General features: G+C 68.6%; 50 protein-coding genes, 2 tRNA genes and 1 pseudogene (2 of these 53 cut by a window edge). 25 read left to right on the top strand and 28 right to left on the bottom strand.

What is annotated here, in order from left to right:
• From ACKY0X_RS20805 to ponA2, 5 genes are all read right to left on the bottom strand, one after another.
• Positions 1–255: the 5' portion of a DUF3297 family protein gene (locus ACKY0X_RS20805; RefSeq protein WP_046285064.1), read on the bottom strand. 3 nt of this gene lie to the left of the window's left edge; the window shows 255 of its 258 coding nt (coding positions 1–255); the start codon lies at positions 253–255; its stop codon lies off the left edge, out of view.
• Positions 256–418: 163 nt separating this feature from the next.
• Positions 419–492, bottom strand: a tRNA-Pro gene (locus tag ACKY0X_RS20800).
• Between the two features lie 305 nt (positions 493–797).
• Positions 798–1,904 carry a PLP-dependent cysteine synthase family protein gene (locus tag ACKY0X_RS20795; protein WP_409427527.1) on the bottom strand — a complete coding sequence of 369 codons (1,107 nt, stop codon included), beginning with the start codon at positions 1,902–1,904 and terminating at the stop codon, positions 798–800.
• Positions 1,901–2,866 carry a metallophosphoesterase gene (locus ACKY0X_RS20790; protein WP_409427526.1) on the bottom strand — a complete coding sequence of 322 codons (966 nt, stop codon included), beginning with the start codon at positions 2,864–2,866 and terminating at the stop codon, positions 1,901–1,903. Before ACKY0X_RS20790 ends, ACKY0X_RS20795 begins: the two co-directional genes overlap by 4 nt.
• 38 nt (positions 2,867–2,904) lie before the next feature.
• Complete coding sequence (ponA2, locus tag ACKY0X_RS20785) at positions 2,905–5,325, bottom strand: transglycosylase/D,D-transpeptidase PonA2 (protein ID WP_065038991.1); 2,421 nt, start codon at positions 5,323–5,325, stop codon at positions 2,905–2,907.
• A gap of 527 nt (positions 5,326–5,852) precedes the next feature.
• Between ponA2 and ACKY0X_RS20780 the strand changes: the two genes are divergently transcribed.
• On the top strand, positions 5,853–6,188 hold the full coding sequence (locus ACKY0X_RS20780) for a WhiB family transcriptional regulator (protein ID WP_065038992.1): 336 nt from the start codon (positions 5,853–5,855) through the stop codon (positions 6,186–6,188).
• Between the two features lie 31 nt (positions 6,189–6,219).
• Here ACKY0X_RS20780 and ACKY0X_RS20775 read toward each other — a convergent pair whose 3' ends face one another.
• Together ACKY0X_RS20775 and ACKY0X_RS20770 are read right to left on the bottom strand one after the other, a co-directional pair.
• Positions 6,220–7,377, bottom strand: coding sequence for an ArsA family ATPase (locus ACKY0X_RS20775; RefSeq protein ID WP_409427525.1), 1,158 nt, complete (start codon positions 7,375–7,377; stop codon positions 6,220–6,222).
• Positions 7,374–8,396 (bottom strand): ArsA family ATPase, encoded by a 1,023-nt coding sequence (locus ACKY0X_RS20770; protein ID WP_409427524.1) that lies wholly within the window; start codon positions 8,394–8,396, stop codon positions 7,374–7,376. The genes ACKY0X_RS20775 and ACKY0X_RS20770 overlap by 4 nt, the downstream gene beginning before the upstream one ends.
• A gap of 47 nt (positions 8,397–8,443) precedes the next feature.
• On the opposite strand from ACKY0X_RS20770, the gene ACKY0X_RS20765 reads away from it, so the two are divergent.
• Genes ACKY0X_RS20765 through ACKY0X_RS20755 form a run of 3 tightly spaced genes read left to right on the top strand, consistent with a single transcriptional unit; the run spans position 8,444 to position 9,856 of the window.
• Positions 8,444–8,605, top strand: a complete 162-nt coding sequence (locus ACKY0X_RS20765) for a DUF4177 domain-containing protein (protein WP_109413488.1) — start codon at positions 8,444–8,446, stop codon at positions 8,603–8,605.
• On the top strand, positions 8,602–9,069 hold the full coding sequence (locus ACKY0X_RS20760; RefSeq protein ID WP_409427523.1) for a RidA family protein: 468 nt from the start codon (positions 8,602–8,604) through the stop codon (positions 9,067–9,069). The genes ACKY0X_RS20765 and ACKY0X_RS20760 overlap by 4 nt, the downstream gene beginning before the upstream one ends.
• Positions 9,070–9,076: 7 nt before the next feature.
• A complete protein-coding gene (locus tag ACKY0X_RS20755) occupies positions 9,077–9,856 on the top strand; it encodes an MBL fold metallo-hydrolase (RefSeq protein ID WP_409427522.1) in 780 nt (259 codons plus the stop codon).
• A gap of 72 nt (positions 9,857–9,928) precedes the next feature.
• On the opposite strand, the gene crp is transcribed toward ACKY0X_RS20755, so the two are convergent.
• Together crp and ACKY0X_RS20745 are read right to left on the bottom strand one after the other, a co-directional pair.
• Positions 9,929–10,603, bottom strand: a complete 675-nt coding sequence (gene crp / locus ACKY0X_RS20750; RefSeq protein ID WP_013830875.1) for a cAMP-activated global transcriptional regulator CRP — start codon at positions 10,601–10,603, stop codon at positions 9,929–9,931.
• 104 nt (positions 10,604–10,707) lie between these two features.
• A complete protein-coding gene (locus ACKY0X_RS20745; RefSeq protein ID WP_409427521.1) occupies positions 10,708–10,848 on the bottom strand; it encodes a hypothetical protein in 141 nt (46 codons plus the stop codon).
• Between the two features lie 132 nt (positions 10,849–10,980).
• Between ACKY0X_RS20745 and nth the strand changes: the two genes are divergently transcribed.
• The 4 genes from nth to marP are packed head-to-tail and all read left to right on the top strand — an operon-like array spanning position 10,981 to position 14,374.
• On the top strand, positions 10,981–11,715 hold the full coding sequence (nth, locus tag ACKY0X_RS20740; RefSeq protein WP_409429722.1) for an endonuclease III: 735 nt from the start codon (positions 10,981–10,983) through the stop codon (positions 11,713–11,715).
• A 25-nt stretch (positions 11,716–11,740) separates the two neighbouring features.
• Positions 11,741–12,382: a TlpA family protein disulfide reductase gene (locus tag ACKY0X_RS20735; RefSeq protein WP_409427520.1), complete on the top strand. Its 642-nt coding sequence runs from the start codon at positions 11,741–11,743 to the stop codon at positions 12,380–12,382.
• A 37-nt stretch (positions 12,383–12,419) separates the two neighbouring features.
• Positions 12,420–13,184: an NUDIX hydrolase gene (locus ACKY0X_RS20730; protein WP_409427519.1), complete on the top strand. Its 765-nt coding sequence runs from the start codon at positions 12,420–12,422 to the stop codon at positions 13,182–13,184.
• Complete coding sequence (gene marP, locus ACKY0X_RS20725) at positions 13,181–14,374, top strand: acid resistance serine protease MarP (RefSeq protein ID WP_065038998.1); 1,194 nt, start codon at positions 13,181–13,183, stop codon at positions 14,372–14,374. Before ACKY0X_RS20730 ends, marP begins: the two co-directional genes overlap by 4 nt.
• 1 nt (position 14,375) lies before the next feature.
• Here the strand turns inward: marP and ACKY0X_RS20720 are convergent, their stop codons facing one another.
• Both ACKY0X_RS20720 and ACKY0X_RS20715 read right to left on the bottom strand, forming a co-directional pair.
• Positions 14,376–15,341 carry an alpha/beta fold hydrolase gene (locus tag ACKY0X_RS20720; protein WP_409427518.1) on the bottom strand — a complete coding sequence of 322 codons (966 nt, stop codon included), beginning with the start codon at positions 15,339–15,341 and terminating at the stop codon, positions 14,376–14,378.
• Positions 15,341–15,895, bottom strand: coding sequence for a phage holin family protein (locus tag ACKY0X_RS20715; RefSeq protein ID WP_409427517.1), 555 nt, complete (start codon positions 15,893–15,895; stop codon positions 15,341–15,343). Before ACKY0X_RS20715 ends, ACKY0X_RS20720 begins: the two co-directional genes overlap by 1 nt.
• A 196-nt stretch (positions 15,896–16,091) precedes the next feature.
• Here ACKY0X_RS20715 and ACKY0X_RS20710 point away from each other — a divergent pair, with 196 nt between their 5' ends.
• Positions 16,092–16,808, top strand: coding sequence for a serine protease (locus tag ACKY0X_RS20710; protein WP_409427516.1), 717 nt, complete (start codon positions 16,092–16,094; stop codon positions 16,806–16,808).
• Between the two features lie 6 nt (positions 16,809–16,814).
• Here ACKY0X_RS20710 and acs read toward each other — a convergent pair whose 3' ends face one another.
• Positions 16,815–18,785, bottom strand: coding sequence for an acetate--CoA ligase (gene acs / locus ACKY0X_RS20705; RefSeq protein WP_409427515.1), 1,971 nt, complete (start codon positions 18,783–18,785; stop codon positions 16,815–16,817).
• A gap of 22 nt (positions 18,786–18,807) precedes the next feature.
• On the opposite strand from acs, the gene ACKY0X_RS20700 reads away from it, so the two are divergent.
• Positions 18,808–19,554 carry an oxidoreductase gene (locus ACKY0X_RS20700; protein ID WP_046284850.1) on the top strand — a complete coding sequence of 249 codons (747 nt, stop codon included), beginning with the start codon at positions 18,808–18,810 and terminating at the stop codon, positions 19,552–19,554.
• Positions 19,555–19,990: 436 nt separating this feature from the next.
• Here ACKY0X_RS20700 and ACKY0X_RS20695 read toward each other — a convergent pair whose 3' ends face one another.
• A complete protein-coding gene (locus ACKY0X_RS20695) occupies positions 19,991–20,857 on the bottom strand; it encodes an HAD-IB family hydrolase (RefSeq protein WP_046284857.1) in 867 nt (288 codons plus the stop codon).
• A gap of 427 nt (positions 20,858–21,284) precedes the next feature.
• Here ACKY0X_RS20695 and ssd point away from each other — a divergent pair, with 427 nt between their 5' ends.
• The 7 genes from ssd to ACKY0X_RS20660 all read left to right on the top strand — a co-directional run bounded on the left by ssd (position 21,285) and on the right by ACKY0X_RS20660 (position 25,914).
• Complete coding sequence (gene ssd, locus ACKY0X_RS20690; RefSeq protein ID WP_409427514.1) at positions 21,285–22,367, top strand: septum site-determining protein Ssd; 1,083 nt, start codon at positions 21,285–21,287, stop codon at positions 22,365–22,367.
• On the top strand, positions 22,364–23,548 hold the full coding sequence (locus ACKY0X_RS20685; RefSeq protein ID WP_409427513.1) for a TadA family conjugal transfer-associated ATPase: 1,185 nt from the start codon (positions 22,364–22,366) through the stop codon (positions 23,546–23,548). Before ssd ends, ACKY0X_RS20685 begins: the two co-directional genes overlap by 4 nt.
• Entirely contained in the window at positions 23,545–24,357 is an 813-nt protein-coding gene (locus ACKY0X_RS20680; protein WP_409427512.1) for a type II secretion system F family protein, read from the top strand. Before ACKY0X_RS20685 ends, ACKY0X_RS20680 begins: the two co-directional genes overlap by 4 nt.
• A complete protein-coding gene (locus ACKY0X_RS20675; protein ID WP_409427511.1) occupies positions 24,354–24,944 on the top strand; it encodes a type II secretion system F family protein in 591 nt (196 codons plus the stop codon). The genes ACKY0X_RS20680 and ACKY0X_RS20675 overlap by 4 nt, the downstream gene beginning before the upstream one ends.
• A 96-nt stretch (positions 24,945–25,040) precedes the next feature.
• Entirely contained in the window at positions 25,041–25,232 is a 192-nt protein-coding gene (locus ACKY0X_RS20670; protein ID WP_024441735.1) for a DUF4244 domain-containing protein, read from the top strand.
• A 3-nt stretch (positions 25,233–25,235) separates the two neighbouring features.
• Positions 25,236–25,586 (top strand): TadE family type IV pilus minor pilin, encoded by a 351-nt coding sequence (locus ACKY0X_RS20665; protein WP_240175427.1) that lies wholly within the window; start codon positions 25,236–25,238, stop codon positions 25,584–25,586.
• 16 nt (positions 25,587–25,602) lie between these two features.
• On the top strand, positions 25,603–25,914 hold the full coding sequence (locus ACKY0X_RS20660) for an Rv3654c family TadE-like protein (RefSeq protein ID WP_064888655.1): 312 nt from the start codon (positions 25,603–25,605) through the stop codon (positions 25,912–25,914).
• Here ACKY0X_RS20660 and ACKY0X_RS20655 read toward each other — a convergent pair.
• Complete coding sequence (locus ACKY0X_RS20655; RefSeq protein ID WP_409427510.1) at positions 25,911–26,948, bottom strand: PAS domain-containing protein; 1,038 nt, start codon at positions 26,946–26,948, stop codon at positions 25,911–25,913. The genes ACKY0X_RS20660 and ACKY0X_RS20655 overlap by 4 nt on opposite strands.
• A 297-nt stretch (positions 26,949–27,245) precedes the next feature.
• On the bottom strand, positions 27,246–29,609 hold the full coding sequence (locus ACKY0X_RS20650) for a DEAD/DEAH box helicase (protein ID WP_409427509.1): 2,364 nt from the start codon (positions 29,607–29,609) through the stop codon (positions 27,246–27,248).
• Positions 29,610–29,978: 369 nt separating this feature from the next.
• On the opposite strand from ACKY0X_RS20650, the gene ACKY0X_RS20645 reads away from it, so the two are divergent.
• From ACKY0X_RS20645 to topA, 3 genes are all read left to right on the top strand, one after another.
• Complete coding sequence (locus tag ACKY0X_RS20645) at positions 29,979–30,182, top strand: cold-shock protein (protein WP_005138711.1); 204 nt, start codon at positions 29,979–29,981, stop codon at positions 30,180–30,182.
• A gap of 126 nt (positions 30,183–30,308) precedes the next feature.
• Entirely contained in the window at positions 30,309–30,920 is a 612-nt protein-coding gene (locus tag ACKY0X_RS20640) for a hypothetical protein (RefSeq protein WP_064888658.1), read from the top strand.
• Positions 30,921–31,036: 116 nt separating this feature from the next.
• Positions 31,037–33,853: a type I DNA topoisomerase gene (gene topA, locus ACKY0X_RS20635; protein WP_064888683.1), complete on the top strand. Its 2,817-nt coding sequence runs from the start codon at positions 31,037–31,039 to the stop codon at positions 33,851–33,853.
• A 1-nt stretch (position 33,854) separates the two neighbouring features.
• Here topA and ACKY0X_RS20630 read toward each other — a convergent pair whose 3' ends face one another.
• Complete coding sequence (locus tag ACKY0X_RS20630) at positions 33,855–35,489, bottom strand: adenylate/guanylate cyclase domain-containing protein (RefSeq protein WP_109403048.1); 1,635 nt, start codon at positions 35,487–35,489, stop codon at positions 33,855–33,857.
• A gap of 66 nt (positions 35,490–35,555) precedes the next feature.
• On the opposite strand from ACKY0X_RS20630, the gene ACKY0X_RS20625 reads away from it, so the two are divergent.
• From ACKY0X_RS20625 to ACKY0X_RS20615, 3 genes and pseudogenes are all read left to right on the top strand, one after another.
• On the top strand, positions 35,556–36,782 hold the full coding sequence (locus tag ACKY0X_RS20625) for a DNA polymerase III subunit delta' (RefSeq protein WP_409429721.1): 1,227 nt from the start codon (positions 35,556–35,558) through the stop codon (positions 36,780–36,782).
• Between the two features lie 29 nt (positions 36,783–36,811).
• A tRNA-Thr gene (locus ACKY0X_RS20620) sits at positions 36,812–36,887 on the top strand.
• 250 nt (positions 36,888–37,137) lie between these two features.
• A pseudogene (locus tag ACKY0X_RS20615) lies at positions 37,138–37,899 on the top strand (class I SAM-dependent methyltransferase); the annotation flags it as partial.
• 8 nt (positions 37,900–37,907) lie between these two features.
• On the opposite strand, the gene epsC reads toward ACKY0X_RS20615, so the two are convergent.
• Genes epsC through ACKY0X_RS20595 form a run of 4 tightly spaced genes read right to left on the bottom strand, consistent with a single transcriptional unit; the run spans position 37,908 to position 42,033 of the window.
• Positions 37,908–38,504 (bottom strand): serine O-acetyltransferase EpsC, encoded by a 597-nt coding sequence (gene epsC, locus ACKY0X_RS20610; RefSeq protein WP_409427508.1) that lies wholly within the window; start codon positions 38,502–38,504, stop codon positions 37,908–37,910.
• Positions 38,501–39,436 (bottom strand): cysteine synthase A, encoded by a 936-nt coding sequence (gene cysK / locus ACKY0X_RS20605; RefSeq protein ID WP_409427507.1) that lies wholly within the window; start codon positions 39,434–39,436, stop codon positions 38,501–38,503. The genes epsC and cysK overlap by 4 nt, the downstream gene beginning before the upstream one ends.
• 34 nt (positions 39,437–39,470) lie before the next feature.
• Complete coding sequence (locus tag ACKY0X_RS20600) at positions 39,471–41,123, bottom strand: family 2A encapsulin nanocompartment cargo protein cysteine desulfurase (protein ID WP_409427506.1); 1,653 nt, start codon at positions 41,121–41,123, stop codon at positions 39,471–39,473.
• Positions 41,110–42,033: a family 2A encapsulin nanocompartment shell protein gene (locus ACKY0X_RS20595; RefSeq protein WP_065041008.1), complete on the bottom strand. Its 924-nt coding sequence runs from the start codon at positions 42,031–42,033 to the stop codon at positions 41,110–41,112. The genes ACKY0X_RS20600 and ACKY0X_RS20595 overlap by 14 nt, the downstream gene beginning before the upstream one ends.
• A 287-nt stretch (positions 42,034–42,320) precedes the next feature.
• Between ACKY0X_RS20595 and ACKY0X_RS20590 the strand changes: the two genes are divergently transcribed.
• Entirely contained in the window at positions 42,321–43,628 is a 1,308-nt protein-coding gene (locus tag ACKY0X_RS20590) for a TQXA domain-containing protein (protein ID WP_409427505.1), read from the top strand.
• On the opposite strand, the gene ACKY0X_RS20585 is transcribed toward ACKY0X_RS20590, so the two are convergent.
• The 8 genes from ACKY0X_RS20585 to ACKY0X_RS20550 all read right to left on the bottom strand — a co-directional run bounded on the left by ACKY0X_RS20585 (position 43,625) and on the right by ACKY0X_RS20550 (position 56,920).
• On the bottom strand, positions 43,625–45,130 hold the full coding sequence (locus ACKY0X_RS20585) for a sensor histidine kinase (RefSeq protein WP_409427504.1): 1,506 nt from the start codon (positions 45,128–45,130) through the stop codon (positions 43,625–43,627). The genes ACKY0X_RS20590 and ACKY0X_RS20585 overlap by 4 nt on opposite strands.
• Complete coding sequence (locus ACKY0X_RS20580; RefSeq protein ID WP_409427503.1) at positions 45,127–45,891, bottom strand: response regulator transcription factor; 765 nt, start codon at positions 45,889–45,891, stop codon at positions 45,127–45,129. The genes ACKY0X_RS20585 and ACKY0X_RS20580 overlap by 4 nt, the downstream gene beginning before the upstream one ends.
• Positions 45,892–45,918: 27 nt before the next feature.
• On the bottom strand, positions 45,919–47,130 hold the full coding sequence (locus ACKY0X_RS20575) for a PPE domain-containing protein (protein WP_409427502.1): 1,212 nt from the start codon (positions 47,128–47,130) through the stop codon (positions 45,919–45,921).
• Complete coding sequence (locus tag ACKY0X_RS20570) at positions 47,127–48,395, bottom strand: PPE family protein, SVP subgroup (protein ID WP_409427501.1); 1,269 nt, start codon at positions 48,393–48,395, stop codon at positions 47,127–47,129. The genes ACKY0X_RS20575 and ACKY0X_RS20570 overlap by 4 nt, the downstream gene beginning before the upstream one ends.
• Before the next feature lie 106 nt (positions 48,396–48,501).
• The gene (locus ACKY0X_RS20565) at positions 48,502–49,857 is read right to left on the bottom strand and encodes a M1 family metallopeptidase (RefSeq protein WP_409427500.1); all 1,356 of its coding nucleotides are present in this window, start codon (positions 49,855–49,857) and stop codon (positions 48,502–48,504) included.
• On the bottom strand, positions 49,854–53,777 hold the full coding sequence (locus ACKY0X_RS20560; protein WP_409429720.1) for a Pls/PosA family non-ribosomal peptide synthetase: 3,924 nt from the start codon (positions 53,775–53,777) through the stop codon (positions 49,854–49,856). The genes ACKY0X_RS20565 and ACKY0X_RS20560 overlap by 4 nt, the downstream gene beginning before the upstream one ends.
• 86 nt (positions 53,778–53,863) lie before the next feature.
• Positions 53,864–55,108, bottom strand: coding sequence for an APC family permease (locus ACKY0X_RS20555; protein ID WP_409427499.1), 1,245 nt, complete (start codon positions 55,106–55,108; stop codon positions 53,864–53,866).
• An 18-nt stretch (positions 55,109–55,126) separates the two neighbouring features.
• Positions 55,127–56,920, bottom strand: coding sequence for a hypothetical protein (locus tag ACKY0X_RS20550; RefSeq protein WP_409427498.1), 1,794 nt, complete (start codon positions 56,918–56,920; stop codon positions 55,127–55,129).
• Positions 56,921–56,952: 32 nt separating this feature from the next.
• Between ACKY0X_RS20550 and ACKY0X_RS20545 the strand changes: the two genes are divergently transcribed.
• On the top strand, positions 56,953–57,671 hold the 5' portion of the coding sequence (locus ACKY0X_RS20545; RefSeq protein WP_409427497.1) for an NAD-dependent epimerase/dehydratase family protein. Its footprint extends 226 nt past the window's final position; 719 of the gene's 945 nt are visible here — the first part of the coding sequence; its start codon is at positions 56,953–56,955; its stop codon lies off the right edge, out of view.

Below are 57,671 nucleotides of genomic sequence, written 5' to 3'. Positions count from 1 at the left end.
TTCCGCTACGCGGAAATACGGTTCAACCGTGCCGCTGAGCTTGACGACCATCGGATTTCCACGGCGATCCTTGGCGGTAGGCACTTCCACACGCACCCAGCCCTCGGCCACGTCGTATTCGTGCACGTTGGTTCTCTCGACGCCATTGAAGCGAATACCCACGTCGCGGCGGAGCACCTCTTCGTCGTAGAAGGCGCTGCGCGGATCGATGGACAGATGATTCGGTGGAACGTCGGTGTTCTGATCCTCGGACATGATGGCCTTCGTTGAATGCTGCGTTACGTTCTGGGATTTGGTTCTCTGAGAACCTACGCGACCAAGCCTGGCTGGATGAAATCACGGACCTACGGGGGACGCCAACGGAAAAAGGCCCCGACCGGATTAACCGGCCAGAGCCCTCTACCTGCAACAACCTGAGTCGGGGTGGCGGGATTCGAACCCACGACCTCTTCGTCCCGAACGAAGCACGCTACCAAGCTGCGCCACACCCCGTGTGAAGCCACGACAGCGTATCGCACCGCGCCGCCGGTCACCCAAACGCCCAGGCTGTGCCGATGATGGGGACCCGCGAAACCGTCATCGAGGCGCAGCTCACTAGCTCCCCGGAGCATGAAACGCCCCACATCCGGCGCGTGGAACTCGCAAACATAGGAGGACTTAGGCAGACTGACTAACAAGGTTTAGTGCAAAGGGAGTCAAATCATGACGCTGTTAGGCGGAGCGGTGTATGCCGGTTTCTTCGCTCTGGCTGCGGTGTGGCTCGCCGCCACCAACCCCGACGCAGCCGAAGAACGGGCTCAGGCGAACGCGAACCGGCAGGACCTCTCAAACTCGGCCAAGACCGCGGCCGGACCCGTCGGGTCCAGCCCTTGCTGCGCCAGCCAGTCGTCGTTGTAGTAGGTGTCGGCGTAGCGGTCGCCGCTGTCGGCCAGCACGGTTACCACTGATCCGTTGCGGCCGTCGGCGACCATCTCGGCCACTAGCGCAAACGCACCCCAGACATTGGTGCCGGTCGAGGCGCCCACCCGACGCCCCAACACCGCGCTGACGTGTCGCGCCGTGGCCACCGAGGCGGCATCGGGGACGGCCACCATCCGGTCCACTACATCGGGCAGGAACGACGGTTCCACCCGCGGCCGGCCGATGCCTTCGATCCGCGACGATTCCTCGACCACCACGTCGTAGCGGCACTGCGAATAGGCCGGGTAGAAGGCCGAATTCTCCGGGTCCACCACGCACAACCGGGTCGCGTGCCGGCGGTACCGGATGTAGCGGCCGATCGTTGCGCTGGTGCCGCCGGTGCCGGCCCCCACCACGATCCAATCCGGGATCGGATGGGCCTCGTCGCGCATCTGCGAGAACATCGACTCCGCGATGTTGTTGTTGCCGCGCCAGTCGGTGGCCCGCTCGGCGTTGGTGAACTGATCCAGGTAATGCCCGCCGACCTCGCGAGCGATCCGCTCCGCTTCGGCGTAGACATCGGCCGAATGCGCGACGAAATGACAGCGTCCGCCCTGTGCCTCGATCAGCGCCACTTTTGATGCACTGGTCGAGGACGGCATCACCGCCACGAACGGCAGGCCCAGCAGGGCCGCGAAATAGGCCTCCGAGACCGCGGTGGACCCCGACGACGCCTCGACCACCGTGGTGCCCTCGGCGATCCGGCCGTTGCACAGTCCATAGAGAAACAGCGAGCGGGCCAGCCGGTGCTTGAGGCTGCCAGTGACGTGGGTGGTCTCGTCCTTGAGGTACAACGCTACGTCGGCCTCGGCGGCCCACGCCGAGGGCAGCGGGTAACGCAGCAGATGGGTGTCGGCGCTGCGCCGTGCGTCGGCTTCGATCAGCCGGATCGCGTTGTCGGCCCAGCGCCGTGGATGCCCGTGGTCGGCGATCCGCCCAGTCAACGGGCCGACACGGAGGGCTGGGTCGAGCCGCGGGTGAGCTGCGAGTCGTCACCGCCGGTGGGCGCCGCCACCAGGGTCAGCAGGCTGGCCTCGGGACGGCAGGCGAACCGCACCGGCGCGAACGGTGAGGTGCCGATGCCCGCGGAGACGTGCAGGCGCATGTGCGCACCCCACTGCGAGGGCCCCTTGACCCGGGAGCGATCCAGCCCGCAGTTGGTGACCAGTGCGCCGTAGAACGGCACGCACAGCTGGCCGCCGTGGGTGTGGCCGGCCATCACCAACTGGTAGCCGTCGCTGGCGAACCGGTCCAGCACGCGTGGCTCCGGCGAATGGGTCAGCCCCAGGCGTAGGTCGGCGGTCAGGTCGGCCGGGCCGGCGATCGTCTCGTAGCGGTCCCGCTCGATGTGTGGGTCGTCGACACCGGCCGCGGCGATCCGGTGGCCGGCCACATCGAATTCGCGACGGTTGTGGGTCAGGTCCAGCCAGCCCCGCTCGGTGAAGGCCGCGCGCAGGTCCTGCCAGGGCAGCGGGACGCCGTGGATGCGATGCGTCGGCTTGGTGAGGTACTTGGCCGGGTTCTTCAGCCGCGGACCGAAGTAGTCGTTGCTGCCGAACACGAACACGCCCGGCACCGACAGCAGGTCACCCAGGGCCTGCACCACCGCCGGCACCGCCTTCGGATGTGCAAGGTTGTCGCCGGTGTTGACCACCAGGTCGGGCTCCAGGCGCACCAGTTCCCGCAGCCAGGCCTGCTTGCGGTGCTGCCCGGGACGCATGTGGATGTCGCTAATGTGCAGGACCCGCAGCGGTGAGGAGCCGGGCGCCAGCACCGGCATCGTCGCCTCGCGCACCACGAACGCGTTGCGTTCGATCAGCGCGCCGTAGCCGATAGCGAGAGCCGCCGGCCCGAGCGCCGCCGAAGCGGCGACGACGGACCGGGTCAGGGCAGGTGAAGGAGCCATGGCGTTCAGACTACTGCGCCCAGAGCGCGCTACCGCGGTTACGGCGGCGGCGCAGGGGGCGGCAGCAGCGGAATGGTGATCGGCGGCAATCCCGGAATCTCCACCACCGTCGAACCCACCGGCCCCATCGGCGGCAGGCCGTCCGGCGGCGGTGGCGGTGGCGGCGGGATGCCGTTGCTGACCTCGATGGTGATGATCGAACCGGGAATGGTCTGACCGTTCGGTGAGGTGCCGACCACGGCCCCGGAACGGGCGCTGCTGTTGACCCAGTTCGGTTGGTCGGCGACCTGGAATCCGACTTCCTTGAGTCGCGCCCGGGCAGCGTCCACGTCCAGGCCGGTCACACTGGGCACCCGTGAGTTGGGGCCGCCGTCGACGTACCGCGGATCGGTCGGCGGCATGATGACGTCGCCGAACTCGGTGGCGATCGGTTTCATCGCCGCGAACCAGGTCCGGGCCGGTTCGTTGCCGCCGTAGAGGTCCCCATCTCCGCAGTGCCGCAGCGGGAACGAGCACAGATCTCCGGGCGAGAGGGAGTCGTCGAAGATGTAGTTGGCCGCCGCGTAGCGGTTGGTGAAGCCCAGAAAGCCCGACGAGCGGTGCGCCTCGGTGGTGCCGGTCTTGCCCGCCATCGGCAGATCCCAGCCCACCGAACCGGCGGCCGGTGCCGCGGTGCCGCCGCCTTGGATGTCTTTGCTCAGGGCGTTGGCCATCGTGTTCGCGAGCCCTTCGGGAACCACTCGCTCACAGGTCTCGGTGGTCACCGCCACCTCGTTGCCGTTGCGGTCGAAGACCTTGTCGATCGGGTTCGGCGGGCACCAGACGCCACCGGAGGCCAAGGTCGCCGCAACGTTGGACAGCTCCAGCGCGTTGACCTCGATCGGCCCCAGGGTGAACGAGCCCAGGTTCTGGCGTTTGACGAAGTCGGCCAGGCTCTCGTTGCTGTCCGGGTCGTAGTCGCGGGCGGTGCCCGGATCGGCATAGGAGCGCAGGCCCAGCTTGATCGCCATGTCCACGGTACGGCCGACGCCGACCTGGGAGATCAGTTTCGCGAACGCGGTGTTGGGCGAGGTCGCCAGCGCGGTGGAGACGTTCATCGGCGACCGGTAGGGCGCGACGTTGACCACGCACCAGGTCTCCTTGGGGCAGCCCTTGGCGCCGCCGCTGCCCATGCCCTTGGTCTGGAACCGGCCGGGCACTTCGAGATCGGCGCTGATACCCATGCCCATCTCCAGCGCCGCGGCCACGGTGAATGTCTTGAAGATCGACCCGGCGCCGTCGCCGACCAGTGAGAACGGTTGCGGCCGCATGGTTTCGCCGAGGTCGGCGTTGAGCCCGTAGGTGCGGTTGCTGGCCATGGCCAGCACCGGGTGCGCGTCACTGCCGGGCTTGATCACGCTCATCACGCTGGCGATGCCCTGCACGTTGGGGTTGGCGAAGGTGTCGATCGCCTCTTTGATCGGGGCCTGCACGTCGGGGTCCAGCGTGGTGTGGATGACGTAGCCGCCGCGGGCCACCTGCTCCTTGCTGATCCCCGCCCGCGTCAGGTACTCCTGCACGTAGTCGCAGAAGAAGGCTCGGTCGCCGGCCGCGATGCAGCCCCGCGGCAGCTCGTTGGGCTGCGGCAGGATGCCCAGCGGCTCCTGCTTGGCCGCGCGCAGCGCGTCTGCCTCGCCAGGGATGTTTTCGATCATCGTGTCCAGCACCAGGTTCCGTCGCGCCAGTGCGCCCTCTGGATTGGTGTAGGGGTTCAGTGTGCTGGTCGACTGCACCATTCCGGCCAACAGGGCCGACTGCTGCCAGTTCAGGTCCACGGCATCCACACCGAAGTAGGTCTGGGCGGCGTCCTGGATGCCGAACGAGTTGTTCCCGAAAGACACCAGGTTGAGGTAGCGGGTCAGGATCTGCGGCTTGGTGAAGGTCCGGTCCAAAGTGAGGGCCATCCGGATCTCGCGGAGCTTGCGCGCCGGAGTGGTCTCGATCGCGGCGCGCTTCTCGGCGTCGGTCTGGGCCAGCACCAGCAGTTGGTAGTTCTTGATGTACTGCTGCTCCAGCGTCGAGCCGCCGCGGGTGTCGATGTCTCCGGAGGCATAGCCGGCCAGCCCGGTCAGCGTGCCCTTCCAGTCCACCCCGCTGTGCTCGGCGAACCGTTTGTCCTCGATGGAGACGATCGCCAGCTTCATCGTGTCGGCGATCTTGTCGCTGGGCACCTCGAACCGGCGCTGCGAGTACAGCCACGCGATCGTGTTGCCCTTGGCGTCGACCATCGTCGACACCGCGGGCACATCACCGCTGACCAGCTGGGCCGACCCGTTGGCCACCACGTCGGAGGCGCGGTTGGACATCAGGCCGATACCGCCGGCGACGGGAAACAGCAGCGCCGCGAGCAACACGGCGGCGAGCAGACAACACCCGGCCAGTTTGAGCACAGTAGGGCCGGTCGGGGGGCGCTCCGACATGGCTTACACACTAGCGGTGGTCGCAAGCACGGCGGAGCCGGGCGAGGCGGGCCGCCGCCATCAACCCCGCGGTGGTCGCAAGCGCGGCGGAGCCGGGCGAGGCGGGCCGCCGCCATCAACCCCGCGGTGGTCGCAAGCGCGGCGGAGCCGGGCGAGGCGGGCCGCCCAGCCCCGGTAGCAGTAGGTGCTCGCCTAAGACCCCCAGCGCCGCGGGAACCGCAAGGCCGCTTTAACTGACGTAGGCGTCAAAAAATGGCGGTTCATGCTGCGGTCCCACTGCTGACCGCGGCGCAGATCATGATCGGACTGCACGGTCGTCCCAAAAAAGTGCCCATCAACCTGTTGCGCAGACAGCACCTGACCACCTAACTTGGACATCAAGTGCGATTCAGGTAACACTGATGACACGATGTGGCGTAGATCGCAGTGTGTCGGTCGGCGCCGATGTTGAATAGGTGGCTGCCGGCGGCGGCCGGGACGGAGGATCGTCAGTGTCTGTTGCAGGGACAGCGGTTCACAACACCAGCATGCCAACGGCTTCAGCATCCCAAGCCCCCCGAACCGTATTGCGCGGCGTGCAGGACGAGGGCCGAATCGCCTGGGTTTCCAAAGCCGTATGCCGCGGTGCGGATCCCGATGAACTCTTCGTACGTGGTGCGGCGCAACGCAAAGCCGCGGTTATCTGTCGGCACTGCCCGGTCGTGCTCGAGTGTCTGGCCGACGCCCTCGACAACCGGGTCGAGTTCGGCGTGTGGGGCGGCATGACCGAGCGGCAACGCCGGGCACTGCTCAAGCAGCACCCCGAGGTGACCTCCTGGCGCGAGTACTTCGCCGCCCAGCGCAAGCAGCGTGACGCCGGCTGACGCCCGGCTGAGTCCCTCTTCGCTTCTACTTCTACTTCTTCGCCGTCAGTTGGTCGGCGATCGCGCCGAGCGCCTCCAAATCGGAGACGTCGAACGGCAATGACGGAACCCCCACGATGGGAACCCGCGGGTTGGCCCGGGTGAAACGCGACAGCAGTCGGATCTCACGCTTGGCGGTAGCGCCGCGCTCGGCGTGAATCTGCAGTGCCGCCGTGGTGAGCGCAGTCGCCCCTTCGGGCAGCGATGCGGTGTACTGAGGCTCGTGCAGCGTCTCGATCGCGTCGATGGCGCGCTCGATGGGCAGGTCGCACAGCATCGGATGAGTGCGGTTGAGAATCAGCCCGGCCAGCGGCATGTGCTCTTGGGAGAGCCGGTCGACGAAGAACGACGCCTCCCGCAACGCATCGGGTTCGGCTGCCGACACCACTACGAACTGGGTGCCACGGCGCTTGAGCAAGTCGTAGGTGCGGTCTGCCTTCTCCCGAAAGCCGCCGAAGGTGGCGTCAAGGGACTGCACGAAATTCGCTGCGTCGGAAAGCATTTGCGAACCCAGCACTGTCGACAGCGCTTTCATCGCCAGGCCGAGCGCACCGGCGACCAGCTTGCCGATACCCCGGCCGGGGCCCAAGAGCAACTTCCACAACCGGCTGTCCATGAAGCTGCCCAGCCGCTTGGGTGCGTCCAGGAAATCCAGGGCATTGCGAGACGGCGGGGTGTCGACGACCACCAGATCCCAGCGGTCCTCGCTCAACAACTGACCGAGCTTCTCCATCGCCATGTACTCCTGCGTGCCGGAGAGCGAGGTGGCGACCGTTTGGTAGAACTGGTTGCCCAGGATCGCTTCGGCCCGCTCCGGGCCGGAGTACTGCGTCACCATCTCGTCGAAGGTGCGGCGCATGTCGAGCATCATCGCGTGCAGCTGACCCGGCACTTCCGCAGGCAACGGCACCCGCTGCGGGTGGTTGCCCAGGTCGTCGATGCCCAGCGCCTGCGCCAGCCGACGGGCCGGGTCGATGGTCAGCACCACCACGGTGCGGCCGTATTCGGCGGCGCGCAGCGCCATCGACGCGGCGGTGGTCGTCTTGCCGACGCCACCGGCGCCGCAGCACACCACCACGCGATTGGCGGTATCGGACAGGATTGACGCCAAGTCCAGCGCCAAGGGCCTGCCGGTCGTGTCGGGTGTCATCGAACCCCCTGTTGGCCGAGGATCTCGGAAAGTTCATAGAGGCTGCCGAGGTCGACCCCGTCGGTGATCGTCGGCAGATGCAGGCGCGGCACGTCCAACTGCTGCAGCTGCTCGGCCGTTTCCGTCCGGGCGCTGATGCGGGTGGCGTGCTGGATGGTTTCGGTCAGCAGGCCGGCGAAGTCGTCGTCGCTCAGTGTGATCCCTGCCGCGGCCAGTCCGGCCCGGAGCGCGTCGGCGTCGACGACGCCTTCGGCGGCCTTCGCCAAGTCCGCGGGATCCAGGTGTGCGGGGATGTCGCGGTTGACGATCACGCTGCCGATCGGCAGGTCCAGCGCCCGCAGCTCGTCAATGGCCTCCAAGGTCTCCTGCATCGGCAGGGCCTCCAGCAGCGTCACCAGGTGGATGGCCGTCTGATCTGAGTGCAGCAGCTTCACCACGCCGTCGGCCTGCGAGTGCACCGGGCCGCCCTTGGCCAGCTGCGACACCGCCTTGGTGACGTCGAGGAACCGGGAGATGCGGCCGGTCGGCGGTGCATCCACCACGATCGCGTCGTAGATCGGCTTGTTGTTCTTGTCGGTCTGGATCACGTGGTACTTGATCTTGCCGGTGAGGATGACGTCGCGCAGGCCGGGCGCGATGGTGGTCGCGAACTCGACCGCCCCGACGCGCCGCATCGCCCGCCCGGCGATCCCCAGGTTGTAGAACAGATCCAGGTATTCCAAGAACGCGGCTTCGATGTCCATCGCCAGCGCGTCGACCTGACCACCGTCCTCGGCGGTCGCGACCTTGACTGGGTCAATGGGTAGCGGCGGCACGTCAAAGAGTTGCGCAATGCCTTGGCGCTCTTCGACTTCCACCAGCAGCACCCGACGTCCGCCGGCTGCCAGCGACAACGCCAGCGCGGCCGCAACCGTCGACTTGCCGGTACCGCCCTTGCCGGTCACGAAATGCAGCCGGGCCTTCGTCAATCGCGAAGGCCAGCCGAGAAGCGGCTCGCTGCTGGATGTGGCTGTCACCACTGCATGCTAACCAAGTACTTGGGCGTCCTAGCGATAAGCTCGCTGCCATGAGTCAACGCACGGTCTGGGAGTACGCCACCGTCCCCTTGATCACGCACGCCACCAAGCAGATCCTCGACCAATGGGGAGAAGACGGATGGGAGCTGGTGTCGGTGTTGCCGGGGCCCTCCGGTGAACAGCTCATCGCCTTCCTGAAGCGTCCGAAATGAGCTGGCGGGCCCGGCTGACCGAACTCGGGATCGAGCTGCCCGACGTGGTGGCGCCGCTGGCGGCCTACGTGCCGGCGGTGCGCACCGGCAATCTCGTCTACACCTCCGGTCAGCTGCCGATGCAGGCCGGTGAATTGCCACGCACCGGGAAGGTGGGCGCGGAGGTCAGCCCGGAGGACGGGCACGCACTGGCCCGGATCTGCGCTCTCAACGCGCTGGCCGCCGTGGATGCCCTCGTCGGGCTCGATGCCGTGGCCCGGGTGGTCAAGGTGGTCGGATTCGTCGCGTCGGCGCCGAACTTCAACGGGCAGCCCGCTGTGGTCAACGGCGCCTCCGATCTGTTGGGTGAGGTGTTCGGCGATGCCGGCAAGCACGCGCGCTCCGCGGTCGGGGTCTCCGAGCTGCCGCTGAACGCGCCGGTGGAGGTCGAACTGATCGTCGAGCTGAAGGCCGCGGCGGAGTAGCCGAGCGGTGTCGGCCAGTCATCCCGCGTACGGTCGGCTGCGGCCGGTCACCGAGACCGCGTCGGTGCTGCTTGCCGACAATCCCGGGCTGATGACCCTGGATGGCACCAACACGTGGGTGTTGCGTGGCCGGGGCAGCGACGAGGTGGTGATCGTTGACCCGGGGCCCGACGATGACGAGCACATCGGCCGGCTTGCTGAGGTCGGCAGGATCGCCTTGGTGTTGATCAGTCACCGGCACTTCGATCACACCGAGGGCATCGACAAGCTGGTGGACGCCGTCGGGGCACCGGTGTACTCGGCGGGTAGCGGATTTCAGCGCCGGCTCGGCGGCGGGTTGACCGATGGTCAGGTGATCGATGCGGCCGGCCTGCGGATCACCGTGTTCGCCACTCCTGGGCACACCGCGGATTCGCTGTCGTTCGTGCTGGACGACGCCGTCCTGACCGCCGACACCGTGCTGGGTCGCGGCACCACGGTCATCGACTCCGAGGACGGCGACCTGACGCGCTACCTGGACTCGTTGCGGCGCCTGCGTGGGCTGGGCGGACGCACGGTGCTGCCCGGGCACGGACCGGAGCTGCCCAACATCGAGGCGGTGGCCAGCGGCTACCTCGAGCACCGCGAACAGCGGCTCGACCAGGTGCGTTCCGCGCTGGTCGCGCTGGGCGAGGACGCCACCGCCCGACAGGTCGTCGAATACGTCTACACCGACGTCGACGAAGAGCTGTGGGGTGCCGCCGAATGGTCGGTGCAGGCCCAGCTGAACTATCTGCGGGCTACCTAGTCACCGCGAGCAGACGCGTAGGCCCCCTTTTCTTGCCGCAATTGGGGGCTTTCGCGTCTGCTCGGGGGAGAGTTAGCGCGCGCGGCGGGCCAGCCGCTCGGAGTCAGAGATCAGCACGCTCTTGCCCTCGAGCCGGATCCAGCCGCGGTGGGCGAAGTCGGCCAGCGCCTTGTTCACCGTCTCCCGCGAGGCTCCGACCAGCTGGGCGATCTCTTCCTGAGTCAGGTCGTGGGTGACCCGCAGGGCCCCGCCTTCCTGGGTGCCGAACCGTTGCGCCAGCTGCAGCAGCTGCTTGGCGACCCGTCCGGGCACGTCGGTGAAGATCAGATCGGCCAGGTTGTTGTTGGTGCGGCGCAGCCGGCGGGCCAGCACCCGCAGCAGCTGCTCGGCGATCTCGGGCCGATCGGAGATCCACGACCGCAGGGCGTCACGGTCCATCGAGACCGCGCGCACCTCGGTGATGGTGGTCGCGCTCGAGGTCCGCGGACCCGGGTCGAAGATCGACAACTCACCGAACATGTCCGAGGGGCCCATGATGGTCAGGAGGTTCTCCCGGCCATCAGGAGAACGCCGGCCGATCTTCACTTTCCCGGAAACGATGATGTACAGCCGGTCGCCGGGCTCTCCCTCTGCGAACACGGTGTGTCCGCGTGGAAAGTCCACGGGCTGAAGCTGCTTGGTCAGCGCGGCTACGGCGCTGGGCTCAACTCCCTGGAAGATTCCGGCCCTCGCCAGGATCTCGTCCACGATGCCCCTTAGATGTTTTTGATGAAGGTTTGAAATCGTAAGTGCGGGCCGCTACCCGGCCAGCCACCTGAGTCTAGAGCCACGCGTCAAGCGAGATTACAACGCTACACACGGTTGGCATGCCGATTCGGAGGAAACTGCGGATTGGCCTGCTCCACCTGACTCAGCCCGGTTTCGATGCGTTCCAGCCCCACCGCTGACAGCATCAGCAGCGTCGGGATGGCGGTGATCAGCAACCAGGACACAAGTCGTCAGTAAACATGGGCAAGGTCTCGTTGGGGTCACAAATTAGTACCCTGTCGGAGGTGACAGTGGACAAGGCGCCCAGCGCGGCGCGGACGGAGACCCGGACCGGACTGGTCCGGCGCGCTCGTCGGATGAATCGGACTCTGGCGCAGGCCTTTCCCGACGCCCACTGCGAGTTGGACTTCACCAATCCCTTGGAGTTGGCCGTCGCCACAGTCCTGTCGGCGCAGTGCACCGACGTGCGAGTGAACCTGACGACGCCGGCGTTGTTCGCCCGGTATCCCACCGCGCTGGACTACGCCCAGGCCGACCGCACCGAGCTGGAGGAGCTGATTCGACCCACCGGCTTCTACCGCAACAAGGCGGCTTCTCTGATCAACCTCGGCCAGACCCTGGTGGAACGCTTCGACGGCGAACTGCCCGACACCATGGACGAGCTGGTGCGCCTGCCCGGGGTGGGCCGCAAGACCGCCAACGTGATCCTGGGCAACGCGTTCGGGGTCCCGGGCATCACCGTCGACACCCACTTCGGCCGCTTGGTGCGACGCTGGGCCTGGACCAGCGAGGAAGACCCGGTCAAGGTCGAGCACGCGGTCGGTGAGCTCATCGAACGCAAGGAATGGACCTTGCTGTCCCACCGGGTGATCTTTCACGGCCGACGGGTCTGTCACTCCCGCAAACCGGCCTGCGGGGTGTGCGTGCTGGCCAAGGACTGCCCGTCGTTCGGAATCGGGCCCACCTCTCCGATGGAGGCTGCTGCGCTGGTCAAAGGCCCCGAGACCGAGCATCTGCTGGCCCTGGCCGGGCTAGCGGCGGTCGCCAGCCCGACGGAGCCGGCCGCAGCCGGCCGCCGCAATCGGGTGTAGCGGGCCCCTGGATCAGATTGCACCGATGAGCAGACCGAGCGGACGGACCGTGGCCGGCCTCGCCGTATTGGCGGTGGTGGCCGCATTGCTCATCGGGCTGGTGAACGAGTTGCGCCGCGAACCGGCCGACCTGCGGGCCGGCCCGCACCGATCCAGCGCAGCCGCGGCCGGCGGCGCAGCGGACCTGGACTCGCTGCGCCAGCGCGCCGACCTGCCGCCCTGCCAACCGGGCCCGGGCGACAGCGGGCCGAGCGCCTTGCGCGGCGTCACCGTCGAGTGCGCAGCCGACGGTTCGCCCGTCGACGTGGCGGCGATGTTCGTCGGTCGGAAGGTGGTGCTCAACCTGTGGGCGTACTGGTGTGGGCCGTGCCGTGACGAGCTACGGGCGTTCGCCGAGTACCAGCGCCGCGCCGGGTCGACCGTGACGGTGGTGACGGTGCATCAAGACGACAACCAAGCCGCCGGGTTGGCCCTGCTGGCCGAGCTGGGCGTGCGGCTGCCCACCCTGCAAGACGGACGCCGGCAGCTGGCGGCGGCGTTACGGGTGCCCAATGTGATGCCCGCGACGGTGGTGCTGGCCGCGGACGGTAGCGTTGCCCGCATCCTGCCGCAGCCCTTCGCCAATGCCGAAGAGATCGCCGCCGCCGTCGAGAACAGTGGCCGCTGATGTGGGGTGATCAGGATCCGGCACAGAGGGAGGCGCGGTGAGCGCTGGCGAGTCCCAGTCCTGGGTCCCGTCGCGCGCCCCGTCTTGGCTGCGCCCGCTGGTCGACAACGTCGAGAAGGTGCCGACGGCCTACCTGCACCGGCTACCCGCCGATGTTCGCGCGATGCTCACGGCGGCCAACGCCAAGGCCAGCCTCACCGGACCCCGGCGCGACGCGGCCGTGCTGGTGCTGTTCTCCGGCCCGCCCGGCGGCCCGCCGGAGGCGATATCGGAATCGGCTGACCTGCTGGTCACGGTGCGCGCTTCGACGCTGCGTCATCACGCCGGCCAGGCCGCATTTCCCGGCGGAGCGGTCGATCCCGAGGACGACGGGCCGATTGCCACCGCGTTGCGGGAGGCCAACGAGGAGACCGGGATCGACCCGGGCCGGGTACACCCGTTGGTCACATTGGACAAGATCTTCATCGCCCCCTCGGGGTTCCACGTGGTGCCGGTGTTGGCCTACTCCGAGGACCCCGGACCGGTGACCGCGGTGGACCCGGGCGAGACCGCGATCGTGGCCCGTGTTCCAGTCCGGGCATTCATCAACCCCGAGAACCGGTTGATGGTTTACCGTGATGCGCGCAGTCGGCGTTGGGCCATGCCGGCGTTCCGGCTCAACCAGATGCTGGTTTGGGGATTCACCGCCCAGGTGATCTCGGCGATGCTGGATGTGGCCGGCTGGGCACAGCCCTGGGACACCAGCGAGGTAGTCGGGCTGGACGAGGCCATGGCGCAAGTTGGAGGAGAAGGCGGGATATGACGTCGTCGCAGTGGCTGGACATCGCCGTGCTGGCGATCGCCTTCGTTGCCGCAGTATCCGGCTGGCGTTCCGGCGCGCTGGGCTCCCTGCTCTCGTTCGTCGGTGTTGCGTTGGGGGCGATGGCCGGGGTGCTGCTGGCGCCGCATCTGATCGAGAGCGTCTCCGGTGCGCGGCTGAAACTGTTCGCCGCTCTATTTCTGATCCTGGCCATGGTCGTCATCGGCGAGGTTGCCGGAGTGGTGCTGGGACGGGCCGTGCGCGGAGCGATCCGCAACCCCGGTGTCCGCGGGGTCGACTCCATCATCGGGGTGGTGCTGCAGCTCGGGGTGGTACTGATCGCGGCCTGGCTGCTGGCCACCCCGCTGACCGCGTCCGACCAGCCGAACCTGGCCGCCGCCGTCAACGATTCGCGAGTGTTGCGCCAGGTCGACGATGTCGCGCCGCAGTGGCTCAAGAACGTGCCTCGGCGGCTCTCGGCGGTGCTCGACGATTCCGGGCTGCCGGCCGTGCTGGAGCCCTTCAGTCACGCCCCGATCGCCGCGGTCGATGCGCCGGACCCGGAACTGGCCGCCAGCCCGGTGGTGGAAGCCACTGCGCCGAGCGTGCTGCGGATCCGCGGTGTGGCGCCCAACTGCCAGAAAGTGTTGGAGGGCACCGGATTCGTCATCTCGCCAACCCGGGTGATGACGAACGCGCACGTGGTGGCCGGCTCGGACAGCGTCACCGTGGAGAGCGGAACCAAGTCCTATGACGCTACCGTGATCTCCTTCGATCCCAAGGAAGACATCTCGATCCTGGCTGTGCCCGATCTTCCGTTGCCGCCGTTGGCGTTCGCCTCCTCGCCCGCCCAGGCCGACACCGATGCACTGGTGCTGGGCTACCCCGGCGGCGGGGTCTTCGAGGCCACCCCGGCCCGGATCCGCGACGTCATCAACCTTGAGGGTCCCGACATCTACCGCAACACCACTGTCACCCGCCGGGTTTACACCATCAGGGGCACTGTGCAGCAAGGTAATTCCGGCGGCCCCATGATCGACATGGACGGCCGGGTGATCGGCGTGGTCTTCGGTGCGGCGGTCGACGACGCTGACACCGGGTTCGTGATGACCGCCGAGGAGGTGGCGGGTCAGCTCGCCCGCATCGGCGACACCCAGCCGGTCTCGACGCAGACCTGCGTCGGGGGAGAGTGAGTTAGGCTGCGCCGCTTAGGAATCGGGTCAGGTGGTCGTTGACCACCTCGGGCGCCTCTTCGTGAGCGAAGTGTCCCGCGCCGGGAACCGACACGTACTGCCCGTGCGGCGCGTACTGCCGAGTCTTGTTGACCGGGTCGGCCAGCACGTAGGGGTCGTCCTCGCCGCGTAGGTGCAGCAGCGGAATATTCAGCGTGCGCAGGTCCAGCGCCTTCATGAACCGTTGGCCCTCAGCGCGGAACTGACTGCGCACCGCCCAGCGCTGGTATTCCAGCGCGCAATGCGCCGCCGACGGGATCTGTACCGCGGTGCGCAGGTGCCCGATGGTCTCGGCGAAATCCGCGCTTGCCTGCCAGTTCGCCCCAGCTCTGCTGCGCACCAAGCGCTCAAGCTCGGCTCCGCCGCGGCGGGTCAGGGAGCGCTCCGGCCAGAACGGCACCTGGTACCGCAGCAACCATGGCAACAGCGCCCGGCCCTGATCGGCGTGGGTCAGCGCCGAGTTGCGCAGCGCCGCCGGATGCGGCGAGCTGACCACGGCGATATCGCGCACCAATCGGGGGTGCAGCAGCGCAGTCGCCCAGCACACCAGGCCACCGTCGGCGTGGCCGATCAGGGTCGCCGAGGAGTGCCCCAGGGCCCGGATCAGTCCGGCGGTGTCACCGGCCAGCGTCCAGCCGTCGTAGCCGCGGGGAGGCTTGTCGCTGCCGCCGTAGCCGCGCAGATCGACGGCGACGACGCGGGCATCGCTCAGCCCGCGCAGCTGATGACGCCAGGTCCACCAGAACGAGCCGAACCCGTGCAGCAGCATGACCAGCGGCCGCGACGTCGGTGGCGCGTCGGCGGCGTCGGTCCCATCTTTGCCGGCCGTTGTCGCCTCGACGACATGGAAGCGAATGCCGTTGGCGTGGATGTCCCAGTGTCGCCACGGCCCGTCGATGCGGGTGATCGACGGATCCGGTGGCGGCACTACCAGCCCGAGGGATCGGTGGTCGGCCTACCGGGCGAGCCCGCCGATGACGCCGACGAGCCGTGCAGGCGGTCCGGGTCGGGACGCAGCGCGTCGCGGGTCTCGCGCACCGATTCGATCGTTTGCCGCGGCCCGCGGATACGGCGCACCCGCAGGAAACCGAGCAGCGCCAGCGCCACGGTCACCACCAGCATGATTCCGAACACGATCAGGTAGGCGGCCCAGTCCTGCAGCCACATGTTGAGCAGCTCGGCGACGAAGAAGAAGAAAAAGAAGGTGGAGTAGAACAACACGACCAGGGCCGCGATGAAGAACACGCTGCCGGTCAGGCCCTTCTTGACGTCCCGAGTGATCTCGGCGCGGGCCAGTTCGACCTCCGCGCGCACCAGCGTCGACATCTGCGCCGTGGCGTCCTTGACGAGGTCACCCAGGGACGGGTCGTTGGGAAGCGCGTGCGGGTCGGCCAACGGGATGGTCGCCAAGGTGTTGGGCACGCCGTTGCGGTCCGCCTTGGCTGCGGCGCGTAATGCGTTCCTGCGATCGGCCTTGCTCACTGGCTGTCCTCCCGTTCGCCGTCGTCGCGGCTTAATGTTGCCATGCGGTAGCTGACCCGACGAGTGACCCCGGAAAAGCTGCGGCAGCTCTCGCGCACACGGCGGTGGCCCGCGCGTCCGACTCCGTCGTCCTTACGATTCCCATTAGGCTGTTTCTCTACCACCGGGGGTGGAGTTGATCGACGGGAGAACCGCTGTGCAGATCGCACACCGCTGGTTGCTGCGGAGCGTCGCGGCGCTGTTGGCATGGGTGACCTGTGTCGCCTTGGCCACCGTTGTCGCACCGGTGGCCCGAGTCGCCGCCGACGACAAGGTGGTGATGGGCGGTGGCGCCGGCCTCGTGGTCGACGAGGACACGTTGTGCACGCTGACCGCGATCGGCCATGACAAGACCGGTGCACTGATCGGTTTCACCTCGGCACACTGCGGTGGCCCCGGCGCCCAGGTAGCTGCCGAGGGCTCCGAAGGCAACGGCATCATCGGTCATATGGTGGCCGGCAATGACGGCCTGGACTACGCGGTGATCGAGTTCGACCCGAACAAGGTGACGCCGGTGTCCAACTTCGGCGGCTTCGTGATCGGCGGCATCGGTCCAGACCCGATCTTCGGTCAGATCGCCTGCAAGCAGGGCCGGACCACCGGCAACTCCTGCGGACTCACCTGGGGGCCGGGCCAAGACCCGGGCACCATCGTGATGCAGGTCTGCGGTCGCCCCGGCGACTCCGGGGGGCCGGTTGTGGTGAACAACATGCTGGTCGGCATGATCCACGGCGCGTTCAGCGACGCGCTGCCGACCTGCGTGATCAAGTACATCCCGTTGCATACCCCGGCGGTCGTGGTGTCGATCAACGCCGTGCTGGGCGACATCAACGCCAACGACCGGCCGGGCGCGGGCTTCGTCCCGATCCCTTAGAGCGGCTCAGTCGGCCGCCCGGATCGCGTCGAACACGCTGGGGTCCACCAGGGTTGAGGTGTCGCCGAGTTCGCGGCCGTCGGCGATATCGCGCAGCAGTCGCCGCATGATCTTGCCGCTGCGGGTCTTGGGCAGCTCCGGGACGATATGGACGTTGCGGGGCTTGGCGATCGGCGAGATCTCTACGGTGACACGCTCACGCAGTTCGTCGACGATCGTGCCGCCCACGTGAGTGTGCGATGCCGCCAGCACCACGAACGCGCAGATCCGTTGGCCGGTCTGCTCATCGACGGCGCCGACGACGGCGGCCTCGGCCACCGCTTCGTGACCGACCAGCGCGGACTCCACCTCAGCGGTGGAGATGCGGTGCCCGGACACGTTCATCACGTCATCGATCCGGCCCAGCACCCAGATGTCGCCGTCGGCGTCGTAGCGGGCGCCGTCACCGGCGAAGTACCAGCCCTGCTCAGCAAAGCGCGACCAGTAGGTCTCGATGAAACGCTCCGAGTCGCCCCAGATTCCGCGGGTCATCGACGGCCACGGCTGATCGATCACCAGGTAACCCGAAACCGGTTCCCCGGCTGCGTCATCCGGCGACAACAGATCACCGTGATCGTCGACGATGCGAGCGGAGATCCCGGGCAGCGGGGTCATCGCGGCACCCGGCTTGGCTGCGGCCACACCGGGTAGCGGGGTGATCATCGCCGCGCCGGTCTCGGTCTGCCACCAGGTGTCGACCACCGGGAGCGCGTCCGCGCCGATCACCCGCCGGTACCAGCGCCAGGCCTCCGGGTTGATCGGTTCGCCGACCGAACCCAACAGCCGCAGACTGGACAGGTCGTGAGCGTCAGGGACCTCGTGGCCCCACTTCATGAACGTGCGGATCAAGGTGGGTGCGGTGTAATAGATTGTCACACCATACTTTTCGATGATCTGGAAGTGTCGGTGCTGGTCGGGGAAGTCCGGAGTGCCCTCGTAGATCACCTCGGTGGCGCCGTTGGCCAGCGGCCCGTAGACCGCGTAGGTGTGGCCGGTGACCCACCCGACATCGGCGGTGCACCAGAAGACGTCGGAGGCAGCCTTGAGGTCGAAGACGTAGTGGTGGGTGTAGGCCGCCTGCGTCAGGTAGCCGCCGCTGGTGTGCACGATGCCCTTCGGCTTGCCCGTGGTCCCCGACGTGTACAGCAGGAACAGTGGCTGCTCGGCTTCGAACGCCTCCGGGGTGTGCTCTGGTGCGGCCGGATCCACCACGTCGTGCCACCACAGGTCGCGGTCGGGGTTCCAGGACACCTCCCCGCCGGTGCGGCGCACCACAAGCACATGCTCGACGCTCGGAGCATCCGCGACCGCCTCGTCGACCGCGGGCTTGAGCGGTGCCGGCTGGCCGCGGCGGAACTGCCCGTCGGAGGTGATGACCACCTTCGCCTCGGCATCGTCGATCCGAGAGCGCAGCGCGTGCGCGGAGAAACCGGCGAACACCACGGTGTGCAGGACGCCCAACCGCGCGCACGCCAGCATCGCGATGACCGCCTCGGGGATCATCGGCAGGTAGATCGCCACCCGGTCACCGGCGACCAGGCCGAGCCCGGTCAGCGCATTGGCGGCCCGGGAGACCTCGGCGAGCAGGTCCGCGTAGGTGATGGTGCGGGCGTCGCCGTCGGGCTCGCCCTCCCAGTGGATCGCCGCCCGGTCGCCGTGGCCGGCTTCGACGTGGCGGTCCACGCAGTTGTAGGCGATGTTGAGCCTGCCGTCGGCGAACCAGCGCGCGAACGGGGCGCCCGAGTAGTCGAGCACCTCGGTGAAGGGCGTTGCCCAGCTCAACCGGTTGGCCTGCTCGGCCCAGAACGCGAGCCGATCGGATTCGGCTGCGCGGTACAACTCGGGACCCGCGTTGGCCTGGGCGACGAACTCGGCGGCAGGCGGGTACGACGGCGCTGAAGCGGCAGGTGTTGCGGTCACGGTCAGGAGCCTAATCATCTCGGCGGTAGTGTCACAGCCCGTGACCACCGCGGAGGATCCACTCGCCCCGTTAGCTGCGCTGCCCGGTGTCTCCGAGGCCAGTGAGCAGGTACGCGACGAGCTGGCCCGGGTGCATCGGCATAAGACCAACATGCGGGGCTGGCCGGTCAGTGCCGCGGAGGCGTCCCTGCGGGCAGCGCGGGCGTCCTCGGTGCTCGATGGGGGTCCCGCGGCCGTGGACGCCGAATCGACCTCGGATCCGGTGTTCGCCGGGGCCCTGCGGGTGGCCCAGGCTCTGGAAGGCGGGGAGACCACCCTGGTCGAGGTGTGGCGGCGTGCGCCGCTGCAGGCCTTGGCCCGGCTGCACGTGTTGGCCGCCGCGGACCTCGTCGACGAGGAGCGCCTGGGCCGGCCCGAAGGCGGCGCGGCGGTCGGGCGCCGGCTGGAGATGCTGGCCGACCTGGCGACCGGCGGCACGTCGGTGGCCGCGCCGGTGTTCGCCGCGGTGGTGCACGGTGAACTGCTGACGCTCGCGCCGTTCGGCAGCGCCGACGGCGTGGTAGCCCGCGGCGCGGCCCGGCTGGTCACTATCGCCAGCGGATTGGACCGCCATGGGCTGGGCGTGCCCGAGGTGACCTGGATGCGCAACGCGCGCGACTACCGGCGGGCGGCGGCGGGCTTCGCGACCGGCTCAGCCGAGGGTGTCAGTGCCTGGCTGCTGCTGTGTTGCGGCGCGATGCGCACCGGAGCGCTCGACGCGCTGGGGATTGCTGAGGCGGGTCGCTAGGCGCTGATTCGGGCCACTTGAAGAGGTCCTGGAACGAACGAAGCGGGCGGCGTTCCGAATGATTCGGATCGCCGCCCGCTAGCACGGTACACGGTTACCAAGCGTCCAACTTGGGCTGCGTGGGTGGCCTCGGCGCTCCTGCGGTGTTCTTCGGCTGCAACCCCACCCAAAGGGCTGGCAACACCGATCACGTTCCGCAATTACGCAGGCCCGCAACACTTCTGCCATCTTCGCGGCTGTGGCTCCGCGTGGGTACCGCTCTCCGTACTGGGAAGTGCGGTTCGGGAGGTCGATCCTTCTCTTCCGGGTCGACCCTGGCCTTACCGGCTTCCGTGCTTCCTTTGTACTACGTGACGCACGACACAGCAAGGGTCAAACGCATCCGGCGTGTGTCGCGTCACCGGATTGTGATCAGCGATGTTTGCTGGAGGCCGGATCAAGGCACCAGTCGGCGCAGCAGAGAGTAGGTAAGCGCGCCGGCGGCCAGTGCGCTGACGCCGACCGCGGCAGTGGTGGCCAGCGCGGCGCCGGAGGGCGCGGGGATGCGGTCGCGCAGCGACACCGGTCGCGAGAAGGTCAGCACCGGCCAGCCGTTGGCGATCGCCTCTTTGCGCAGCGCGCGGTCGGGGTTCACCGCCGACGGATGCCCGACCACCTGCAGCATCGGTAGGTCGGTGATCGAGTCCGAGTAGGCATAACAGTGCTCCAGCGGGTAGCCCTCGCGGGCGGCCAGCTCGCGGATGGCCTGCACTTTGCCTTCGCCGTAGCAGTAGAACGCGATCTCTCCGGTGTACTTGCCGTCGGCGACGACCATGCGGGTCGCCATGGCGTGGGTTGCGCCCAGCGCCCGGGCGATGGGCGCCACGATCTCCTCGCCGGAGGCCGAGACCACCACCACGTCGCGGCCGCACAGTTTGTGATCGGCGATCAGCTCGGCGGCCTCGGCGAAGATCAGTGGGGTGACGATGTCGTGCATCGTCTCGTTGACGATCGCCTTGACCTGTTCCACGTTCCAGCCGGTGCACATGTTGGTCAGGTGGGCGCGCATCCGCTCCATCTGATCGTGGTCGGCACCGGACAGCAGCATCAGGAATTGCGCATAACTGGACTTGAGCACGGTGCGACGGTTGATCAGTCCCTGATCCATAAAGGGTTTGCTGAAGGCCAGCGCGCTGGACTTCGCAATGACCGTCTGATCGAGGTCCAAGAAGGCCGCTGTACGGGTTCGAGGTGCCGTAAAAGGTGCCGCAGGATCGGCCGGTGAGGTAGGCGCTGAGTGCGGCTGCGGGGTGGATGCGGTCACCGCCACAGCATAGGTGCGAGAGGTCTGCTAACCCCGTGCTACGGAAGAAAGAGCACTTCACACGTAGTGCGAGATTTAGGCCGCCATTTGATAGCAACACTTGCAAACACTTGCGCCGGACCGCCCTGTCGTGTGTATAGTGGCATTACTCGGCTTATGCTGAGGGTGTATCGGCCCGACCCCCCGGGGTTGATACGCGACGACCTCCGCCTCCTCCCCCCCTGGCGGGGGTCGTCTTTTTTAACCGGTAATAAGTTCGCCGGAGAGCCCTCACGCTGACTGGAACGTGTTACAGATCCGGCTTTTCATACGATTAGTTTGGTTTAATCCGTAATTCATAACTTCGAGTTATCCACAGTCCGAAATTTCATCCACACTCGCCGGGATCCGGGTGCCGTGACGGGGGTCGCCGCGCCACAGTGAGGCGGTGAACACAGCCACCGGCCTGTTGGCCCTCGTCACCCAACCGGTGCTGCGTGACGAACTGGACCGGGTGGCCGCGGCGGCGGGTACACGCGTCATTCACCTCGGTGCCGAGACGCCCAACCGCAGGGCCTGGTCGGCTGCCGCGGCCGTGGTGCTCGACGAGGAGGCTGCCGCGCGGTGCGGCCCGGCCCGGTTACCGCGCCGCCCCCACGTCGTCGTGCTCACCGGCGGCCAGCCCACCACCCACACCTGGCAAGCCGGCATAGCCGTCGGGGCGCAACGGGTGCTGGCCCTGCCCGCCGAAGGCAACGAGCTGGTGGCCGAGCTGGCTGAGGCGGGCGAAACGGTGCGTGATGGCGCACGCCGCGGCGACGTCATCGCGGTGATCGGCGCGCGTGGGGGAGCGGGCGCATCGGTGCTGGCGACGGCGCTGGCCCAGCGCGCAGGTGATGCGCTGCTGGTCGACCTCGACGCTTGGGGTGGGGGCATCGATCTGCTGGTGGGCACCGAGAACGCGTCCGGCCTCCGCTGGTGCGACCTGGCCCAGCACAGCGGGCGGCTGACCTGGCCGGCACTGCGCGAAGCGCTGCCCCGTCAGCGTGGGGTGAGTGTGCTGTCCGGCGCTAGCCGGGGCGACGCGGCCTACGAGGCCACTGGCGTCGACGCCGGTACCGTCGACGCTGTCGTGGATGCGGGCCGTCGCGGCGGGGTCACCGTCGTCTGCGACCTTCCCCGGGCGTTGGCCGATCCGGCCGAAACCGCGCTGAACGTAGCCGATCTCGTGGTGGTGATCAGCTCCTGCGACATACGGTCCTGCGCGGCCGCCGCCGCGATCGCACCACGGCTGCGCGCGGTGAATCCCCACGTCGGCTTGGTGGTGCGCGGACCGGCTCCCGGCGGTCTCCGGGCCGCGGAGGTGGCAGAGATCGTCGGGTTGCCGCTGCTGGCCGCATTGCGGGCCGAACCCCGACTGGCCGAGCGCCTCGAACACTCGGGTCTGCGATTGTCCCGCCGCTCTGCGCTGGCGGCGGCGGCCGGACGGGTCCTTGAACTGTTGCCGCAGCGGAAAGCCCTGGCCACATGAGGGATTCGCTGATCGACCGGGTCCGGGAACGCCTGGCATCAGAGTCCGGAGGGTCCTCGGAGCTGCGCCCCCAGGCGGTGGCCGCAGCGATCCGGGCTGAATCCGGTGGTGTGCTTGGCGATACCGAAATGCTTTCCAGCCTGCGGGTTCTGCAGACCGAACTGACCGGCGCCGGCGTGCTGGAACCACTGCTGTGCTCACCGGGCACCACCGACGTGCTGGTCACCGCCCCCGATGCGGTGTGGATCGACGACGGGGCGGGCTTGCGGCGCAGCGAGATTCGGTTCGCCGATGAAGCCGCGGTGCGACGGCTGGCCCAGCGGCTGGCGGTAGCTGCGGGTCGCCGGCTCGACGACGCCCAGCCCTGGGTCGACGGGCAGCTGCACGGCTTCAACGTCGGGGGCACCGGCGAGTTCACCGTACGACTGCACGCGATCCTGCCGCCGGTTGCCGCCGACGGGACGTGCCTGTCATTGCGGGTGCTGCGTCCGGCGACCCAAGACCTCGCCGCACTGACCGCCGCCGGCGCCATTGCGCCGCAGGCGGCCGCCCTGCTGTCCGACATCATCACCGCCCGGCTGGCGTTTCTGGTCTCCGGCGGTACGGGCGCCGGGAAGACAACCCTGCTGGCCGCTCTGCTCGGCGCGGTCAGCGAAGGCGAGCGGGTGGTGTGCGTCGAGGACGCACCCGAGCTGCAGCCCCGCCACCCGCATCTGGTCAGGTTGGTGGCCCGCGCGGCCAACGTCGAAGGCGCCGGCGAGGTGGGCCTGCGCGAGCTGGTCCGGCAGGCGCTGCGGATGCGGCCGGATCGGTTGGTGGTCGGCGAGGTCCGGGGCGCCGAAGTGGTCGACCTGCTGGCCGCATTGAACACCGGCCACGATGGCGGTGCCGGAACCGTGCACGCCAACAATTCGGCCGAAGTCCCGGCCCGCCTGGAAGCACTTGCCGCACTGGGTGGTCTGGACCGCGCCGGCCTGCACAGCCAACTGGCGGCGGCCGTCCAGGTGCTGATGCACGTCGCGCGGGACCGCGACGGCGTCCGGCGGCTCACCGACATCTCGATACTGCGCCGCACCGCCGCCGGGTATGTGCAGGCCGCGCCGGTGTGGCAGTTCGGACGTGGACTGACCGACCACGTCGCCGAATTCCGCGCCCTACTACGCGATCGGATGTCCGCGTGAGCGGCCCCGCGGTCGCAACGCTGGCGTTGGCCGCGGCGATGCTGCTCGGTACTTCGCCACGCCGCCGCATCACCCCGGCCGGCCGCCCGCTCCGCGGTGCCGTGGCGGGGCGGGCCGGCCGATGGAGCTGCATCGGCGCGGTGTCCGGGGCCGCCGTACTGGTCGCGCTGGTCCTGCCGCGCAGCGCGTGGCTGGCCGGAGTCGTCCTGGCAACCACCGTCGTCGTGCGACGTCGCCGTGGTCTGCGCCATCGTCGGGCCGTCGCGGAATCACACGCCCTGGAAACCGCACTGGATGCGTTGGCCGGTGAGCTGCGCGTCGGAGCGCATCCGGTGCGGGCGTTCGCTCTGGCGGCCGCCGAGTCCAACCACCCCGCGGTAGTAGCCGGCCTGGGCGGCGCCGCGGCTCGGGCGCGGCTGGGTGCCGATGTTGCGACCGGCCTGCGTGAGGCCGCCAGATCCTCGGCGCTGCCCTCGCAGTGGGCGCGGCTCGCTGCGTACTGGGAACTTGGGGGACAGCACGGCTTGGCGATTGCCACGCTGATGCAAGCCGCGCAACGCGATATCGCTGCCCGGCAAAGGTTCTCGGCGCGTGCCGAAGCCGGCATGGCCGGCGCCCGGGCCTCGGCGACGCTCTTGGCCTGCCTGCCGGTATTGGGTGTGCTGCTGGGGCAATTGATCGGAGCGCGGCCGATGGTCTTTCTGCTCGGCGGAACGGGCGGGCTGCTCTCGCTGATCGGGATAGGCCTGGTCTGCGCCGGACTGCTGTGGTCAGACCGGATCACCGCTCAGGCGAGCGGTGTTCTATGACCGCAGCCGCGATCTTGCTGGCTGTGGCGGTGCTCGCCGCAGCCGGACCGGCGACTGTGCGGGAGCGGGCCGGGCTACCTCGGCCAGAGCGTCCGGCGCTGCGGCGGGTAGTCCCGGGCTCCGATGCGCTGGCGCTGGCGGCCGACCTTGAGGTGTTCGCGCTCTGCCTGACCGCGGGGATGTCTGTGTCGGGGGCGGCTACGGCCACCGCCCGCCACGCGCCGCCGGCACTCGCGGCGGCATTGCGCCGCGGCGCGGACCTGCTGGCGCTGGGCGCCGAACCGGGCATTGCCTGGTCAGCGCCGAACGGTCCGGCTGCGGCGAGGCTGGACCCGACAACCACCGCGGTGCTGCGCCTGGCTCGCAGGTCGGGGTCATCTGGTACCGCGCTGGCCATTGGGCTCGGTGAACTTGCCGCGCAGTGTCGCGACGAGGCGGCGCATTCGGCGACGGCCGCCGCAGAGCGGGCCGGGGTGTTGATCGCTGGGCCGCTCGGATTGTGCTTTCTGCCCGCATTCGTGTGCCTGGGCATCGTGCCGGTCGTGGCCGGGCTGGCCGGTGACGTGCTGCGGTCGGGCTTGCTGTGATCGGGCCGGTGCGTCGCGGACCGGCCGCGAGAAAACCGGAAGAAGGTTACCGATGAAGGAGGGTGTGTGAGTACTCGGGTATCTCAGGTGCGCAACATGTTTCGCGTCCTGTCGTTGAAGATGGTGCTGCTGGCATCCGATGACTCCGGGATGTCCACTGTCGAATACGCGATCGGGACGATTGCTGCCGCGGCGTTCGGCGCGATCCTCTACACCGTGGTCACCGGTGATTCGATCGTGTCGGCACTGAACCGCGTCATCGGGCGCGCGCTGAACACCAAGGTCTGAGCGGTGGTGCGCGGCCATGCACGATTTGTCGACGATTCCGGAGCCAGCACGGTCGAGGCGGCATTCGCGCTGGCGGCCCTGGTCTCGGTGCTGGTGCTCTGTCTGGCCGGGATCACCGCGGTGTCCGCCCAGATCCGCTGCGTCGATGCCGCGCGGGAAGCCGCCCGGCTGGCCGCACGCGGAGACGCCGCCGCGGTCACCGCGGTGGTGGGACAGATCGCACCGGACGGCGCGGCGGTGCGGCTGCGCTCCGAAGGTGACGTGGTGGTTGCCCGTGTCACCGCTCGGCCGGTTCTGTTGCCCGGCATGGCGATCACCGCCGAAGCGGTCTCGGCGCTCGAGCCGTCGCGGTGAGGCCGGTGGGGCCACCGTGGCCGCGGCCGCGATGGTGGTGGTGCTGTTGAGCGTCACCGGCGGCGGCTTTGTGCTCGGTGCCGCGGTCATCGCGCGACACCGCGCCCAGGCCATCGCCGACCTGGCGGCTCTGGCCGGTGCGGGCCGAGTTCCGGCCGGGCCCGCCGGCGCCTGCGCGCAAGCCAGGATGCTGGGATCGCGGATGCACGCCGGTGAAATCAGCTGCACGGTCGACGGACTCGATGTGGTGATCACCGCCGCGATGCCGGTGCCCGGCTGGCGACTTGGCCCCGCCCGCGCGACGGCTCGCGCCGGGCCTGTCGGCTAGGGAGCTTCGACGGTGGCGCTCAGCCCAGCGTCCGCGAGTTCGGCCTCGGTGGGCAAGCGCAGCGCAATCAGCCCGGCCACGGTGCCCTCGTCGAGTTCCACCCGGTTCACCGTCACGTGGACCGGAGCCCAGCTGCCGTCCATCTGGCGCAGCCGCAGCACCCCGCTCGCCGGTGCCTGGGAGCGGGACAGGACGGTTTCCATCCGGGCGATCTGCACCTGGTCGTCGGGATGGACCCGGGAAACATCCGCCGGGCTGCGCCAGTCGTAAAACGGGCACGGCTCATCCAGCCACTTCAGCAGCCGCCGGTTGGCCAGATCGACCATGGCCCGGTGCACGCCCGGCTGGGCCAGCGCGTGCAGGATCTGCTGCGCCAGAAAGTCGGGGCGCTGCACCGCGCCGTCGAACTGGCCACGCCAGTTCATCCCCCGGGTCACCAGATGCTCCCGGCCGTCGGCAACGACCTCGCGGGCCGTGCGGACCACGAAGCCCACCCGAATGGTCTCCCCGTTGAAATCGGTGACATCCCAACTGCTGCAGATGGTCTGTCCGGGTTCGGCACGGATCGCCAGGGCCAGCACCTTGTTCTCGTTGGGGCTGAACTCGCGGGTGGGCAGCTCTTCGACGAACGCGCGGCCATGAGTGGCCTCCACCTCCGGGTCCTTGCCGCTGTTGGCCAGCGACTCCCTGGTGTCCGTGGCCACGCCCAGTGTCAGGTCCCACTTCAACGGGCCCGGGACGGGGCGCTCGGGTGGCTCCGTGTCGGCCGGCCCGGTCCAGACGTGCACGCCGTGCACCCGGCCATCGGACATCACCACCGGTTCGGTGCGGATAACCCGATCTCGGCGCGGAGTGATGCTGGCCAGGCTCTCCCCGGTCCGCACCGATTCGGCGATCGCGGTCTGAATCGCTGCCAGGTGTGGGCTGCGTCGCAGGAACTGAATGAGCGACACGAGGTTCTTCAGCTGGCGGCCCTGCGCGACGACTACCGGTTCACCCCCGAGGGTCTCTACCAGCAACCAGTCGTGCGCCATAGTTCGGGATTTTACGACTATCATCCTTTCTACCTGCCCCAACAGTGAAATATCTCCCGGATTTGAGGCAGGTTTTCCACGGTCCGCGCGTTTGCCAAGTTGCGGAAGATCCGGTGCAGCCGGTAACTTACGGCCGCATCCGGTCATGTACCGGTTTGGGAACGGATCGCATCTCTCGACCGTTCGTCTTACTGTCCCGCGTGTCCTTTCGCGTGGTGACGCCCGTCACTGCGATGCAGCTGACGGGGTAAGGGCTCGGGGGAGTCGGCCGTTCGGGGGGTCGGCCGACTCCCGCAGTCATCCAGAGCCCGTGTGCGAGCTGTCGAGGTTGCCGAGCACCAGCCGCAGCACTCGCACCGCACCTTCCTTATCCAACGGGTCATTGCCGTTACCGCACTTGGGTGATTGCACACACGACGGACAGCCGTGCGGACACTCGCAGGATTCGATCGCCTCCGCGGTGGCGGTGAGCCAGGTGGCCGCCGCACGGAATCCCCGCTCGGCGAAGCCGGCACCCCCGGGGTGACCGTCGTAGACGAAGACACTCGGCAGGCTCCCCAGCGCTTCCGGACCCACGGCGGTGGACAGGCCGCCGATGTCGCCGCGATCGCAGCTGGCCACCAGTGGCAGCAGCCCGATCGCCGCATGCTCGGCGGCATGTAACGCACCCGGGATGGCACGTTCGGCGACTCCGCAGGCGGTCAGCGCGTCGGCAGCAATGGTGTAGACCACCGCCATAGTCGGCAACGTCGCCGGTGGCACGTCCAGGTCGATGAAATCCAGCACCTCCCCGGTCGGCAGCCGTCGCAGATAGCCGACGATCTGGCGGGTCACCGTCACCGGCACCAGGCCGAGACTGACCGGGCCGAACCAGGCGCGTTCGCCTTCCCCCGTCACGTCGATGTCGGTGATCTCGCGTGCGAATGTGGCGTAGCCGGGATCCTCGGCATGCACGAACGCGATCTGACGCTCGACATCCAGCGAATCGACCAGATAACTCTCGCCCTGATGCAAATACACCGCGCCGGTGTGCACCGTGGCCGGCGCTCGCCCGGCATCGACGCTGCCGAGCAGTCGCCCGGTGTCGGCTTCCACGATCACCACCTGCCCACCGGCCGACCCGCGGATCTCCACCGTCGCGTGCGGGTCGAGCCCGGGCACCGGGAAGTACCGGTCAGAGCGCCGCCGCAACAATCCGTCGTCGACCAGGCTGTCGGCCAGCTGCGCGGCACCCAGCTGCGCCACTTCGGCGACGGTCAGCGGCAGTTCGACGGCCGCACACAGCAGCTGCGGCCCCAGGACATAGGGGTTGGCCGGATCGATCACCACCTGCTCGATCGGCTTGTCCAGCAGCGCCGCGGGGTGATGCACCAGATAGGTGTCCAACGGGTCGTCGCGAGCGACCAGCACGATCAGCGCCGTCTGGCCCCGCCGACCCGATCGGCCGGCCTGCTGCCAGAACGAGGTCACCGTGCCGGGGAAGCCGGCCATCACCACCGCATCCAACCCGGCGATATCGACCCCCAGTTCCAGGGCGTTGGTAGTCGCCAGGCCGTAGAGCTCGCCGTCGGCCAGCGCGCGCTCCAAGGCACGGCGATCCTCAGCCAGATAACCGGCCCGGTAGGAGGCGACCTTGTCGATCAGGGTCGGGGCGACCGATTCCAGCCGGGTGCGGGCCGCCAGCGCGGTGAGTTCCGCGCCTCGACGCGAGCGCACGAAGGTCAGGGTGCGTGCCCCCTCGGCGATCAGGTCGGCCATCACCCGGGCCGCCTCGGTGCCGGCGGCGCGACGCACCGGCGCGCCGTTCTCACCCGTCATATCGGTGCGTAGTGCCGGCTCCCACAGGGCCACCGTCCGGGCCCCGTGCGGCGAACCGTCCTCGGTGACCTCGGCGACGGGCTGTCCGATCAGCGCCGACGCGCTGGCGCCCGGTGACGCGGTGGTGGCGCTGGCGAAGATCACGGTGGGCCCGGCAGCCGCCCCCGGCGCCGCATAGCGCTCGCACAACCGCAGCAGCCGTCGCAGCACCATCGCCACGTGCGAGCCGAAGATCCCCCGGTAGTAGTGGCATTCGTCGACGATCACGAAGCGCAGCCCACGCAGGAAGGCCGCCCAGCGGGCATGGTTGCGCAGCAGTGACAGATGAATCATGTCCGGGTTGGAGAACACCCAGCGGGACCGTTCCCGGGCGAACCGGCGGATCTCGGCGGCGCTGTCGCCGTCGTAGGCGGTGGGTGCCACGGCTCCGGCCGCGCCACCCAGCCGGGGCACCGCCGCGGACAGGCTGTACGCCGCGCGCAGCTGATCGTGCCCCAGCGCCTTCGTCGGCGACAGATAGAGCACCCGGGCACGCGGGTCGGTCGCCAGGGCTTGCAGCACGGGCAGTTGATAGGCCAGCGATTTCCCTGACGCCGTGCCGGTGCTGATCACCACGTGACGGCCGGCGTGCGCCATTTCGGCGGCGGCCACCTGATGCGACCACGGCACCTCGATCCCGCGCCCGGTGAACGCGCTGATCACATCGGGCTCGGCCCAGTCCGGCCAGGCTCCGGAGTGGCCCGCCGACGCCGGCAGATCGGCCACGTGACGCAGCGGATCTTCACCGGTTTCGACCCCGGCGAGCGCGGCGGCCAGTAATTCACCGCCGAAATTCGCCGTCATTGGTCCCTTCCTCAATTGCCTGCTTTATGCGGCGGTCCCAGCTTCGCCTCTCTTACGTCGAGCCTCGCTGAACCGCCGGCCTCGAATGTCCGCCGCCGTATTGTTCACCCTTCGGCCGAGATTTCGGCACCGCAGTCTGTCCTCGGCGCGACGAACATGGTTGACTGATGGGCGGTCGTAGCTTCTGTGTTCGTGTTAAGCCTTCGCAGGATCTGTGGTTGCGGCCGCAGTGCCCGCGGGGGAGTTCGGTGCCAGCACCGACCGACCGCCAGGGTACGGCGGTCGGAACAGGCCCGGGGCAGCGAAAATCGGTGCCCCGAACAACGGTGCGCACCGCACCGGGCAAGAAGAGTAAGGAAAGATCGACAAATGCCACAGGGAACTGTGAAGTGGTTCAACGCAGAAAAGGGCTTCGGCTTCATCGCGCCTGAAGACGGGTCGGCGGACGTGTTTGTCCACTACACGGAGATCCAAGGGTCCGGCTTTCGCACCCTCGAGGAAAACCAGCGGGTGGAGTTCGAGGTCGGCCAGAGCCCCAAGGGCCCCCAGGCCACGGGCGTCCGCGCCGTCTAAGCAACGGAATTTGACGTCACCCCCCGGGCAGCTCCCACCAACGGAGCTAAGCCGGGGGGTTTCGTTTCGGGCGGGTAAGACCGCCCCGGATACCGCCGGACGGTGGACCGGCTTACTGTCGGTGACGTGAGCCAGCTTTCCTTCTTTTCGGCAGAGTCGGTGCCGCCCAGCGTTGCCGACCTCACCGGGGTGCTGGCTGGTCCGGGACAGATCGTCGTGGTGGGTGACGGCGCGCGGCTGTCGGTCGTGGTCGACGCCCCCTGGCGAGCTGTGGCACTGGCCGAGTTGATCGGCGAAGCCGGTCTGCTGTCCGAGGTCACGCGCACCGAGGAAGACACCCCGCTGGTGCGGACTGCGGTCGACGCGCGCCTGCGCGCGCTGGCCCAGGCCTGGACCCGCGGGGCGGTCAAAACGGTGCCGCCGCAATGGCTGCCGGGGCCGCGGGAACTGCGGGCGTGGACGCTGGCGGCAGGGGCCGCCGAGGACGACCGATACCTGCTCGGACTCGATCCGCACGCGCCGGACACCTACGAGCCACTGGCTTCGGCCATGATGCGGGTGGGTATCGCGCCCACGCTGATCGGGACCCGCGGCGGCCATCCGGCGTTGCGGATCACCGGCCGCCGCAGGTTATCGCGGCTGGTCGAGAACGTCGGGGAATCACCCGCGGATCCCGAAGCGTTGAGTCAATGGCCGCGTGTCGGAGCCGCGATCCCGGGCCATGCGGACGGACTTTGAGAGAATGCACTGCTGAACGCCGGTTTGCATCGGCATGGGCGTGAGTGCGAGATTGTCAGTTGTCCACCGGCGGCGTGACGCGGCGGTGCGGACAGAAGTGGAGTGGTAAGCGCAAGGTGGCTGACTCTAAGACGGTGAGCGCCCGCAATGGCGATAAAACACCCGTGCGGCGGCTCGTCATTGTCGAGTCGCCTACCAAGGCACGGAAAATTGCGGGCTATCTGGGCCGCGATTACGTCGTTGAGTCCTCCCGAGGGCATATCCGGGACCTGCCGCGCAACGCCGCCGACGTACCGGCGAAGTACAAGACCGAAGCGTGGGCGCGTCTGGGCGTCAACGTCGACGCCGACTTCGAACCGCTCTACATCGTCAGCCCCGACAAGAAGAGCACCGTTGCCGAGCTCAAGGACCTGCTCAAAGACGTCGACGAGCTCTATCTGGCCACCGATGGTGACCGGGAGGGCGAGGCGATCGCCTGGCACCTGCTGGAGACCCTGAAACCGCGCATCCCGGTCAAGCGGATGGTGTTCCACGAGATCACCGAGCCGGCGATCCGCAACGCCGCCGAAAATCCCCGTGACCTGGACATCGACCTGGTCGACGCGCAGGAGACCCGGCGCGTCCTGGACCGGTTGTACGGCTACGAGGTCAGCCCCGTGCTGTGGAAGAAGGTCGCGCCGAAGCTGTCGGCGGGCCGCGTCCAGTCGGTGGCCACCCGCATCATCGTGCAGCGCGAACGCGAGCGGATGGCGTTCCGCAGTGCCTCCTACTGGGACGTGGTCGCCCAACTGGACGCCAGCGTCTCCGACCCGACGGCTTCCCCGCCCAACTTCAGCGCCCGACTGGTCGCCGTCGACGAGCTGCGGGTGGCCAGCGGACGCGACTTCGACTCGCTGGGGGCACTGAAGAAGCCCGCCGAGGTCACGGTGCTCGACGAGGCCGCGGCCACTGCCCTGGCGGCTGGACTGCGCGGTGCGTCGCTGTCGGTGACCTCGGTGGAGGACAAGCCCTACACCCGTCGCCCCTACGCGCCCTTCATGACCTCGACGCTGCAGCAGGAAGCCGGTCGCAAGCTGCGGTTCTCGGCCGAGCGGACGATGAGCATCGCCCAGCGGCTCTACGAGAACGGCTACATCACCTATATGCGTACCGACTCGACGACTTTGTCGGCCAGCGCTATTGATGCCGCCCGCACGCAGGCTCGCCAGCTCTACGGCGAGGAATACGTCTCGCCGTCGCCGCGGCAGTACACCCGCAAGGTCAAGAACGCCCAGGAAGCCCACGAGGCGATCCGGCCGGCCGGCGAGACGTTCGCCACCCCCGATGCGGTGCGCAATGAGCTGGGCAGCGACGAGTTCCGGCTCTACGAGCTGATCTGGCAGCGCACCGTCGCCTCGCAGATGGCCGACGCCCGCGGCACCACGCTGAGCCTGCGGATCGGCGGCCAGTCCGGCTCTCAGCAGGTGACGTTCGCCGCCAGCGGCCGCACCATCACCTTCGCCGGCTTCCTCAAGGCCTACGTGGAGACCGTCGACGAGTTGGCCGGCGGTGAAGCCGACGACGCCGAGCGGCGGCTGCCGCAGCTGACCCAGGGCCAGCGGGTGGACGCCACCGAGCTGACCCCCGACGGCCACGCCACCAACCCACCCGCGCGCTACACCGAGGCCTCGCTGGTCAAGGCGCTCGAGGAGTTGGGCATCGGTCGGCCGTCGACGTACTCCTCGATCATCAAGACCATCCAGGACCGCGGCTACGTCTACAAAAAGGGCAGCGCGCTGGTCCCCACCTGGGTGGCCTTCGCGGTGATCGGGCTGCTTGAGCAGCACTTCGGCCGGCTGGTCGACTACGACTTCACCGCCGCCATGGAGGACGAGCTCGACGGGATCGCCGCCGGGCGCCAGCGCCGCGTCGACTGGCTGCACAACTTCTACTTCGGCGGCGACTACGGGGTCGAGGACTCGATCGCCCGCGCCGGGGGCCTGAAGAAGCTGGTCGGGGTCAACTTGGAGGGCATCGACGCCCGCGAGATCAACTCGATCCGGCTGTTCGACGACGCCGAAGGCAGGCCGGTCTATGTACGGGTGGGCAAGAACGGCCCCTACCTGGAGCGCATGGTCACCGGGGACGACGGCGAGCCGACCCCGCAGCGGGCAAACCTGGATGACTCGCTGCCACCGGACGAGCTGACCCTGGCGCTGGCCGAGGAACGTTTCGCCACGCCGCAGGAGGGCCGGTCGCTCGGTGTGGACCCGGCCACCGGGCACGAGGTCGTCGCCAAGGACGGCCGCTACGGCCCGTACGTCACCGAAGTTCTGCCGCCCCCGCCGGACGACGAGTCCGGGGCGACCGCCAAGAAGGGCAAGAAGCCGACCGGCCCGAAGCCGCGTACCGGTTCACTGCTGCGCAGCATGAGCCTGGAAACCGTGACGCTCGACGATGCGCTGAAGCTGCTGTCGTTGCCGCGGGTGGTCGGCGTCGACCCGGAGTCCGGCGATGAGATCACCGCGCAGAACGGTCGCTACGGGCCATACCTGAAGCGGGGCACCGATTCTCGGTCGCTGGCCACCGAGGAGCAGATTTTCGAGATCTCCCTTGAGGAGGCGCTGAAGATCTACGCCGAGCCGAAGCGCCGTGGCCGCCAAGCGGCGGCGACTGCCGCGCTGCGGGAGCTGGGTGCTGACCCGGCGAGCGGCAAGCCGATGGTGATCAAGGACGGCCGATTCGGTCCGTACGTGACTGACGGTGAGACCAACGCCAGCCTGCGCAAGGGCGACGAGGTGGCCACCATCACCGATGAGCGTGCCGCCGAACTGCTCGCCGACCGGCGGGCTCGGGGGCCGGCCAAGAAGGCCGCCAAGAAGACGGCCCGCAAGGCACCCGCGAAAAAGGCGCCGGCGAAGAAGGCAGCCGCGAAGAAGGCTACAAAGAGCTGAGTCAGTCGGCTGCGGCCGCGGGCTCGGCGTCCTCGACGATCTCGGCCGGGATCGGTTCCAGCGCTGCGAGGTTCAGCGGCCGCGCCAGCTGAGTGGGAACGGCGCGCCCACGCAGCTCGACGATCTCGCCGACCTCCCAGCACAGCGCCTCGGCGTCGACCGCGCCGCTGACCGCCACCGCCGAAGCCAGCACGTGGCCGTCCTCCAACTTGGCCAGCTCGGTCAGCCGGGCAGCCTCGTTGACCGGGTCGCCGATCACGGTGTACTCGAAGCGGGCCCGGGCACCGATGTGGCCGGCGATGGCCCGCCCGGCCGACACCCCGATGCCGAACTCTTCGGAATCGAGCACCGGCAGCAGGCCGTCGTGCAGTTCGCGGGCCGCCGCCAAGGCCGCACTGGAGGCGTCCGGGTGCTCGATGGGCGCGCCGAAGATGGCCAGCGCCGCGTCACCCTGGAACTTGTTGACGAAACCGCCGTGGCGTCCGACGGCCTCGACCACGACCCGGAAGAACTCGTTGAGCAGGTTGACGACCTCGCTGGGCGGCCGGGTCGCGGCCAGCTGGGTGGAACCCACCAAATCGATGAAGAGCACCGCCACGTCGCGTTCCTGGCCACCCAGCTCGGTGCCACGCTCCAGGGCCCGCCGGGCCACGTCCTCGCCGACGTAGCGGCCGAACAGGTCACGCAGCCGCTGCCGCTCGGCCAGGTCACGCACCATGTCGTTGAACCCGGCCTGCAGCAGCCCGAGCTCACTGGCGTCGTAGATCTGCATGTGCGCGTTGTAGTTGCCGCGCTGCACCTCACCCAGCGCCCAGCGCAACTGGCGCAGCGGGTCGGCGATCGACATCGACACCAGCACGGTGCCGGCCAGCCCGATCACCAGGGCGGCCAGCGCCATCAGCAGGATCGGGGTGAACAGTTTGTCCGGTGAGGCGTTGAGCAACGATGCCTTGCCGGCCAACACCGACAGCACGATCGCCAGCACCGGCACCCCGGTCGACAGCAGCCAGGTCAGCAGCTGCCGAAGGATCACTCCCGGCGCCCGCAGCTTCTCCGGGGTCCCGTCCCGCAGGGCCGCGACGGCGACCGGCCGTAGCACCCGCTCGGACTGCAGATAACCGATGATCGCGGTGGCGGCGGCACCCAGGGCGGTGGCGGTGACCACCACCGGCACCACGTTGTGCACCACCTGCCAGCTGATGACGACGAACACCACCCCGCCGACCGTCCAGTAGCAGATGCTGATCAGGGAGCGGTAGAACGGCATCCGCAGCGCCCGGGACCGGGCCAGTTCGGTATCTGCCGGATCGGAGTCGGTGGCGTCCACATCGGCCAGCAGCGCCTCTCGGCGTTGCCAGCGGAACACCGGCATCAGCAATGCGGTGCTGATCGAAAAGCCGAGAGCGAACAGGCACAGCAGCACCATGGCGAACAACGCCAGATTCAGGCGCGGCAGGTCCTGCAGATTGATGCGGTCTTCCTCGGGCAGGCCGAACCGCAGGAAACCGAAGACGAACAGCGACCCGATGATGTCGGCTTGCAGCATGCTCAGCGTGAAAACCGGCCAGGGAGTGCGCACGACCCAGCGGACGAATCGGTTGATCCGCCCGACCAGGGTCGTGGTGCTCACCAGCACACCGTATCGGTCGAGGCGACAAAGCCGGAGCCCGAATGTCCGGTCAAGCCACTACTGTGACCGATGATGTCCGGGGTTTTCGCGCGTTTGGTGGGCCAGCAGTCGGTCGAAGCCGAGCTGTTGGCTGCCGCGCGGGCAGCTCGGCGTGATGTAGCACACAGCGGTATGACCGCCGGCGGTATGTCACACGCGTGGTTGATCACCGGTCCGCCGGGATCGGGGCGGTCGATCGCGGCGGTGTGTTTCGCCGCGGCGCTGCAGTGCACCGCCGACGAGGCCGACGGCGGGCCGGGCTGCGGTCACTGCCGCGCCTGCATCACGACGATGGCCGGCACCCACGCCGACGTGCGGCGGGTGGTGCCGGAGGGACTGTCCATCGGCGTCGATGAGATGCGGGCCATCGTGCAGGCCGCCTCCCGGCGCCCCGGGACCGGCCGCTGGCAGATCGTGGTGGTCGAGGACGCCGACCGGCTCACCGAGGGCGCGGGCAACGCCCTGCTGAAGGTCGTCGAGGAGCCGCCGCCCTCGACCGTGTTTCTGTTGTGCGCCCCCTCGGTCGATCCCGAGGACATCGCGATCACGCTGCGGTCCCGCTGCCGCCACGTGGCGCTGGTGACGCCGCCGCCGGCGGCCATCGCCCAGGTGCTGATCGATGCCGACGGGCTCGACCGCGAGACGGCGGACTGGGCGGCCGCGGTCAGCGGCGGCCACGTGGGCCGGGCCCGGCGCCTGGCCACCGATTCCGAGGCCCGCCAGCGCCGCCAGCGGGCGCTGTCACTGGCGCGTGACGCGGCGACCCCGTCGCGGGCGTTCACCGCGGTCGACGAGTTGGTGGCCGCAGCAGAGTCCGAGGCGCGGGATCTGACCGCTGAACGCGCCGAGGTCGAGACCGAGGAGCTGCGCACCGCGCTGGGGGCAGGCGGGACCGGCAAGGGCACCGCCGGAACACTGCGCGGCACCGCCGGGGTGATCAAGGACCTGGAGCGCCGGCAGAAGTCCCGGCAGACCCGGGCCTCGCGTGACGCGCTAGATCGGGCCCTGATCGACCTGGCCACTTACTTTCGCGATGCCCTGCTGGTGGCCACGGCCTCGGCCGGTGTCGCCCGGCCCAACCACCCGGACATGACCGATGCGGTGGCGGCCATCGCCGCCCACGCGTCGCCGGATCGGCTGTTGCGCTGCATCGAGGCGGTGCTCGAATGCCGCGACGCACTGGCGGCCAACGTCAAGCCCCGCTTCGCCGTCGGCGCCATGGTGGCCACCGTCGGGCAGGCCCTGCGAGACGACCTGTAGACTGATCCGGCCCGGCCTCGGTCGAGCCCGCCACCTTAGCTCAGTCGGTAGAGCAATTCACTCGTAATGAATAGGTCAGGAGTTCGATTCTCCTAGGTGGCTCCACAAGCTTGACCCAGTTCGTGTTCCCCGTGAGCGTGCGTGTCTGCACGCCGACACACCGCCCCTGCCGGCATTCTGCGCACGTTCGCCGAGGGCTATGCCGGCAGACGTTATTGACAATCATTGTCAATAACGTCCGTGCGCGCTAGCCTGAGAGCCGAGCGCCGCCGAGACCCCAACGGTCGCTGCCGGTGCGCATCAGACCGCGCCGACGAAGCGAGCAATCCCGTTGTCCACCAGCGCCACATCCGAAGTGTCATCGCTCTTTCGCTACGTGGAGACCCTGCATGGCGATCGAGCGTGGGGCGCCATGTTGGATTCCGGTGCGGGGGTGAAGTCCCTGCAATGGGTCCAGGCACTGCCGACCGACCGTTGGACGGCGATCACCGCGGCGCCCGGCATGGCCGAAGCGGCTCGCGCGGCACTGGGCGACGGAATCCGGCCACAAGACCGGTTGCTGGTCGGCAACTGGATCGATGACAGCCTGCTCGCCGGCGAAACCTTCGACACCGTGCTGGTCGACTATCTCGTCGGCGCGATCGAGGGCTTCGCCCCGTACTGGCAGGACCAGGCGTTCGAACGATTGCGCCCCCTGGTCGCCGACAACGGCCGGCTCTATGTCACCGGGCTGGAACCCTACGTTCAGTACCAGCCCGAGACCGAAAGCGGCCGCATCATCTGGGAAATCGGGCGGGCCCGCGACGCGTGTCTACTACTTGCCGGTGAGCGACCCTACCGTGAATATCCGCTCGACTGGGTGCTGCGGCAGCTCGAACGGGCCGGGTTGAAGATCGTGGAGAGCCGACGCTTCCCGATCCGCTACGGACCCGGACATGTCAACCGCCAGCTTGATATGTGCCGCAGGCGAATTCAACGTTTCGGGTCCGCGGCTCTGGGCAGCGGGATGCTTCAGTATGTCGAAGAACTGCGGCTTCGAGCCCTACTCGTCCTCGCCCGCGACGGCGGTCTGCGGCACGGTCACGACTACGTGATCGCCGCGGAGCCGTCGCGCTGAACGTGTCTTTAGATGTACATCGCCGGGTCGATGTAACTGGTCGGGTCCACCAGCGGCTCCCGCTGCTTCTCGGTGCGGTGACGCACCGCGGCCGGTATTCCGGTGGCAATGCAATCCGCCGGAACATCTTGGGTGACAACGGCATTCGCGCCGATCGCGCTGCCGTCTCCGATGGTGATCGGACCGAGTACCGCCGCGCCGGCGCCCACCGTGACGCCGTTGCCGATGGTCGGGTGGCGCTTGCCGTGACTCAGCGAGCGCCCGCCGAGGGTGACACCGTGATAAACCATGACGTCATCGCCGATCTCGGTGGTCTCGCCGATCACCACGCCCAGGCCGTGGTCGATGAAGAACCGCCGCCCGATCGTCGCGCCGGGGTGGATCTCGATCCCGGTGGCGAATCGGGTGGCCTGGGCCAGCACGCGGGCCACCCCGCGCAGCGCCGGCTTGGCCCACAGCCGGTGCGCGAGCCGATGCGACCAGATCGCGTGCAGGCCCGAATAGACCAGGGCGTTCTCGAAGTCCCCGCGCGCGGCCGGGTCATGGTCGCGCGCGTTGCGCAGGTCCTCGCGCAGCGTCGTCCACACGCTGATCAGCGCGCTCATTGGCGAATGTGTTCGAACAGCGGCGTCGAGATGTAACGCTCGCCGAAGTCGGGGACCACGACCACGATCAGCTTTCCGGCGTTCTCGGGGCGCTTGGCCAGTTCGAGGGCGGCCCACACGTTGGCACCGGCGGAGATTCCGCCGAGGATCCCCTCCTCGGTGCCGAGCGCGCGAGCCACCCGGATGGCGTCGTCGAACTGCGCGTCGATGATCTCGTCGTAACAGTCGCGGTCGAGCACCTCGGGCACGAAGTTGGCGCCCAGGCCCTGGATCTTGTGTGGGCCGGGGTCGGCGCCGTGCAGGATCGCGGAGTCCTTGGGCTCCACGCCGACGATCTGAACCTCGGGCTTGTGGGACTTGAGGGTGTGCGAGACACCGGTCAGCGTGCCGCCGGTGCCGATGCCGGCGACGAAGATGTCGACGGCGCCGTCGGTGTCCTTCCAGATCTCTTCGCCGGTCGTCCGCTCGTGGATCGCCGGGTTCGCCGGGTTGGCGAACTGGTCTGCGGACAGGGCGTTGTGGGTGTCGGCGACGATCTGCTTGGCCTTGGCCACCGCGCCGGCCATGCCCTCGGAGCCGGGCGTCAGCACGATCTCGGCGCCGTAGGCGCGCAGCATCACCCGGCGCTCGGTGGACATGGTGTCCGGCATGGTCAGGATCACCTTGTAGCCCCGGGCCGCGCCGACCATCGCCAGGGCGATGCCGGTGTTGCCGCTGGTGGCCTCGACGATGGTGCCCCCGGGACGCAGCTGGCCGGACTTCTCAGCGGCGTCGATGATCGCGACGCCGATGCGGTCCTTGACGCTGTTGGCGGGGTTGTAGAACTCGAGTTTGGCCGCCACTTGAGCGTCCAGTCCCTCGGTCAGCCGGTTGAGCCGCACCAGCGGCGTATGGCCGATCAGCTCGGTGACGTTGTTGTAGATCCTGCCCATCAAATGCCCTTTCCTGCCAAGGCCGCCATAGGTGCTACGCGCTCCCTTCGGCAATGCGCCGTACGGCCTTGATGAAGACGTCGATCTCTTCGAAAGTGTTGTAGAACGCGAACGACGGCCGCACGGTGGCCTCCAGGCCATAGCGGCGCAGGATCGGCTGCGCGCAGTGGTGACCGGCGCGCACCGCGATGCCCTCGGAGTTCAGTGCCTTGCCCACTTCCAACGGCTCGTGGCCGGCCAGCACGAACGACAACACGCTGGCCTTCTCGTCGGCGGTGCCGACGAGCCGCACCCCGGGGATATCGGCCAGGCGCGGTGTGGCGTATTCGAGTAGGGCGTGCTCGTAGGCGGCGATGCGTTCGATGCCCACCCGTTCCACGTAGCGCAGGGCTTCGCCCAACCCGACCGCGTCGGCGATATTGCCAGTGCCCGCCTCAAATTTGTTGGGCGGTTCCTGGTAGAGCGAACGCTCCAGGGTGACGTCGGCAATCATGTTGCCTCCACCCTGCCACGGCGGCGTCTCAGCCAACGCCTCGGCGGTGCCGTAGAGCACTCCGATCCCGGTGGGACCGAAGATCTTGTGCCCGGAGAACGCGAAGAAGTCCGCGCCCAGCGATTGCACGTCGATCGGGATGTGGGGGATCGACTGTGCCCCGTCGATCAGCACCCGAGCGCCGTGGCGGTGGGCGAGCTCGACGATGTCGTGCACCGGGGTGACGGTGCCCAGGGCGTTGGAGACATGTGTGGCGGCAACCAGTTTGGTTCGCGGGCCCAGCAGGTCCTCGAATTCTCCCAGCAGCAGATTGCCCGCCTCGTCCACCGGGGCCACCTTCAAGATTGCCCCGGTCTTCTTCGAGATCATTTGCCACGGAACGATATTCGCGTGGTGCTCCAGGTGGGTGATGACGATCTCGTCGCCGGGGCGCAGATTCTTGCCGCCCCAGGCGTATGCCACCAGGTTGATCGCCTCCGTGGTGCCACGCACGAAGACGACGTCTTCACTGCGCGGTGCGCCCAGGAATCGCCGCACGGTGTCGCGGGCGTCCTCGTAGGCATCGGTGGCGCGGGCCGCGAGTTCGTGTGCGGCCCGGTGAATGTTGGAGTTCTCGTGGGCGTAGAAGTGCGCCAGCCGGTCGATGACGGCCTGCGGCTTCTGTGTGGTGGCGGCGTTGTCGAACCAGATCAACGGCTTGCCGTTGACGGTCTCGCGCAGGATCGGAAAGTCGGCGCGCACCGCGTTGACGTCGAAGATCTCGTGCGAGTCCGGCACCGTCGGAGCCGGTTCGGCGGCCGGCACCCGATGCGACAAGAACGCGTAGTTCGCCTCGTCGCCACCCGCGGCGGGTGCGGGGGTGCCGTGCCAATCCAGCTGCGGAACCGCCGGCGCGCCCCCGGGCCAGCCGGGGGCCGATCCACGTGGCGCGACCGGGACTGCCCCGGCCGGGGAACCGGCCAGCACCCCGGGCACGGTCGGCACGATGCCGCTCGGCACCGCGAACGCCGACAGGTCGGCTAGCCCCGGCGGCAGCAGTCCGGACGGGTCGGGTACGCCGCCCCGGGGTGCCACCGCGGTGGTCTGCGGCGGCGAGTCCGGACCGGGCCGGGCGGCATACAGCTGGTTGGCCAGTACCTCCAGCTCAGCGGCGCTGACCGGTGGGTTTACCGGCCTGGGGTCACTTGTACTCATGGAAACGGTCCACCGAGACGTCGTCGAGCACGGCGAGCGCATCGTCGGTGAGCACGGCCAGCGAGTTGTACAGCGTGACCAGGTAGGACGCGATCGCCGACCGGTTGATGCCGGTGAACCGCACCGATAGGCCCGGCGCCTGCTCGCCGACCAGGCCGGGCTGGAACAGTCCGACCACACCCTGGCGCTCCTCGCCGGTGCGCACCAGTAGGAACTTGGTCTTGGAGTCCTCCACCGGCACCTTGTCGCTGGGCACGATCGGGATGCCGCGCCAAGTGATGAATTGGGCACCGAACAGGTTCACCACCACCGGCGGCACACCGCGGCGGGTGGCTTCACGGCCGAAGGCGGCCACACCCAACGGGTGGGTCAGGAAGAACCCCGGGGTCTTCCACACCTTGGTGATCAACGAATCCAGGTCGTCGGGGGTGGGCGGGCCGGTCAGGGTGGAGATGGTCTGCTCGGGCGTGACCTGCGCCAACAGGCCGTATTCCGGATTGTTGACCAGCTCGTACTCCTGGCGTTCCTTGATGGTCTCGATGGTGAGGCGCAGCTGCTGTGCGACCTGGTCGTGCGGGCTGGAGTACAGGTCGGAGACCCGGGTGTGCACATCAAGCAGGGTGGAGATCGAACGCAGGGTGTACTCCCGCGGGCTGGTCTCGTAGTCCACGAACGTCTGCGGCAGCGGTTCCTCCGAACCGGCGCCCTGCTCGGCATGGATGGCGACCTGGCCGGGGTTGACCACCCGGTTGACCCGGTAAATACCGGCTTCGACCGGGACCCAGTTCAACAGGTGCAGCAGCCAGCGCGGCGTGATGGTGGCCAGTTGCGGGACCGTCTTGGTCGCATTCGCGAGTTGCCGTGCGGCGAGGTCCCCGAGCGCCTGAGATTCGTTCTGAGCGGACGTCATTGCTTTCCTCCTGATGAGTGACGGCGCCAATCATGGACTATGGTCCGGGTTTGCCCACCAGTTGCGCTCAGGGCGAATTGAATCCCTCGCAGTTCGCGCCGCTGCGGTACATGTCGTAGGGTATGTGTATGTCGAACATCACGCTGCCACAGCCGCACACTTTGTGCCGCCTTGCCGCGTGTTGTTGTTGTTGATTCTCTGACGCCCTGATTCCTTAGCGTCGCAGCCCGCCCCTTTTCTCGGCGAGATGCTGCCGTGCGCGCTTCAGACCAGAAAGTCGACTCGGCATGACCGTTTCAACCTCCGTTTTTCCTTTTCTCGACACCGAACCCACGGTGACCGTCCGGCGCCGGGTGCAACCCCGCCCGGCCGTCGACATCGACCGAATGACCCGCTATCACGGCGGTACGTATTCGCACACCGTCGACCGGATCGTTTTCACCGACGGCACCTGCGCACGCACCGATCTGATTCGCCTGAACCCCGGCATCGCGGCCTATTCGCTGGACTTTCACGGCATCGCGCCCACCCGGCCATCGGCATACCGGATCGACACCTGGTCGGCGGTTCCGAACCTGCGCCGGGCTGTTCAGGGCGCCCGTGACCCCCGCGAAGTTCAGGTCGACTGGATCCTGCGTAACTCGGTCCCGCGGCTGACCACCGTCGAGTTGAGCCGTCGGCTGCGGGAGGCCGGCCATCGGCTGGGACGCGGCAACATCACCGAGCACGAGGCGATTGCCGCCACCCAGGCCGCGATCTGGTGGTTGACCAACGGTTTGGAGCTGGACACCCGTGCCCGCACCGAGCCGGTCCGGGTGCTGCGCGATGCCGATGGGGTGACCGTCGAGTTCGAAGAGGCTCTGGAGTTGGGTGGCTACACCCTGGAACTGGTCGCCTCGGAGCCGGTGACGGTGACCCTGCACAAGTCCGACGACGGTCGTAGCTGGCGGGAGGTGAAATCGTCGCGGCTGGCCGTCGAGGCCGCCGGCGCCCATCGCAAGGCGCTCGGCGTGGGTGCTACCGTCGGGGGCCACCGGTTCTACCGCCTGTCGGTGGCCGGGCCGGGGACGGGGGCCACCCTCGGCGACGTCGACTTCTGGCTCAACGGCGCCAGCACCTATCGCAATGCGGACCGCATCGTGGCCCTCTATCGGTACCTGCTGGCCGGCGCGGCCCGGGCGCGCACCACCGCACCCGGATTGAACGTCTCGGCCGCCACCATGGTCGACGGTCTGGTGGGGCCGTTGCGCCTGTCCGTCGCAGACTCCGCCGCGCTGAGCGCCGAGGGTGCGGAGCTACTGGATGCCGACGGCAACGAGCTGACTCACCCGGTGCAGCCGGGCAGCGTCTTCTACCTGCGTCCGCGCCCGGGCGCGGTGTCGGCACGGGTACGCGTCACGGTGCCCGGTACCGAAGACGGCTACGGCGGCCGGGTCCTCACCGGCATTGCCGCAGAACAGGACTCGCAGATGTTCACCCCAGTGGCGCTGGCGGTTCCGGCCGCGCTGGTCGTCGACTTCGACCTCTCGTGGGCGCAGTGGCGGGCCTTGCCACACCGGTCCCGACGACCGCGGTCAGGAGCCCGATCCGCCTAGTGCGGATCCTCCACCGGCAGTCGCACCCGAAACACCGTCCAGCCCTCGGTCGACTCCACGCTCACCGAGCCACGGTGGGCGCCGACGATCGAAGAGACGATCGCCAACCCCAGTCCGGTGCTGCCCAATTCACCGGAGCGGGCCTTGTCCGCCCGGACGAACCGCTCGAAAAGATGCGGTACCAACTCGGCGTCGATACCGGGGCCGTCGTTGGCCACCGTCAACTCCGCGGCCGGCCCACCGACCCCGCCGTGGTCCGCGGTGATGGCCGTCGTCACCGTCACCCCGGGCGGGGTGTGTACCCAGGCGTTCTTCAGCAGGTTGGTGACGACCTGATGCAGCCGCGCGCGATCGCCGCGAACCCACACCGGGGCATCGGGCAGGTCTTTGATCCAGTGGTGGGTCGGTGCGGCGGCGGCCGCGTCGTTGACCGCATCGAGCACCAGGTCAGCTAGGTCGACATCTTCGAGCTGCAGGTCCTGGCCTTCGCCGAGTCGCGACAGCAACAACAGCTCCTCCACCAACGAGGCCATCCGCTGGGCCTCGGACTCGATGCGGGCCAGCGCATACTCGGTGGTCGGCGGCAGGGCCACGCTGTCCTGCCGCGTCAGTTCGGCATACCCCTGAATGGCCGCGAGCGGTGTACGTAGCTCGTGGCTGGCGTCGGTGATGAACTGCCGCATCCGCCGGTCGGCGTCACTGCGATAGGCAAGTGCGCTGTCGACGTTGTCCAGCAATCGATTCAATGCACCGGCGACGATTCCCACCTCGTTGCCCGGGTCGACATCGTCCTCGGCCACTCGGATGGTGATGCGCTCGTCGCCCTCCGCCAGCGGCATCGCCGCCACCGAGGCGGCGGTCGCCGCGACCCGGCGCAGCGGCCGCAACGCATAGCTGACCACCGTGATCGTCAACCCCGAGGTGACCAGCAACGCCAAGGTGTAAAGCGCTGAGGCAGCAGCCATTCGGCGATCGACGGTGCGGTTCGCCAGGTGCATCGAGCCGCCGATGAACAACAGGTCGTCGTCGTCGACCGCGCGGGTAGCCACCCGATAGGAGCCCAGGCTGCCCAACTCCACCGTCTGCGGCTGACCACTGGTCCAACGTCCCCCGGCGATGGTGGCCACCACGTCGACGGGCGCGGGATAGGGGTCCCGCTTGGTGAACACCACGGCCCCGATTACCACGCCGTCGCGCAGCACCGCCAGCACATTGCCCGGGGTCTGATCACTGAAGCCGAGCATGGCCGTGCCGATGTTCGAATGGCCGTCGGGGCCCACCACGTTGTCGACGTGGCGATAGTCGGCGAAGTAGTGGCTGAAGGCGTTGAGTGACTCGTAGAGGTCGGCGTCGCTCGTGGCGGTGACGTAGGTGCGCAGGCTCAGCACCGACACCGCGCCCACCGCGACGAACACCACGGTGACGACGGCCGACACCCCCAGCACCAACTGCCGGCGCAGACCACGGGGACGCCACCGAGGGGGCTTGGGGGCGGCGGTCATTCGGGTGGCTTGCACATGTATCCCACTCCGCGCACGGTGTGGATCATCGGCGCGCGGTCGGCGTCGACCTTCTTCCGCAGGTACGAGATGTAGAGGTCGACGATGCTGGTGCGGCCGGCGAAGTCGTAATTCCAGACCCGGTCCAAGATCTCCGCGCGGCCCAACGCCCGGCCTTGGTTGCGCATCAAAAAGCGCAGCAGTTCGAACTCGGTTGTGGTCAGCGCGACCGCGGTGCCGCCGCGGGTGACCTGGCGGCTGGCGCCGTCCAACGTCAGGTCGCCCACGGTGAGCACCTCGTTCATCGGCGGTGCCAGCTGACTCGACCGGCGCAGCAGCCCCCGCAGCCGGGCCACCAACTCCTCCAGACTGAACGGCTTGGTCATGTAATCGTCGGCGCCCGAGGTCAGTCCGGTCACCCGGTCGGTCACCGAGTCGCGGGCGGTGAGAAACAGTGTCGGCGTGTAGGGATCGGACTCGCGGACCCGCTGCAGAATCCGCAGCCCGTCGATATCGGGCAGCATGATGTCGAGCACCAGCAGATCAGGCGTCCCGCCATGGAACTTGGTCACGGCGTCGCGTCCGTTATGGGCGACGTCGACCACCCACCCCTCGTAATGCAGGGCCATGGTCACCAGGTTGGTCAGCGCCGGCTCGTCATCAACCAGCAGCACTCGAATCGGTGAGCCGTCCGGGCGATAGATCCGCGGGAGCTGCCCGAGGATCGCCTTGCGCGGAGCTTGACCGTCCGTGTTACCCGCCATCGGTCGCCATTTTCCACCGAGTCGGGGTCATTCGCCGAGCAGACGTTGTTTCCGCTGGGCGAATTTCTCCGGCGTCAGAATGCCCGAGTCCCGCAATTCGACCAGCGCGCGTAGTTCGGCGACGACGCCAATGGTTTTCGATTTGTCGGCTTTGTCGACCTTGACCGAGGCGTCCGGATCTTCGGGCTCCACGGCCCGATTGGGCGGCGCAGTGAGATTGGCCGGCCGGGAACGGCGTTCGGTGCCCGCCGGGTTGGTCAAGGCGCCCCCGGCCGCGCCGGCCAGCGCCATCTGGGAATACGGGAGCTTGGCCGCGGTCGCCATCGGCCCCGCTGCCGCTGATGCACTACCGGATGGAGCTGCTACCAGTGTGACGTCGCGCAGTGCGGAGGGAACGGCCGCCGCCCAGGCCCGCGGTACCGACAGGCCGCCCATCGGTATCGCCTTGCCGGCGCTGGCCCACGCCGTGCCGGTAGCCGCCAGGCTGGCTGTCGGGACCAAACCGCCTAGGGCGGGCGCGGTTTCACCGATCAGGCCCAACGCCCCGAGTTCGGCTCCTTCGGGAAGGGCGAGTTCTCCCAGCGTCATCGCCAGGCCGCCGAACGCGCCGCCCAGGCCGATCGCCCCGAAGGGCCCGACGCTGCCCACCTCGAAAACCGCGCTGACGATATCGAACAGCAGGCCGGTCGACACCGTGCCGGTGCCGGTGTCGGCGGTGGTATTGGGTGCCGGTGCGGTGAAGGTGGGCAGTTGGGTGGCTGCTGCGGCGTTGGTGGCGTAGGCGTACATGGCGGTGGCGTCTTGGGCCCACATTTCGCTGTAGTGGGCTTCGGTGGCGGCGATGGCGGTGGTGTTGGTGCCGAGGATGTTGGTGGCGATCAGGGTGGCCAGTTGGGCGCGGTTGGCGGCGATGACGGCTGGGGGCACGGTCATGGCGTAGGCGGTTTCGTAGGCGGTGGCGGCGGCTGCGGCTTGGGTGCCGGCGTGGCTGGCTTTGGTGGCGGTGGTGCTCATCCAGGCGGCGTAGGGGGTGGCGGCGGCGGCCATGGCTGTTGCGGAGGGGCCTTGCCAGGTTTGGTCGGTGAGTTCGGCGATGATGGTTCGGTAGTTGTTGGCTGCTGTTTCGAGTTCGGCGGCCATGGTTTTCCAGGCGGTGGCGGCGGCGCGGATGGGGCCTGAGCCTGCTCCGGTGTACATCAGTGCAGAGTTGACTTCAGGTGGCAGCGCTGCGAAATTCACTGGCCGGCCCCCGCCCAGTCGACGAACATGTCGATGACGCGTTCGCGTTGCCGATGGAATTCCTCGTCGGTGAGGACTCCCGATTCGCGCAGTTCGGCAAGCCCGCGCAGTTCGGCAAGAACCTCCACACCCGTCACGGTGTCCGCCGGATCCTCCGATGGGTCCGGATCCGCCGGTTTGGGCGCCGTCACCGGGGCGCAGCGGCGTTCGGCGCCGATGGTGTCGGCTGATCTGGTCAATGCCCGCCCGGCCGCACCCGCCAGCGCCATCTCAGCCAACGGGAGTTCAGTGCCGGCAGCTGCTGCTGATATGGCGCTGGATTGGGCTGAGAGCAAGGTGATTTCGCGCAGTGCCGCGGGCGCGGCCGCCGCCCAGGCCCGCGGCACCGACATGCCGCCCACCGGTATCGCCTTGCCCACACCGGCCCAGGGCACTGCGGAGCGGCCGGTGCTGACCAGGCCGGCAGAGGGCACCGGGGCCACCGCGGCTGGGGCAACACCGAGCGCACCGCCGACCGGCAGCGCGTCACCGAGCAGGCCCAGGGAGCCGACGGCACCGAAATCGCCGGTGAAACCCAGGCCCGCGAAGGGCGCCAGGCTGGCCGTCTCGATGGCCAGGCCGCCGAATTCCAGTCCCGCACCGCCGCCTTCGAAGGGAGCGATGCTGTCCACCTCCAGCAACGCGACCAGGATGTTGAGTAACAAACCTTCCTCGCCGGCGCCGTCGTACGACCCGTCCGAGGTGGTATTGGGTGCCGGTGCGGTGAAGGTGGGCAGTTGGGTGGCTGCTGCGGCGTTGGTGGCGTAGGCGTACATGGCGGTGGCGTCTTGGGCCCACATTTCGCTGTAGTGGGCTTCGGTGGCGGCGATGGCGGTGGTGTTGGTGCCGAGGATGTTGGTGGCGATCAGGGTGGCCAGTTGGGCGCGGTTGGCGGCGATGACGGCTGGGGGCACGGTCATGGCGTAGGCGGTTTCGTAGGCGGTGGCGGCGGCTGCGGCTTGGGTGCCGGCGTGGCTGGCTTTGGTGGCGGTGGTGCTCATCCAGGCGGCGTAGGGGGTGGCGGCGGCGGCCATGGCTGTTGCGGAGGGGCCTTGCCAGGTTTGGTCGGTGAGTTCGGCGATGATGGTTCGGTAGTTGTTGGCTGCTGTTTCGAGTTCGGCGGCCATGGTTTTCCAGGCGGTGGCGGCGGCGCGGATGGGGCCTGAGCCTGCTCCGGTGTACATCAGTGCAGAGTTGACTTCAGGTGGCAGCGCTGCGAAATTCATCGGCCACTCCTCGATCGCCGATATTTGACGCTATTTTTGGCCGCTACGACCGGGCAACTCGGTAGCGATGACTCATACGAAACACATATCTACCGGGCCGCTTTGGTTAACGGGGCGCTGCTAGCGGGGGGACTGCGGTGGAATACAGCCAGGCCTGCCACAACGATTGCAGCGGTTCGCCGGCGTATCCGGCGGCCAGGGCGGTGAAGTCTTCGGTGCCGGCGTTGCCGTGGCGGTAGCGCGACGTCCAGTCGCGCAGCAGGGCGAAGAAGGCGTCGTCACCCAGCCGGCCGCGCAGCAGATGCAGGGTGATCGCCCCGCGCTTGTACACCCGGTCGTCGAACATGTCGGCCGGCCCGGGATCGGCCAACAGCAGATCTTGCGGCAGGCCCTCCAGTTGGCGGTGGTAACGCCGCGCCAGCTGGTCGGCGCTTGGCCCGCCGGAATGCTCCGACCACAGCCATTCGGCATAGCAGGCGAACCCCTCGTGCAGCCAGATATCGCTCCAGCGCCGCAGGGTGACGCTGTTGCCGAACCACTGGTGTGCCAATTCGTGGGCGATCAGTCGGTTGGATCCCCCGGTGCCGTCGCAGTGGTTGGCGCCGAAGATCGAAATCCCCTGTGCTTCGAGGGGGATCTCCAGGTTATCGTCGGTCACCAGCACGGTGTAGCCGGCCGCCAGCGGGTAGGGTCCGAACAAGCGCACGAACAGCTCCATCATCTGCGCCTGCGCTGCGAAATCCTGCTCGAACTCGGTCTGCAGGCGGGCCGGCAGCACCGCGCGGATTGCCACCGTCGAGCCCGGCAGTCGGCGGGCCACGTACCGGCCGATCTGCAGGGTGACCAGATAGGTCGGAGTCGGCTCGGGCTGCTCGTAGGTCCAGGTGGTGCGGGTGGCCCGGGCGCGCCGCGATATCAGTTCACCGTTGGCCACCGCGTAGTACGGGCTGTCGGTGCTGATCTGGATTCGGTAGCTGGCCTTGGTGTAGGGGTGATCGTCACAGGGGAACCACGACGGTGCGCCGTTGGGCTGTCCGGAGACCAGTGCCCCGTCGGACAACTCTTCGAAACCCACTTCGCCCCAGAGTGTTTCGCTAGGGCGCGGTGATCCCGAGTATCGCACGACGATCACCAGTGCTGCACCGGGCGGCACTGTGGCGGCTAAGGCGATCCGCAGCTTGGCCGCGGAGGTGGCGAACCGCGCTGGTGGGCGACCGTTGATCCAGACCTTGGCCACCGACATCGTGTCGGCGAGGTCGAGGGTGACCTCGCGCAGCGCCGCCAGCGCGACCGCGGTGATAGTCGCGGTGCCCGAGAGCCGGTTACTGCTGACCTTGTACTCCAGGTCGAGTTCGTAGCGCGAGACCCGGTAACCACTGTTGCCGCTGTCGGGCAGATAGGGGTCAAGAACAGGTGGCGGGGCCTTGGCCGCCTTGGCGGGAATCTTCGCGGGTTTGCTCATGCCGCGGGCTCCTGACGCGCGGCAGCCGAAGACCCGCGCTTCTTGCCCGACACCAGCCACGGCGCAATCGGATTGCCCTGCCAGCGCGTCGCCGCCGGTACTTCGTCGCCGCGCATCACCAGCGAGGCCGGCCCGACGGTGGCACCGGCGCCGAGACGGGCCGCGGGCAATGCCACACAGTTGGGCCCCAGCGTCGCGCCGGCATCCAACGTGACCGTGTCCATCTGCATGATCCGGTCGTGGAACAGGTGGGTCTGCACCACGCAGCCGCGGTTCACGGTCGCGCCGGCGTCCAGCGTCACCAGGTCGGCTTCGGGCAGCCAGTACGTCTCGCACCACACGCCGCGGCCGATGGTGGCGCCGAGCGCCCGCAACCACAGGTTCATCACCGGGGTACCGGTTGCGGCGCGGGCGAACCACGGGGCGGCAACCGTTTCGACGAAAGCGTCGGAGACCTCGTTGCGCCACACGAACGATGACCACAGCGGGCGCTGTGACGCCCGGATCCGACCCACGATCAGCCATTTGGCCACCACAGCGCTGCCGCCGGCCACCGCACCCGCGGCCAACAGCGTCACGCCGCTGCCCAGCGCGGTCCAGCCGTAGCCGAACGTTGTTGCCCCCCACTGCAACGCGCCCAAAACCGCGGCTCCGATCGCAAACGTCACGATGACCGGGATCAGCCGGAACGTCTCCATGACCGCGCGCATCACCTTCAGCCGCAGCGGCGGTTCGAACGTTCGCTCGGCGTCGAGGTCGGCGGCTTTACGCCGCAGTCGCACCGGTGGGCTGCCCAGCCACGACGAGCCGGTCTTGGCCTTGTGCGGTGCCGTTGACAGCACCGCCACCAAGGAGTTGTCGGGGACCCGCCTGCCCGGCTGGGTGATCCCGGAATTGCCCAGGAATGCGCGCTTGCCGATGGTGGCCGGTGCGACGTGGATCCAGCCGCCGCCCAATTCGTAGGAGGCCACCATGGTGTCGTCGGCGAGAAACGCGCCGTCGGCGATCGTGGTGAATTTCGGAATGACCAGCGCGGTGGAGATCTCGGTGCCGGAGCCCACCTTGGCGCCCAACAGTCGTAGCCACCACGGCGTGATCAGGCTGGCGTACACCGGAAAAAGATAGTCGCGGGCGTCGTCCATCAGACGTTCGGTGGCCCACAGCTGCCAGCCCACCCGGCTGCGCACCGGGTGGTAGCCGTCGTGCAGCCCGATCGACAGCAGCCGCACCCCGATCACGGTCAAGGCGGCGTAGCTGAACATCGCGACCAGCGCGGCCAGCGGGGTGGCCAGCGCCGCCGGCCGAATCGCGTCGGTCAGCGTGGCGCAGTCCCGAACGGCCCAGCCCAGCACCGCCAGCCCGGCGCCCAGCGCCAGTAGCGGCAGGCCGGCGAGCAACAGCGAGGTCAGTCCGTACACCGCAGCCCAGACCGGGCGCGGCGGTGGCCGGTGATCCGGCCAGGGATGGTGCGCCTTACCGGATTTCATCGCCGGCGAACCGGTCCAGTACTGGCCCTTCTTCACCTCGCCGACTACCCCGGACCCGGGGGCGACGTCGGCGTCCTTGCCGACGGCAGCGCCGGGCAGCAGGGTGGTGCGGGCACCTATGGTGGCGTCGTTGCCGACCGTCACAGGACCGACGTGGAACGCGTCGCCGTCGATCCAGTGCCCGGCCAGATCCACCTCCGGCTCGATGGAACACCGGTGGCCCAGCGTCAGCATCCCGGTCACCGGCGGGGCGGAGTGCAGATCTACGCCCTCGCCGATCTTGTTACCCAGTGCCCGCGCGTAATACACCAGCCATGGTGCGCCGGAAAGGTTCTCGGCGCCGCTGGCGGTGGCGAGCCGTTCGGCGATCCAGACCCGCAGGTGCTCGGGGCCGCCGCGCCGATAGGTGCCCGGCTGCAGGCTGGAAAGCAATGCGCGCGCCCCCAGCGCGGCGATACCCATCCGGCCCAGCGGGGTCACGAACAGCACGAAGGCGGCGATCACCCACCACCAATCGAGCCGCACCAGCCAGCCCAGCGGGTGCACCGCCGACACCATGTTGTTGATCAGCGCCAGCCACGTCACCCACTGCAGCCCGGTCAGCGTGGCCAGCGGCACCGACAGCAACACCTGTGCGGCCTGGGTCTGCCACGGCGTGGGCTCGACCGCGCGGGACGCGGCCTGCGCTCCGGAATCACTGCGGCCCATGTCGTCGAGAAACCCGGCCAGCGAGCCGAGCCGCGGACGGTCGTAGAGCTGGGCGACGGTGGTCTGCGGGTAACGCTGCCGTACCGCGGCCACCAGCTGTGCGGCTTGCAGTGATCCGCCGCCGAGGGCGAAGAAGTCGGCCTGCTCGTCGTCGACGGGGGCGCCCAGCACGTCGCGCCACAGCCCGGCCAGCCAGCCCAGGGTGCTGTCCGGGTCCCCGAGAACGCTGTCACCGGCCAGGCCCGCGCCGCCGGGCTCCGGCCCGACCGGCCACGGCAGCGCATCGCGGTCCACCTTGCCCGACGTGCGGGTGGGGAGTTCGTCGACCAGCACCAGCCGGGGCACCAGCGCGGCCGGCAGTTGCCGGCCCAGCTCGGCGCGTGCGGCCCCCAGATCGAAGTCGGGGTCGGTGCTGACCAGGTAGCCGACCAACAGTGGGGTCCCGGCTGCGCTGGTCCGCACCGCCGCCGCACCGCCGCTGACGCCGGACAGGGCCACCAGGGCGCTGTCCACCTCACCCAATTCGATGCGCCGGCCGCCGACCTTGACCTGGTCATCGGCCCGGCCGCAGAACACCAGCCCGTCGGCGTCCAGCCGCACCAGATCGCCGCTGCGGTAGGCCCGCGCCCAATCCAGCTCCGGTAGCGGCGCGTACTTCTCGGCGTCGCGGTCGGGGTCCAGGTAGCGGCCCAGACCGACACCGCCGATCACCAGCTCGCCGACCTCGCCGGTGGCCACCGGCGCGCCATCGGAACCGAGCACGGCCAGATCCCAGCCCAGCAGCGGCAATCCGATCTGAACCGGGCCGCTGCCGTCGAGTTGCGCGGCGCAGGCCACCACGGTGGTCTCGGTGGGGCCGTAGGTGTTCCACACCTCGCGGCCATCCACCGCCAACCGGGCCACCAGCTCCGGCGGGCAGGCCTCGCCGCCGAAGATCAGCAGCCGCACCGCCTCCAGCGCCTCGGCCGGCCACAGCGCCGCCAGGGTGGGCACGGTGGACACCACGGTCACGTCGCGCGACACCAGCCATGGACCCAGGTCCATGCCGCTGCGTACCAGCGACCTCGGCGCCGGCACCAGACAGGCGCCGTAGCGCCACGCCAGCCACATCTCCTCGCAGGACGCGTCGAACGCCACCGACAGCCCGGCCAGCACCCGGTCCCCGGGCCCGATCGGGTTGTCCTGCAAGAACAGCTGGGCTTCGGCGTCGACGAAGGCCGCCGCGTTGCGGTGCGTGATGGCCACGCCCTTGGGGGTGCCGGTGGACCCCGAGGTGAAGATGATCCAGGCGTCGTCGCTGGTCTGCGGCGCCGTGGCCCGCCAGCCGCGTGACGCGCCCGGGCCGCGGATCAATCCCTGTTCGGTGATCACCGCCGCCACTTGAGCTTCGTTGAACACCAGCTCGGCGCGCTCGGGTGGATCGTCGGCGTCCACCGGCACGTAGGCCGCACCGGTGGCCAGTGTGGACAGGATCGCCACGTACAGCGCGTAATTGCCCGACGGCATCCGAATGCCGATGCGATCGCCGCGGCCCAGACCGCGGGCGGCCAGCCACGCGACACTGTCGGCGATGTCCTCGATCAGCTCCCCGTAGGTCAACACCACATTGCCGTCGTCGATGGCCGGAGCATCGGGGTAGCGCGCAGCGGTGTCCTGCAGAATGTCGATCAGGGTGCGGGGCTGCGGCGCCGAGGAGCCGCGCAGATATTGCGCGGGGACTTGCAGTGAAGGCACGACTGTAGAACGTACCCAGCACGGTCGGGGAGTGCAGCGCGTCATCGTCAGCTCGGCGCGTTGTTCCCGGGTGCGGACTATCGACGCCCCAGCCGAGCCAACCGACGGTGCACGCCGTAAGCGGCAATACCCACGCCAAACATCACCAGTCCGGCCAGGACCGAGGTGACGGGCAAGGCGAACGCGACAACGATGCAGCCCACCAGGCCGGTGATCGGGATCAGGCGCGGGGGACGGCCCTCGGCGGCAGACAAGGTCCAGGCCGCGGCGTTGGCCACGGCGTAATACACCAGGACCGCGAACGAGGAGAACCCGATGGCGCCACGGATATCGGTGGTGGCGGCCAGCCCGGCAACCACCAGTCCGACCGCGATCTCGGCGCGGTGCGGCACCCCGAACCGGGGATGCACCGCGGTCAAGAACCCGGGCAGATACCGGTCACGGGCCATGGCCAGGGTGGTACGCGACACCCCCAGGATCAGGGCCAGCAAGGATCCGGTCGCCGCGACTACCGCGGCGATCTGGACTACCACGGTCAGCTTGGCCGCCCCGGCGGCCGTCACCACCTGCACCAGGGGCGCCGATGCGCTGGCAAGACCTTCTGGGCCAAGAACATTCAGTGCCGCCATGGCCACCAGCGCGTACACCACGAAAGTGATGGCCAAGGCGATCGGGATCGCGCGCGGAATGGTGCGGGCCGGATCCCGTACCTCCTCGCCCAGGGTGGCGATGCGGGCGTAGCCGGCGAACGCGAAGAACAGCAGGCCCGCTGCCTGCAGCACCCCCGGCACCGACACAGACGAGTGGTCGAATCCAACGGCCTCAACACCGCGGGCGCCCAGTGCGGTCACCACAACCGCTGCCAGCACCGCTAGCACCACCGCCACGATCGCCCGGGTCAGCCACGCCGATTTCTGCACGCCCAGCACGTTGACGGCGGTCAGCCCCAGCACCGCCGCCACCGCGATCGCGTGGGCGTGCGCGGGCCACGCATAGAAACCCACGGTCAGTGCCATGGCCGCGCACGATGCGGTCTTGCCGACGATGAATCCCCACCCGGCCAGATAGCCGAAGAACGGGCTCAGCCGCTCGCGTCCGTATACGTAGGTACCGCCGGAGGCCGGATACCGTGCCGCAAGCCGCGCCGAGGAAGTCGCGTTGCAGTAGGCGATCACCGCGGCCACGGCCAGCCCGATCAGCATCGCCGCACCGGCGGCTGCGGCCGCCGGCGCCAACGCCACGAAAATGCCGGCACCGAGCATCGAACCCAGCCCGATCGTCACCGCGTCGAACACACCCAGCTGCCGGCGAAGCTCGTCCATCAACCCAACCTGCCGTCCCTACTTTGGCGCGAGGTAACCGAGCGGGCCGACCGCGATGCACACCGACAGCGCCGCGGTGTCGGCGCGCGCGGACACGTTGTATCCGGCGCCGGGCAGCCGCACGAACACACGGTTGAGGCCTGGACGGACCCGCACGCGCACGTCGGGGCCGTCCGATAGCGACAGTGTCATCGCACCGTCGACGTTGGCCAGGTAGTTGATCTCGGCGGTCCAGTCCGCGGGCAGCAGCGGGCCGTCTAGCGCCAGGGTTGCGGGCCGGTCCGGCTGGATCAGATAGCCGCAGTGGGGCACCGGTCCGGGAACCAGGGAGCGGACCCAGGTCACCTGGGCGTCGGCCACTGTCCCCGCGTTGGTCAGCATCCGCAACTGCGTCGTCGTAGAGGCGAACTCGGGCCGGTCGGCAAGCAAGGCGAACATGTGGCTGGCCAGGTTCTCCGGGTAGACGACCCGTTGCAGCACCAGCGGGTCGACCTCCTGATCGAGCATGGGCGCATCGGAGGCGGCGTGGGCGGCGGCCAGTCCATGCCGGGCGTTCTGCAGGTACGCGCGGGCCGGATCGTCACGCCAGCAGGTCAAGAACGTGCCCGTCGAATACAGGCTGCTCGCGGTGAACGCCGCCGCCAGGCCGGTCACCGCAATGGCGCGCAGCGGTGAGGCGTTGAGCCACCGCGACGAGTCCCGGTTCGGGGCGCACAACCCGACCGCGCCCAGGATCGCCAGCACCACGACGAGATCGGCCAGGTAGCGCAGGGTTTGAGCCAACTCCAGCGCGGTGAACGCCGAGGAGCGCATCAGATAGATCGGCACCTGGCAGGCCGCCGCGTACCCGGCTGCAGCAAGCCATACCGGCACCAGCCGGTGTTTGCGCGCCAGCGACACCGCCAACAGCCCGGCCAGCACCAGCCACCCCAGCGCCATCACCACCGGCCCCGGCAGCGCCCACGGCGAGGCCGGCGCCCAGCGTGCCCAGGTCCACGGGCCACCGGCCAGGCTCGGGACGACGCCGTGGGTGATCGAGCGCTGCAGCAGCTCGCGGGTCATGTCGAGGTCGAAACTCCACCGCTTCTGATTCACCACCGCCAGGTAGACCCCGATCCACCCCGCGGTCACTGCCAGCATCGCCGTCCACATTCGGGCCCCGGCCCGCCACGCCCCAACGATCGCGCCGGTCAGCGGCTTACCGGATACATAGCCCAGCAGTGCCGTCACCGCGAACGCGACGAACGGAATCACCGCGGACTTCTCGAAGAACAACAGGCCGCCCAGGTAGGCCAGGGTGGCGGTGTATGCGTAGCGCCGATTCCCGGTGCGCGCCAACAGGATCGCGTCGGCGCACACCCAGGACATCGCGGCGCACAGCGGTAGCGAGTTCAGTGCCGCCGCCCACCATGCGAAGGCCGGCAGGCCCAGCGGGGTCCACAACGCGAAGGTCAGGGGTACCAGTAGCGCCGGGCGCCAGCCCAGAATCACCCACAGCACGCGCAGCAACGCGCACGACGACAGCAGCTGCAGCACCACCAGGCTGACCGCCGGCGCGGCCCACTGCAGCGGCCACAGCTTGGCCAGCGCCCCGGCCACCAAATAGGCGCCCGGCATCACATGGCCGTCGTGATCGTCGAACAGGTACGCCGGCGACAACAACGAATGGGTGCCGGCGCGGCCGATCAGGATCAGGTCGTCCCAGTAGAAGTAGCCCCCGAACGCCACGATCGCCCGGACCAGCAGCTGGGCGGCGATCAGCGCAACCGCCGCCCAACAGACCCAAGGCAGTGCGGCGAAACGGGTGCGCATCCGTCTTTCTTACCTGTCGGTATGGTGGGCCGGTGCGAGCACTGGTCACCGGGGCAGCCGGTTTCATCGGATCGACGTTGGTCGACCGCCTGCGGGCGGACGGGCACCAGGTAGTCGGGTTGGACAATTTCGCCACCGGCCGAGCCGTCAACATCGAGCATCTGGCCGGCGACGCCGGCTTCACCTTCGTCGAGGCCGACATCGTCTCCGCAGACCTGCAGGCAATCCTGGCGCAGCACCAGCCCGAGGTGGTCTTTCACCTGGCCGCCCAGATCGACGTTCGACACTCGGTGGCCGACCCGGTCTTCGACGCCTCGGTCAATGTCGTCGGGACGATCCGGCTGGCCGATGCCGCGCGGACGGCGGGGGTGCGCAAGATCGTGCACACCTCCTCGGGCGGGTCGATTTATGGCACCCCGGCGCACTACCCGACCGGCGAAGACGTCCCGGCCGATCCCGCATCGCCCTATGCCGCGGGGAAGGTGGCCGGTGAGATCTACCTCAACACCTTCGGCCACCTCTACGGCCTGCAGTGCTCCCACATTGCGCCGGCCAACGTCTACGGACCTCGCCAGGACCCGCATGGCGAGGCCGGGGTGGTGGCGATCTTCGCGCAGGCGCTGCTGGAGGGCAGGCCCACCAAGGTGTTCGGCGACGGATCGAACACCCGTGACTACGTGTTCGTAGATGACGTGGTGGACGCCTTCGTGCGGGCGTCGGGTGAGCAGGGCAACGGGCAACGCTTCAACGT

The organism is Mycobacterium sp. SMC-11 (genome assembly GCF_046250095.1).
GTDB lineage: Bacteria > Actinomycetota > Actinomycetes > Mycobacteriales > Mycobacteriaceae > Mycobacterium > Mycobacterium heraklionense_A.
This window is presented reverse-complemented; position numbering and strand designations above follow the sequence as displayed.

Bases quoted from the DNA above. Each gene is read 5' to 3' on its own strand.
- ACKY0X_RS20675 (WP_409427511.1), top strand. From the start codon at position 24,354: ATGACCGCAGCCGCGATCTTGCTGGCTGTGGCGGTGCTCGCCGCAGCC.
- ACKY0X_RS20765 (WP_109413488.1), top strand. From the start codon at position 8,444: ATGAGTCAACGCACGGTCTGGGAGTACGCCACCGTCCCCTTGATCACG.
- ACKY0X_RS20735 (WP_409427520.1), top strand. From the start codon at position 11,741: ATGAGCAGACCGAGCGGACGGACCGTGGCCGGCCTCGCCGTATTGGCG.
- ACKY0X_RS20550 (WP_409427498.1), bottom strand. From the start codon at position 56,920: ATGCGCACCCGTTTCGCCGCACTGCCTTGGGTCTGTTGGGCGGCGGTT.
- epsC (WP_409427508.1), bottom strand. From the start codon at position 38,504: ATGAGCGCGCTGATCAGCGTGTGGACGACGCTGCGCGAGGACCTGCGC.
- ACKY0X_RS20570 (WP_409427501.1), bottom strand. From the start codon at position 48,395: ATGAATTTCGCAGCGCTGCCACCTGAAGTCAACTCTGCACTGATGTAC.
- ACKY0X_RS20625 (WP_409429721.1), top strand. From the start codon at position 35,556: ATGTCCGGGGTTTTCGCGCGTTTGGTGGGCCAGCAGTCGGTCGAAGCC.
- ACKY0X_RS20655 (WP_409427510.1), bottom strand. From the start codon at position 26,948: ATGGCGCACGACTGGTTGCTGGTAGAGACCCTCGGGGGTGAACCGGTA.
- cysK (WP_409427507.1), bottom strand. From the start codon at position 39,436: ATGGGCAGGATCTACAACAACGTCACCGAGCTGATCGGCCATACGCCG.
- ACKY0X_RS20650 (WP_409427509.1), bottom strand. From the start codon at position 29,609: ATGACGGCGAATTTCGGCGGTGAATTACTGGCCGCCGCGCTCGCCGGG.
- ACKY0X_RS20565 (WP_409427500.1), bottom strand. From the start codon at position 49,857: ATGAGCAAACCCGCGAAGATTCCCGCCAAGGCGGCCAAGGCCCCGCCA.
- ponA2 (WP_065038991.1), bottom strand. From the start codon at position 5,325: ATGTCGGAGCGCCCCCCGACCGGCCCTACTGTGCTCAAACTGGCCGGG.
- ACKY0X_RS20775 (WP_409427525.1), bottom strand. From the start codon at position 7,377: ATGACACCCGACACGACCGGCAGGCCCTTGGCGCTGGACTTGGCGTCA.
- nth (WP_409429722.1), top strand. From the start codon at position 10,981: ATGAATCGGACTCTGGCGCAGGCCTTTCCCGACGCCCACTGCGAGTTG.
- ACKY0X_RS20600 (WP_409427506.1), bottom strand. From the start codon at position 41,123: ATGAGTACAAGTGACCCCAGGCCGGTAAACCCACCGGTCAGCGCCGCT.
- ACKY0X_RS20590 (WP_409427505.1), top strand. From the start codon at position 42,321: ATGACCGTTTCAACCTCCGTTTTTCCTTTTCTCGACACCGAACCCACG.
- ACKY0X_RS20670 (WP_024441735.1), top strand. From the start codon at position 25,041: ATGTTTCGCGTCCTGTCGTTGAAGATGGTGCTGCTGGCATCCGATGAC.
- ACKY0X_RS20790 (WP_409427526.1), bottom strand. From the start codon at position 2,866: ATGGCTCCTTCACCTGCCCTGACCCGGTCCGTCGTCGCCGCTTCGGCG.
- ACKY0X_RS20780 (WP_065038992.1), top strand. From the start codon at position 5,853: ATGCCAACGGCTTCAGCATCCCAAGCCCCCCGAACCGTATTGCGCGGC.
- ACKY0X_RS20580 (WP_409427503.1), bottom strand. From the start codon at position 45,891: ATGGCGGGTAACACGGACGGTCAAGCTCCGCGCAAGGCGATCCTCGGG.
- ACKY0X_RS20685 (WP_409427513.1), top strand. From the start codon at position 22,364: ATGAGGGATTCGCTGATCGACCGGGTCCGGGAACGCCTGGCATCAGAG.
- ACKY0X_RS20645 (WP_005138711.1), top strand. From the start codon at position 29,979: ATGCCACAGGGAACTGTGAAGTGGTTCAACGCAGAAAAGGGCTTCGGC.
- ACKY0X_RS20555 (WP_409427499.1), bottom strand. From the start codon at position 55,108: ATGGACGAGCTTCGCCGGCAGCTGGGTGTGTTCGACGCGGTGACGATC.
- ACKY0X_RS20595 (WP_065041008.1), bottom strand. From the start codon at position 42,033: ATGACGTCCGCTCAGAACGAATCTCAGGCGCTCGGGGACCTCGCCGCA.
- ACKY0X_RS20585 (WP_409427504.1), bottom strand. From the start codon at position 45,130: ATGACCGCCGCCCCCAAGCCCCCTCGGTGGCGTCCCCGTGGTCTGCGC.
- ACKY0X_RS20760 (WP_409427523.1), top strand. From the start codon at position 8,602: ATGAGCTGGCGGGCCCGGCTGACCGAACTCGGGATCGAGCTGCCCGAC.
- acs (WP_409427515.1), bottom strand. From the start codon at position 18,785: ATGATTAGGCTCCTGACCGTGACCGCAACACCTGCCGCTTCAGCGCCG.
- marP (WP_065038998.1), top strand. From the start codon at position 13,181: ATGACGTCGTCGCAGTGGCTGGACATCGCCGTGCTGGCGATCGCCTTC.